Annotated in this window: 57 protein-coding genes, 1 tRNA gene, 1 pseudogene and 1 riboswitch (2 of these 60 cut by a window edge); of the genes and pseudogenes, 27 read left to right on the top strand and 32 right to left on the bottom strand. The window is 64.7% G+C overall.

Annotated elements, in window-relative coordinates; translation table 11 throughout:
* The 3 genes from G391_RS14800 to G391_RS14795 all read left to right on the top strand — a co-directional run.
* Positions 1 to 152: the 3' portion of a DJ-1/PfpI family protein gene (locus tag G391_RS14800; protein WP_051257357.1), read on the top strand. 460 nt of this gene lie to the left of the window's left edge; 152 of the gene's 612 nt are visible here — the last part of the coding sequence; its start codon lies off the left edge, out of view; the stop codon is at positions 150 to 152.
* 212 nt (positions 153 to 364) lie between these two features.
* A complete protein-coding gene (locus tag G391_RS0111815) occupies positions 365 to 781 on the top strand; it encodes a hypothetical protein (RefSeq protein ID WP_029087696.1) in 417 nt (138 codons plus the stop codon).
* Between the two features lie 220 nt (positions 782 to 1,001).
* Complete coding sequence (locus G391_RS14795; protein WP_051257356.1) at positions 1,002 to 1,508, top strand: DUF6789 family protein; 507 nt, start codon at positions 1,002 to 1,004, stop codon at positions 1,506 to 1,508.
* 59 nt (positions 1,509 to 1,567) lie between these two features.
* On the opposite strand, the gene G391_RS0111805 is transcribed toward G391_RS14795, so the two are convergent.
* The 6 genes from G391_RS0111805 to G391_RS0111780 form a co-directional block, all read right to left on the bottom strand.
* A complete protein-coding gene (locus G391_RS0111805) occupies positions 1,568 to 2,080 on the bottom strand; it encodes a F0F1 ATP synthase subunit B family protein (RefSeq protein WP_029087695.1) in 513 nt (170 codons plus the stop codon).
* A complete protein-coding gene (locus G391_RS0111800; protein WP_029087694.1) occupies positions 2,080 to 2,649 on the bottom strand; it encodes a F0F1 ATP synthase subunit B family protein in 570 nt (189 codons plus the stop codon). Before G391_RS0111800 ends, G391_RS0111805 begins: the two co-directional genes overlap by 1 nt.
* Positions 2,650 to 2,710: 61 nt before the next feature.
* Positions 2,711 to 2,935 (bottom strand): F0F1 ATP synthase subunit C, encoded by a 225-nt coding sequence (locus G391_RS0111795; protein ID WP_029087693.1) that lies wholly within the window; start codon positions 2,933 to 2,935, stop codon positions 2,711 to 2,713.
* 52 nt (positions 2,936 to 2,987) lie between these two features.
* Positions 2,988 to 3,761 (bottom strand): F0F1 ATP synthase subunit A, encoded by a 774-nt coding sequence (locus tag G391_RS0111790; protein WP_029087692.1) that lies wholly within the window; start codon positions 3,759 to 3,761, stop codon positions 2,988 to 2,990.
* A gap of 5 nt (positions 3,762 to 3,766) precedes the next feature.
* On the bottom strand, positions 3,767 to 4,126 hold the full coding sequence (locus G391_RS0111785; protein ID WP_245572098.1) for an AtpZ/AtpI family protein: 360 nt from the start codon (positions 4,124 to 4,126) through the stop codon (positions 3,767 to 3,769).
* 166 nt (positions 4,127 to 4,292) lie between these two features.
* Positions 4,293 to 4,367: transfer RNA gene (locus G391_RS0111780), tRNA-Asn, on the bottom strand.
* A gap of 168 nt (positions 4,368 to 4,535) precedes the next feature.
* On the opposite strand from G391_RS0111780, the gene G391_RS0111775 reads away from it, so the two are divergent.
* On the top strand, positions 4,536 to 5,333 hold the full coding sequence (locus G391_RS0111775; RefSeq protein WP_029087690.1) for a TrmH family RNA methyltransferase: 798 nt from the start codon (positions 4,536 to 4,538) through the stop codon (positions 5,331 to 5,333).
* Here the strand turns inward: G391_RS0111775 and ygfZ are convergent.
* Both ygfZ and G391_RS0111765 read right to left on the bottom strand, forming a co-directional pair.
* A complete protein-coding gene (gene ygfZ, locus G391_RS0111770; RefSeq protein WP_029087689.1) occupies positions 5,316 to 6,098 on the bottom strand; it encodes a CAF17-like 4Fe-4S cluster assembly/insertion protein YgfZ in 783 nt (260 codons plus the stop codon). The two genes, G391_RS0111775 and ygfZ, sit on opposite strands and share 18 nt — an antisense overlap.
* A 27-nt stretch (positions 6,099 to 6,125) precedes the next feature.
* Positions 6,126 to 7,937, bottom strand: coding sequence for an ATP-binding response regulator (locus tag G391_RS0111765; protein WP_245572097.1), 1,812 nt, complete (start codon positions 7,935 to 7,937; stop codon positions 6,126 to 6,128).
* A 116-nt stretch (positions 7,938 to 8,053) separates the two neighbouring features.
* Here G391_RS0111765 and spbR point away from each other — a divergent pair, with 116 nt between their 5' ends.
* Positions 8,054 to 9,196 (top strand): SpbR family protein, encoded by a 1,143-nt coding sequence (gene spbR / locus G391_RS0111760; RefSeq protein WP_029087687.1) that lies wholly within the window; start codon positions 8,054 to 8,056, stop codon positions 9,194 to 9,196.
* 3 nt (positions 9,197 to 9,199) lie between these two features.
* On the opposite strand, the gene G391_RS0111755 is transcribed toward spbR, so the two are convergent.
* The 11 genes from G391_RS0111755 to G391_RS0111705 form a co-directional block, all read right to left on the bottom strand.
* Positions 9,200 to 10,279 carry a PA0069 family radical SAM protein gene (locus tag G391_RS0111755; RefSeq protein ID WP_029087686.1) on the bottom strand — a complete coding sequence of 360 codons (1,080 nt, stop codon included), beginning with the start codon at positions 10,277 to 10,279 and terminating at the stop codon, positions 9,200 to 9,202.
* A 72-nt stretch (positions 10,280 to 10,351) separates the two neighbouring features.
* Complete coding sequence (locus G391_RS0111750; protein WP_029087685.1) at positions 10,352 to 10,864, bottom strand: DUF1993 family protein; 513 nt, start codon at positions 10,862 to 10,864, stop codon at positions 10,352 to 10,354.
* Between the two features lie 380 nt (positions 10,865 to 11,244).
* Positions 11,245 to 12,342, bottom strand: coding sequence for a redox-regulated ATPase YchF (gene ychF, locus G391_RS0111745; RefSeq protein WP_029087684.1), 1,098 nt, complete (start codon positions 12,340 to 12,342; stop codon positions 11,245 to 11,247).
* Positions 12,343 to 12,399: 57 nt separating this feature from the next.
* A complete protein-coding gene (locus G391_RS0111740) occupies positions 12,400 to 12,783 on the bottom strand; it encodes a hypothetical protein (RefSeq protein ID WP_029087683.1) in 384 nt (127 codons plus the stop codon).
* 65 nt (positions 12,784 to 12,848) lie between these two features.
* On the bottom strand, positions 12,849 to 14,057 hold the full coding sequence (locus G391_RS14790; protein ID WP_051257355.1) for a homoserine dehydrogenase: 1,209 nt from the start codon (positions 14,055 to 14,057) through the stop codon (positions 12,849 to 12,851).
* A gap of 8 nt (positions 14,058 to 14,065) precedes the next feature.
* Positions 14,066 to 15,244, bottom strand: coding sequence for a cystathionine gamma-synthase (gene metB / locus G391_RS0111730; RefSeq protein ID WP_029087682.1), 1,179 nt, complete (start codon positions 15,242 to 15,244; stop codon positions 14,066 to 14,068).
* Entirely contained in the window at positions 15,241 to 16,248 is a 1,008-nt protein-coding gene (gene metX / locus G391_RS14785; RefSeq protein ID WP_051257354.1) for a homoserine O-succinyltransferase MetX, read from the bottom strand. Before metX ends, metB begins: the two co-directional genes overlap by 4 nt.
* An 87-nt stretch (positions 16,249 to 16,335) precedes the next feature.
* Positions 16,336 to 16,456, bottom strand: a riboswitch (SAM riboswitch).
* A gap of 66 nt (positions 16,457 to 16,522) precedes the next feature.
* The gene (locus G391_RS0111720) at positions 16,523 to 17,020 is read right to left on the bottom strand and encodes a copper chaperone PCu(A)C (RefSeq protein ID WP_029087681.1); all 498 of its coding nucleotides are present in this window, start codon (positions 17,018 to 17,020) and stop codon (positions 16,523 to 16,525) included.
* Positions 17,021 to 17,022: 2 nt separating this feature from the next.
* A complete protein-coding gene (gene gatA, locus G391_RS0111715) occupies positions 17,023 to 18,501 on the bottom strand; it encodes an Asp-tRNA(Asn)/Glu-tRNA(Gln) amidotransferase subunit GatA (protein WP_029087680.1) in 1,479 nt (492 codons plus the stop codon).
* A gap of 4 nt (positions 18,502 to 18,505) precedes the next feature.
* A complete protein-coding gene (gene gatC / locus G391_RS0111710; protein WP_029087679.1) occupies positions 18,506 to 18,793 on the bottom strand; it encodes an Asp-tRNA(Asn)/Glu-tRNA(Gln) amidotransferase subunit GatC in 288 nt (95 codons plus the stop codon).
* Between the two features lie 66 nt (positions 18,794 to 18,859).
* The gene (locus G391_RS0111705; RefSeq protein WP_029087678.1) at positions 18,860 to 19,390 is read right to left on the bottom strand and encodes a hypothetical protein; all 531 of its coding nucleotides are present in this window, start codon (positions 19,388 to 19,390) and stop codon (positions 18,860 to 18,862) included.
* 72 nt (positions 19,391 to 19,462) lie between these two features.
* Here G391_RS0111705 and ruvX point away from each other — a divergent pair, with 72 nt between their 5' ends.
* On the top strand, positions 19,463 to 19,936 hold the full coding sequence (gene ruvX, locus G391_RS0111700; RefSeq protein ID WP_029087677.1) for a Holliday junction resolvase RuvX: 474 nt from the start codon (positions 19,463 to 19,465) through the stop codon (positions 19,934 to 19,936).
* 430 nt (positions 19,937 to 20,366) lie between these two features.
* On the opposite strand, the gene sseA is transcribed toward ruvX, so the two are convergent.
* On the bottom strand, positions 20,367 to 21,206 hold the full coding sequence (gene sseA, locus G391_RS0111695; RefSeq protein WP_029087676.1) for a 3-mercaptopyruvate sulfurtransferase: 840 nt from the start codon (positions 21,204 to 21,206) through the stop codon (positions 20,367 to 20,369).
* A 61-nt stretch (positions 21,207 to 21,267) separates the two neighbouring features.
* Between sseA and lipA the strand changes: the two genes are divergently transcribed.
* Entirely contained in the window at positions 21,268 to 22,230 is a 963-nt protein-coding gene (gene lipA, locus G391_RS0111690; protein ID WP_029087675.1) for a lipoyl synthase, read from the top strand.
* Between the two features lie 71 nt (positions 22,231 to 22,301).
* On the top strand, positions 22,302 to 22,760 hold the full coding sequence (locus G391_RS0111685; RefSeq protein WP_029087674.1) for a type II toxin-antitoxin system RatA family toxin: 459 nt from the start codon (positions 22,302 to 22,304) through the stop codon (positions 22,758 to 22,760).
* A gap of 18 nt (positions 22,761 to 22,778) precedes the next feature.
* Here G391_RS0111685 and G391_RS0111680 read toward each other — a convergent pair whose 3' ends face one another.
* Together G391_RS0111680 and G391_RS0111670 are read right to left on the bottom strand one after the other, a co-directional pair.
* Entirely contained in the window at positions 22,779 to 25,280 is a 2,502-nt protein-coding gene (locus tag G391_RS0111680; RefSeq protein WP_084169237.1) for a membrane-bound PQQ-dependent dehydrogenase, glucose/quinate/shikimate family, read from the bottom strand.
* Positions 25,281 to 25,469: 189 nt separating this feature from the next.
* The gene (locus G391_RS0111670) at positions 25,470 to 25,970 is read right to left on the bottom strand and encodes a CinA family protein (protein ID WP_029087672.1); all 501 of its coding nucleotides are present in this window, start codon (positions 25,968 to 25,970) and stop codon (positions 25,470 to 25,472) included.
* A 73-nt stretch (positions 25,971 to 26,043) separates the two neighbouring features.
* Between G391_RS0111670 and G391_RS0111665 the strand changes: the two genes are divergently transcribed.
* Positions 26,044 to 28,314, top strand: a complete 2,271-nt coding sequence (locus G391_RS0111665) for a spermidine synthase (protein ID WP_029087671.1) — start codon at positions 26,044 to 26,046, stop codon at positions 28,312 to 28,314.
* Here the strand turns inward: G391_RS0111665 and G391_RS0111660 are convergent.
* Positions 28,292 to 29,035: an arginyltransferase gene (locus tag G391_RS0111660; protein ID WP_029087670.1), complete on the bottom strand. Its 744-nt coding sequence runs from the start codon at positions 29,033 to 29,035 to the stop codon at positions 28,292 to 28,294. The genes G391_RS0111665 and G391_RS0111660 overlap by 23 nt on opposite strands.
* 66 nt (positions 29,036 to 29,101) lie before the next feature.
* Complete coding sequence (locus tag G391_RS0111655) at positions 29,102 to 29,998, bottom strand: flagellar motor protein MotB (RefSeq protein ID WP_029087669.1); 897 nt, start codon at positions 29,996 to 29,998, stop codon at positions 29,102 to 29,104.
* 121 nt (positions 29,999 to 30,119) lie between these two features.
* Between G391_RS0111655 and G391_RS0111650 the strand changes: the two genes are divergently transcribed.
* From G391_RS0111650 to G391_RS0111635, 4 genes are read left to right on the top strand one after another with little or no spacing between them, the layout of a single operon-like run.
* On the top strand, positions 30,120 to 30,596 hold the full coding sequence (locus tag G391_RS0111650) for a flavin reductase family protein (protein WP_035304455.1): 477 nt from the start codon (positions 30,120 to 30,122) through the stop codon (positions 30,594 to 30,596).
* Positions 30,593 to 31,459 (top strand): NAD(P)-dependent oxidoreductase, encoded by an 867-nt coding sequence (locus G391_RS0111645; RefSeq protein ID WP_029087667.1) that lies wholly within the window; start codon positions 30,593 to 30,595, stop codon positions 31,457 to 31,459. Before G391_RS0111650 ends, G391_RS0111645 begins: the two co-directional genes overlap by 4 nt.
* A complete protein-coding gene (locus G391_RS14780) occupies positions 31,456 to 32,685 on the top strand; it encodes a serine hydrolase domain-containing protein (RefSeq protein WP_051257353.1) in 1,230 nt (409 codons plus the stop codon). Before G391_RS0111645 ends, G391_RS14780 begins: the two co-directional genes overlap by 4 nt.
* Before the next feature lie 27 nt (positions 32,686 to 32,712).
* Positions 32,713 to 33,783 carry an alpha/beta fold hydrolase gene (locus G391_RS0111635; protein ID WP_029087666.1) on the top strand — a complete coding sequence of 357 codons (1,071 nt, stop codon included), beginning with the start codon at positions 32,713 to 32,715 and terminating at the stop codon, positions 33,781 to 33,783.
* Here G391_RS0111635 and G391_RS14775 read toward each other — a convergent pair.
* The 5 genes from G391_RS14775 to G391_RS15315 all read right to left on the bottom strand — a co-directional run bounded on the left by G391_RS14775 (position 33,780) and on the right by G391_RS15315 (position 37,094).
* On the bottom strand, positions 33,780 to 34,532 hold the full coding sequence (locus tag G391_RS14775) for a carbonic anhydrase (RefSeq protein ID WP_051257352.1): 753 nt from the start codon (positions 34,530 to 34,532) through the stop codon (positions 33,780 to 33,782). The genes G391_RS0111635 and G391_RS14775 overlap by 4 nt on opposite strands.
* A gap of 96 nt (positions 34,533 to 34,628) precedes the next feature.
* Positions 34,629 to 35,057 carry a VOC family protein gene (locus tag G391_RS0111625; protein ID WP_029087665.1) on the bottom strand — a complete coding sequence of 143 codons (429 nt, stop codon included), beginning with the start codon at positions 35,055 to 35,057 and terminating at the stop codon, positions 34,629 to 34,631.
* A 25-nt stretch (positions 35,058 to 35,082) separates the two neighbouring features.
* Complete coding sequence (locus G391_RS0111620) at positions 35,083 to 35,583, bottom strand: SRPBCC family protein (RefSeq protein WP_029087664.1); 501 nt, start codon at positions 35,581 to 35,583, stop codon at positions 35,083 to 35,085.
* A 24-nt stretch (positions 35,584 to 35,607) separates the two neighbouring features.
* Positions 35,608 to 36,606 carry a porphobilinogen synthase gene (hemB, locus tag G391_RS0111615; RefSeq protein ID WP_029087663.1) on the bottom strand — a complete coding sequence of 333 codons (999 nt, stop codon included), beginning with the start codon at positions 36,604 to 36,606 and terminating at the stop codon, positions 35,608 to 35,610.
* Entirely contained in the window at positions 36,603 to 37,094 is a 492-nt protein-coding gene (locus tag G391_RS15315; RefSeq protein WP_051257351.1) for a DUF4870 family protein, read from the bottom strand. Before G391_RS15315 ends, hemB begins: the two co-directional genes overlap by 4 nt.
* Positions 37,095 to 37,191: 97 nt before the next feature.
* On the opposite strand from G391_RS15315, the gene G391_RS0111605 reads away from it, so the two are divergent.
* The 6 genes and pseudogenes from G391_RS0111605 to mmsB all read left to right on the top strand — a co-directional run bounded on the left by G391_RS0111605 (position 37,192) and on the right by mmsB (position 44,532).
* The gene (locus tag G391_RS0111605) at positions 37,192 to 38,331 is read left to right on the top strand and encodes an isobutyryl-CoA dehydrogenase (RefSeq protein ID WP_029087662.1); all 1,140 of its coding nucleotides are present in this window, start codon (positions 37,192 to 37,194) and stop codon (positions 38,329 to 38,331) included.
* Positions 38,332 to 38,424: 93 nt separating this feature from the next.
* A pseudogene (locus tag G391_RS15865) lies at positions 38,425 to 39,129 on the top strand (DUF4386 domain-containing protein).
* Positions 39,130 to 39,174: 45 nt separating this feature from the next.
* A complete protein-coding gene (locus G391_RS0111595; protein ID WP_029087661.1) occupies positions 39,175 to 40,224 on the top strand; it encodes an enoyl-CoA hydratase/isomerase family protein in 1,050 nt (349 codons plus the stop codon).
* A 101-nt stretch (positions 40,225 to 40,325) separates the two neighbouring features.
* Positions 40,326 to 41,798: a phospholipase D-like domain-containing protein gene (locus G391_RS0111590; RefSeq protein WP_029087660.1), complete on the top strand. Its 1,473-nt coding sequence runs from the start codon at positions 40,326 to 40,328 to the stop codon at positions 41,796 to 41,798.
* Between the two features lie 82 nt (positions 41,799 to 41,880).
* Positions 41,881 to 43,383 (top strand): hypothetical protein, encoded by a 1,503-nt coding sequence (locus G391_RS15655; RefSeq protein WP_156893946.1) that lies wholly within the window; start codon positions 41,881 to 41,883, stop codon positions 43,381 to 43,383.
* A 249-nt stretch (positions 43,384 to 43,632) separates the two neighbouring features.
* Complete coding sequence (gene mmsB / locus G391_RS0111580; RefSeq protein ID WP_029087659.1) at positions 43,633 to 44,532, top strand: 3-hydroxyisobutyrate dehydrogenase; 900 nt, start codon at positions 43,633 to 43,635, stop codon at positions 44,530 to 44,532.
* Positions 44,533 to 44,550: 18 nt separating this feature from the next.
* Here the strand turns inward: mmsB and G391_RS0111575 are convergent, their stop codons facing one another.
* The gene (locus G391_RS0111575) at positions 44,551 to 45,294 is read right to left on the bottom strand and encodes a tRNA1(Val) (adenine(37)-N6)-methyltransferase (RefSeq protein WP_029087658.1); all 744 of its coding nucleotides are present in this window, start codon (positions 45,292 to 45,294) and stop codon (positions 44,551 to 44,553) included.
* Between the two features lie 54 nt (positions 45,295 to 45,348).
* Between G391_RS0111575 and G391_RS0111570 the strand changes: the two genes are divergently transcribed.
* Positions 45,349 to 46,374, top strand: a complete 1,026-nt coding sequence (locus G391_RS0111570) for a polyprenyl synthetase family protein (RefSeq protein ID WP_051257348.1) — start codon at positions 45,349 to 45,351, stop codon at positions 46,372 to 46,374.
* Here the strand turns inward: G391_RS0111570 and G391_RS14750 are convergent.
* A complete protein-coding gene (locus tag G391_RS14750) occupies positions 46,367 to 47,386 on the bottom strand; it encodes a glycosyltransferase family 4 protein (protein ID WP_035304453.1) in 1,020 nt (339 codons plus the stop codon). The two genes, G391_RS0111570 and G391_RS14750, sit on opposite strands and share 8 nt — an antisense overlap.
* A gap of 6 nt (positions 47,387 to 47,392) precedes the next feature.
* On the bottom strand, positions 47,393 to 48,610 hold the full coding sequence (locus G391_RS0111560) for a pyridoxal phosphate-dependent aminotransferase (RefSeq protein ID WP_029087656.1): 1,218 nt from the start codon (positions 48,608 to 48,610) through the stop codon (positions 47,393 to 47,395).
* Positions 48,611 to 48,698: 88 nt separating this feature from the next.
* Here G391_RS0111560 and G391_RS0111555 point away from each other — a divergent pair, with 88 nt between their 5' ends.
* The 7 genes from G391_RS0111555 to mrdA all read left to right on the top strand — a co-directional run.
* Entirely contained in the window at positions 48,699 to 49,097 is a 399-nt protein-coding gene (locus tag G391_RS0111555) for a hypothetical protein (RefSeq protein WP_029087655.1), read from the top strand.
* A gap of 59 nt (positions 49,098 to 49,156) precedes the next feature.
* Positions 49,157 to 49,906, top strand: coding sequence for a TVP38/TMEM64 family protein (locus G391_RS0111550; protein WP_029087654.1), 750 nt, complete (start codon positions 49,157 to 49,159; stop codon positions 49,904 to 49,906).
* Positions 49,907 to 49,953: 47 nt separating this feature from the next.
* A complete protein-coding gene (locus G391_RS0111545) occupies positions 49,954 to 50,565 on the top strand; it encodes a glutathione S-transferase family protein (protein ID WP_029087653.1) in 612 nt (203 codons plus the stop codon).
* A gap of 191 nt (positions 50,566 to 50,756) precedes the next feature.
* Positions 50,757 to 51,800: a rod shape-determining protein gene (locus G391_RS0111540; RefSeq protein WP_029087652.1), complete on the top strand. Its 1,044-nt coding sequence runs from the start codon at positions 50,757 to 50,759 to the stop codon at positions 51,798 to 51,800.
* 47 nt (positions 51,801 to 51,847) lie between these two features.
* Positions 51,848 to 52,954, top strand: a complete 1,107-nt coding sequence (mreC, locus tag G391_RS0111535) for a rod shape-determining protein MreC (protein ID WP_029087651.1) — start codon at positions 51,848 to 51,850, stop codon at positions 52,952 to 52,954.
* Entirely contained in the window at positions 52,951 to 53,487 is a 537-nt protein-coding gene (locus tag G391_RS0111530) for a hypothetical protein (protein ID WP_051257347.1), read from the top strand. Before mreC ends, G391_RS0111530 begins: the two co-directional genes overlap by 4 nt.
* Positions 53,484 to 54,753, top strand: partial view of a penicillin-binding protein 2 gene (gene mrdA, locus G391_RS14745; RefSeq protein WP_035304476.1) — the 5' portion only. 647 nt of this gene lie beyond the right edge of the window; 1,270 of the gene's 1,917 nt are visible here — the first part of the coding sequence; its start codon is at positions 53,484 to 53,486; its stop codon lies beyond the right edge, outside the window. The genes G391_RS0111530 and mrdA overlap by 4 nt, the downstream gene beginning before the upstream one ends.

The raw sequence follows: 54,753 nt of genomic DNA, 5'->3' as shown, positions 1-54,753 counted from the left end.
CGGCTCCGGGCTCGGCTCCGGCCAGCTTTGCTGTTGCCTGTGCTGCACTTCTGGACCCGGCGAAACAGGCCGAGGTGGTGGGCTACTGGAATATGGCGCGCGGTGAGTTCGAGGACCTCGGCACCGAGTTGGGGCCGATCTGGAAGGCCTGACGAGGCCCGGCGTTGCCGAGATTTAATCACGTCGCCGTTGATCCGGCGCGGTTCCGCCGCGAATCCGCCGCATGAAACCTTTGTAAAGCGGTGGTCTGCTACTTTACGGAGGCCGCAAGGTTTCCCAAATGGAGTTGGCGGCACCATTACCGACGTGGGGCGTTTTCCCGACAAGACCGCAAGACCCTTGGACACCAGCCATGACGATGGCCATGACGATTGAGACCGCCGCCCTGCCGACCCTGACAAAGGGCCGGGCGCGTGGGGGTTTGTTGCATCGGCTTCTGCGCTGGGTTGCGATGGTCACAGGCGCAGTTCTGGTGGCGCTCGGTATTCTGATCGCCCCGTTGCCGGGGCCCTTCGGTCTGCCGATCTCGGTGGTCGGTCTGATGCTGATCCTGCGCAATTCGTACCGGGCCAAGCGTCGCTTTATCCGAATGCAACAAGCGCGTCCGAACTGGATCATGCCGTTCCGTCGTCTGATGCGTAAGCGGCCCGAGTTTGCGCCGGTCTTCTGGCAGCAGTTTCTGCGAATCGAGCGGCTGTTGCTCGGTCGCGGTCAACGGGTCCTGGCGGGCTGGCGCCGCCGTGTGCGGGATCTGGCGCGTGGTCGTCCCGCCGGTGCCTAGTTTGGGGCGTCCGGCCAAGCTCCCAAGATATTGATCGGCAGAGATTTCCAATCAGGCCGAATTCGGCCTAGTCTCCAGCTCACGTCGACTTGTGGATGCGTGCTTTCTGCCGCCGAGCCTTGGTAACGACGACTAAAAGTGCGTGCCCGCGAGCTTTTGCGTGGCGGGGCGAAAGCTAGGATTGCCCTCTCCGACGGCCACGCGCCTTTGGGAGACGAACATGAGTTCACGCATTCAGAAAGGTATGATCGCCGGCTTTGTCGCGACCGTGGTGGTGTCGGCCGTCGATTTGATCGGGAACCTGGTCCAGAACATGATGCATACGCCGGGCGGCGACCGGCTGTTTCATAGTTTTGCATCCCTGCTGGCGTTCATGTCCGGCAATGTGCTGGGCTCGAATTTCGGCCATATCTGGGTGGGCTGGCTGGTCCACTTCATCGTGGGAACCCTGGTGTTAGGGCCTGTGTTTGCGATTTTGGCCCCCCGGATTCCGACAGATACACCCGCTGCCAAGGGCATCCTGTTCGCGGTGGCGATCTGGCTGGTCATGTGCCTGACGGTCATGCCACTGGCGGGCCTGGGAATCTTCGGGTTGGAGGCCGGGTTTGGCACCATGGGCTGGATGCTGGTGACCAATGTGATCTTCGGGATTGTGCTGGGACGTGTGTTCGACCGGCTCCACGGCGATGTCGGTCATCTCAAGCGCCACCTTCCGATCGCCGAATAGGCAAAAGAAAAGGCCCGCAGCGGTGCTGCGGGCCCTAGTCTCTCTGATCGGCGACGCGCCTAGTTGAGGCGCGGTCCAATCTGGCTGATGGCTTGGTCGAGCAGGGGGTCCGGGGTGCCCGACGCCAGCCGTCCGGCCAGAACACGTTCGGCTGCTGCGGTGGCTTGTTCCGCCGCGGCGGCTTTCACCTCAGCGGTGGCCTGGGCCTCTGCCTGCGCGATACGGCGTTCGGCCAGGGCCTCACGGCGTGCGAGGCTTTCCGTCAGACGGGCCTCCGCCTCGACCTGGAGACGCGTAGCTTCATCCTCAGCGGCCTTGAGCATGGCCTTGGCCTGGGCCTCAGCCTCGACACGTTCGCCACGCAGCTTTTCCAGCATGGCCTGAGCTTCGGCGCGCAGGCGGGCGGCCTCATCTAGATCAGACTGGATTTTGGCGGACTTGGCGTCCAGTGCCGCTGCAACGGCCTTGTGCGCGCCCATCCACCAGGCGACGACGAAGAACAGGATCAGACCAACGGCAACCCAGAGCTCGGGGTTGGCCAGGTCGTAAAGGTGGGGGTTGAAGAATTCCATCAGGCGGCTCCCTTGGCCGCTTTCAGCTCGGCGGCGGTGGCCGTCTTACCGGTCAGCTTCTCGACGATGGCCTTGGTGGTGTCGTCAGCCACGGCCTCGACCTGAGCCATGGCGGCGTCGCGCATCTTGCCGATGCGGCCTTCGGCTTCTGCGACGCGGCCAGCCTGGACGGCTTCAGCCTCAGCGGTGCGACGGGCAATGTCTTCGTTGACGCGTGCCTTGGCCGCATCGGCGCTACGACGAGCCGACGCGCGGGCCTCGGCCAGCTCGGACTGCCCGGCTTCGGCCTGGTTCTGAGCTTCATTCTGGACGCGGCGAGCATCCTCGACGGCCTTGCCGATGGTTTCGGCACGCTCATCGAAGACCCTGCGCATACGCGGCGCAAAGATCTTGTCGATCAGCAAGTAGAGAACGAGGAACAGGAAAACCAGATAGATGATCTGGCCGCCCCAGTGCTGGAACTCGAATTGCGGCAAGCCGCCGGAGCCGTGGTCGGCTTCGGTGGAGGCGTGCGTGTCAGCCGCAGCGCCATGGGCGTCAGCGGCGGCGGGGGCGTGAGGATCAGCCATCGGTCTCTACGTCAGAAAGGCAGGGCGCGGTCGGCGCGTGAGCCGACCGCTTCAGACTGGATTACGAAATCCAGATCAGGATGCCCATGACGAAGGCCAGGATGCCCAGGGCCTCGGCAAGGGCGGCACCGACGAACAGGTTACCGACCTGCGAGGCGGCGGCCGACGGGTTGCGCAGGGCACCCGCGACGAAATTGCCGAAGATGTTTCCGACGCCGATGCCGGCGCCGATCATGCCCGACATCGCGATGCCGGCACCGATGAGCTTGGCGGCTTCTGCTTCCATGGTTCTCTAAGTCCTAGTTGGTTGGTCGTTGGTGGGAAGGGAACTGGGTGCCTTAGTGGCCATGACCCAGGTTGACCACATCATTGAGATAGATGCAGGTCAGAACAGCGAAAACGAAGGCCTGAAGGAAGGCCACGAGGAATTCCAGGGCGGTGAGGCCAACCGTCATGCCGAGCGAGAGCGGGGCGATGAAGAAGCCGGCGGCACCCGCAGTACCAATCACAGCGGTGGCGACGAAACCGGCGAACACCTTCAGAGCGATGTGGCCACCCATCATGTTGCCGAACAGACGAAGCATGAGGGTGATCGGACGAAGCATGAACGAGAAGAACTCGATGAGGCCAACAACCGGGCGCATCACCAGCGGCGCACCGGTCGGCCAGAACAGGGCGAAGAAGCCCAGGCCGTTGCGCGCAAACCCGACCACCAGCACCAGACCAAAGGTCAGCAGCGCAAAGGTCGCGGTAATGGCCAGCTGAGACGTGGCGGTGAAGGACAGGAACATCCCCAGGACGTTCATCGCCAGGATGAACAGGAAGATGGTGAAGACGAACGGGAAGTACTTGCGACCGTCATGGCCGATGATCGAGTCCGTCATGTTGTCGATCATGCCGAACAGGGTTTCCCCGACGGACTGAAGGCGACCCGGCACCACCTTGGCTCCGCCCGTGACGATCGCCAGGAAGGCGACAACCACCACAAAAGCGATCGTCATGGCGACGTGCGAATTGGTGATTGCCAGATCGACCGGCCCGATACCGGGCAGGGTCACATCGGGAAGATCGACGATCTTCTGAATCTGGAACTGGTGAAGCGGATCGGCCATCGGGTCTAAGCGTCTTCTTCTTCGTCGTCGTCAAAGGGCAGGTCCTGCGGAACCACCCCGGCTTGTTCGGCTTCGGCCTGAATGCGTCTGGCGGTCCGCCAAGCCATCCACACCGAAAGAGCGAAGCCCAAAAGGACGCCGCTGATAATTCCAACCGGCGAGGTGTGCGCAAAGTGGTCGACACCAAATCCGATTGCGATCCCCAGAAGCACGCCGCCGAAGAGATCGGCGATGATCTTCCAGGCCTGGCCAGCCGCCTTCTGTCCGGCAAGCTCCTGAGCCAAGCGGTTTTCGGTCCGCCGCTCCAAAGCGTCAGCCTGCTCGTTGAGGCGTTTGATCGCCTCTTCGCGCGATTCAGGTGACATGGACATTAGGTTGCCGCTCAGCGCCCCGACGCGAACGCCGGAGGGGGTCTGAAATCGGCGCGGAACCTATAGGCGCGACCGCGAATGGTCAAGGGCGGCCAGGCGCTATTTAGAGGCTTGTTTTGTTGTGGGTTTTTTCGAGCGCCGTTCACGGCGTCGGGACCGATGGCTCCGCGGGTAGGATTCGAACCTACGACCAGCCGATTAACAGTCGGCTGCTCTACCACTGAGCTACCGCGGAACAGAAGTCATCGGAGGCGGGCCTATAGCAGCCCTCAAACGGCCCGCGCAAGCACCCCCAAAAAAAGAGCCCGGCACGGGCCGGGCTTTATGAAGTCTGGTGATGGGGTGTCTCCAAGAGAGAAGAAGACATTACCTAAATCTCACTGATTTGGTTAAGGCGTGCTTAATGTCCCTGATCGCCGTCAACGACCCGCAAGATGCCCGGATTGAGGCCTACACCCTTGTGCGCGAACGCGATCTGGTGGGGCGGCAGGGACGCTTCGTGGCCGAAGGCGAGGTGGTGTTGCGCCACCTGCTGAAGGCCGGCAGCCGATATGAAGCCGAGTCGGTGTTGATTGCGGAAAACCGTGTGGCTGCGCTGGCGGATCTAGTCGAGACGACACCGGTGCCGGTCTATGTCGCAAGTCCGGCGGTGATGGATTCGGTGGTCGGATTTCCGATTCACCGGGGAATCCTCGGTATCGGTCGAATCGGCGCGCCGGCGACGGCAGATGAGGTGCTGGCGAACCCCGGCCCGGGCGATCGCATTTTGGTCGTCGCCGGGGTGGGTAATCACGACAATATGGGTGGGCTGTTCAGGGCTGCCGCCGGATTCGGAGCCCGGGCCGTCGTGCTCGATTCGACCGCGTGCGATCCGCTCTATCGTAAAGCGATCCGTGTGTCGGTCGGGGCGAGCTTGATCACGCCCTGGGTCCGGCTGGGTCGCGGGCAAGACTTTATCGAGCTCCTGTCACGATTTGGCTATGCGCCGTGGGCCCTGACGCCTTCAGGCGAGGAGGTCTTGTCGCAGGTGCGAGCGGAAGGGCCGGTCGCCGTCATCGTCGGTGCAGAAGGGCCGGGGCTGTCGCCATCGATATTGGCGAAAAGCCGCCGTCTTTCGATTCCGATGTCCCCGGGATTCGATTCGCTGAACGTGGGGACGGCAGCGGCCATCGCCCTGCATCACCTAGCCAGCCAGATCTAGCCAGTCCGGGATGTGAACCTGCACCCGTTGTCCCTCTACGGTAAGCGAGCCGTCCAGACGGTCAAGGCGCAGGAGGGCCATGCCTCGCCCGTCACAGCTACTTCGAATTTCGCCGGCGCGCAGGTCGCCACGGAGAACCTCCTGACCGAAGGACGGGGCGGCCCCATCAAATGAGACGGGAAGAAGCCGAGACTTGACCTTGCCACGCCGCTTCATGCGCGACGTCACTTCCTGGCCGACGAAACAGCCCTTGTGGAAGGCGATCCCGTTCAGGAGGTCGAGGTTGCACTCGATAGGGTAGTCGACATCGAGGCGGAAATCCTCGGACGAAGGCACGCCCAGGTCCAGCTGTCGCTTGCGCCAATCATCTGTCGCCTGGTTCGGGACGACAGCCCCATAGAATCGGCGGCCCAGATTCGGCAGTCGGGGATCGGCAGGCCAACCGGCCATGTCGGTCCCCCAGGCGGCGAACACAGACCGATCATCGGCGGCAAGGCGGACGTTCGCGCGGAGGCGATACAGGCTCAATCGTTGAAGGAGAGCGTCACGCTGTTCCGCTCGGCAATCCAGAAGAATGCCTTCCGGCTCACCAAGAAGAAAGAGATCAGCCAGCAGGCGTCCTTGTGGGCCGAGGAGGGCCCCATACCGGAGTTCGCCTGCCTCCAGGCTATCGACGTCCTGTGTCAGCAGCCCTTGGAGAAAGGACCGCGCGTCTGGTCCCTGCACAGAGATGAGGGCACGATCATCAAGACGAACAGTGGGCATGGCCCCTATCTAGGCGGTCCGGACTGGTCAGGCGACATCCCGGCGTGGATTTCGCGAAGATCGGACCTGATCGGCGTCGGCGAGCGCCCTGGCCAGGGCGCTCACTGTGATGGGCTTGCGCAGGGCGACGTCCGCGCCGGCATCAAGCATGGCCTGAACCTCTTCGGCATCGCCCCCCGTTACGGCGATAACCGGAAGGCTGGCCTGTGTGCCGGGTTGGGCGCGCAGGGTGCGGATCATGTCGGGCCCATCCATTCCGGGCATGCGTCCATCCGCCATGATCAGGTCAAGCTGTCCCATCCGCAAATGATCAAGTCCGCGGCGGCCATCGGTGACCGCCAGGACCTTGTGGCCCATCTGCTCCAGCATGGTCCGCAGCATGGCGGCGTTCAGCGGGTCATCCTCAGCTACGAGGATGCGTAGCGAGGTGGGAGCTGGCGAGACAGCCTCATGCGGCTCCACCTGGAGGGTGGCCGTGGCGTCCCAGATGAGGTCAAGCCAGAAGCGACTGCCCAGGCCCGGGGTGCTTTCCGCGCCGAGCCTGCCCCCCATCAACTCGGCAAGACGACGCGATAGGGTCAGGCCGATCCCGGCTCCTGCGACGCCGCCACCCGTCCGTTCGACGCGTTCGAAAGGCTGGAAGGCGAGGGTCAGCTCCTCGGGCGACAGGCCGGGGCCGGTGTCGGCGACTTCCACGCGAAGATGGTCGTGGTCGGGCCTGAACACGCGGATCTCGATCCGACCGCGCTGGGTATATTTGACGGCATTGCCCACCAGATTGCTGAGAACCTGGCGAACCCGAACCGTGTCACCGACCGGCGCGCCGGACAAGCCCGCCAGGGCCGGATCGATCTCGACAGCAAGCTCGATCCCCTTGGAGGTGGCAGACCCGCGGTGGAGCAGGGCGATGTCCCTGGCCATGGATGTTGCGTCGACGGGGACCTTCTGAACGGTGAGGCGACCGGATTCGGCCACTTCCGAGTCAAGGGTTGCATCCAGGACTCCAACCAGATCGCGGGCGGCTGACAGAGCCGCCTGGAGTTGATCGCGCGAGGGCTGGCTTCGGGTGCTGCCGCCCATGGCTCCCGCCAGCACATGGGCGATGCCGGCCAGACCGTTGCGGATCTCGTGCGACAGTGTGGCCAGGATGTCTGACTTGGATTTTGCCAGCCGACGCGTCGTTTCCAGTGCCCCTTCGCGCTCAATCAGGAGGCCCTCTCTCTCAATGGCCAGGGCGAAGTGGCTGCGTAGATGGGCGTTGAGGATCAGCGCCAGCGCCATGGCCAGCGCCAGGGCGCACAACACGAAAACGCCGGTCGTGGCAGCCATCGGATGGGCCTGGAGCGCGAGGATGGGGCCAACCCCAACGGCGGGTCCGACGATCAGAAGGCTTGGCAGGTTCGGGGACGAAAAGAAGATCACGCCGACCGCACCTCCGGCGCATAGCACCAGCAGGGTTTCGGCGACCGGACCAGCGGCCTGGGCGAAAAGGGAGGTCTGGAGCAGCGCCATCGCCCACAGCAGGCCGGCGGCGACATGAACGCCGGTGTGAAGGCGGCTGTTCTCCAGCGTCGGCGGGTTGGCCTTGCGCCACCGGAGGACCGCATAGAAGATCGCCCAGTTGAAGGCGTAGAGAACCAGTGAGGTAGCAAACCACGCCGCGTTCGTTGCATGGCCCGCGACAATCAGCACAACGGGAAGACATATCCCAAAGAAGCCAAGGGCATAGGGCAGCAACTGTACTTGTGCTTCAAGCCCCATCAGCCCGACGGCACGGTCCCAATCGGGAGAACTGCGCTCGGGGACCACAATCCTGGAATTCGTGTGCGTGTCGGCCATGGCGAGATCATGCTCACAAGCCGTTGCTGTCACGTTACTCGTGCGCGCCTCAAAAGGGTAAAGAATCGTTAGGGTTGATGGGCCGATGATGGGGGCATTCAAGCTGGATTCGTCCCATGATTTCGCCGCGTGCCCGCCTCACCGATGCCGACGTCCGCCGACTGGTCAAGGCGGAGGATGAAGAGGAGCGCGCGGCTGCTGCCCACAAACTCTGTCGAGCCATGGACCGCAATGAGCTCGATCCGATGGAGCGCGAGGCGGCCCAGAAGATCATGCGTGTGCTCGCGGCGGACGCGGCCGAGCTGGTACGGCGGGCGCTGGCGGTTACCCTGAAGTCGTCTGACCTGTTGCCGCGCGATGTCGCTCAGAAGCTGGCGCGAGATGTGGACACGATTGCCTTGCCGATTATCGGCTTCTCGCCGGCCTTCACGGACGAGGATCTGATCGAGGTGCTGCGGGTCGGGGACGCGACCCGTCAGACGGCGGTGGCCGGTCGCCCGTTCGTGTCGCGCGATCTGGGAGAAGTCATTGCGATTGAAGGCGTTGAGGACGCGGTGCGAACGCTGGCGGCCAATGACAATGCCGACCTGTCCGAGCGCGCCATGTCGGTTTCGATTGATCGTTTCCCGCAAGGGGACGTCGTTACGGCCCTGGCCTATCGAAAGGTGTTGCCGGTCGCTGTAACCGAACGCCTGATCGGCCTGGCCTCCGAGGCGGTTCGCGAACACCTGGTTTCCCGTCACGCCCTGTCGGCAGACACCGCCATTCGTCTGGCGACAGGAGCCCGCGAACGGGCCACGGTGGACCTGATCGATCAGGCGTCGGCGACCCAGGATCTGGCTGATTTCGTGGCGCAGTTGAATGCGCGCAAGGTGCTGACCGCCTCGCTGCTGCTACGGGCGCTCGCGCGGGGGGTCATGCCCCTGTTTGAGTACGGTATCTCAGAGCTGTCGGGGGTGGCCCATTCCCGCGCCTGGCTGATGATTCACGATGCCGGCCCGTTGGGCCTCAAGGCCATCTACGATCGAGCCGGCTTGCCGCCGCGGCTGTTCCCGGCCTTCCGCGCCGGGGTCGACACCTGGCGTGACATGGTCACCGAGGATGCCAATCTGGACCGGGATCATTTTCAGCAACGCATGCTGGAACGCTTCCTGACGCAGCGCCCACACGCCGGGCGCGAAGACACGGCCTATCTGCTGGACAAGCTGGACTATGGCCCCGCCGAGGACATCCTGGTTGGAGCTGCCAACGCGGCCTGATTTTCAGGCGGCGTCGAACAGGCCCAGCTGATCTCCGGGGCGCGGTGGCACCTGGAAGGCCGCGGTGTCCAGTTGGCGGCGCGTAACGTTCAGCTTCAGGCGGGCGCAGGTCTTGGCGAAACGCTGGGCCAGCAGGTCTGCGAGGGGGCCGGATCCGCGCATGCGCGAGCCCCATTCGGGGTCGTAGTCGCGCCCGCCGCGCGCTTGACGGATGAGTGAGATGACGCGCTTGGCCCGGTCCGGGCGGGCGTCGGTTAGCCATTCGCGGAACAGCGCCTTGATCTCCAAGGGCAGGCGCAGAGTGACAAACATGGCCCGTTCGGCCCCGGCGTCGGCGGCGGCCTCGAGCACGGCCTCCATCTCATGGTCGTTCAGACCGGGGATGACGGGGGCGAAACCGACCATCACCGGTATCCCGGCGTCGGACAGGCGGCGGATGGCGTCGAGACGGCGCATGGGCGTGGCGGCGCGCGGCTCCATGTCACGCGCGAGGCTGCGGTCCAGGGTGGTGATGGAGATGCAGGCAGCGGTCAGGTTCCGTTCGGCCAGGCGCGCCAGGATGTCGATGTCGCGGGCGATCAGGTTCGACTTGGTGATGATCGACACCGGGTGGCTGAACCGGTCCATGACCTGAAGGATGTCGCGGGTGATCTCGAGCCTGCGCTCGGCCGGCTGATAGGGGTCGGTGTCGCCACCGATGTGGATCAGCTTGGGCCGGTATTTCGGGCGGGATAGCTCGGCCTCAAGCAGGCGGGCGGCATCCGGCTTGAAGAAGATTTTCGTCTCGAAATCCTGGCCGGGGGAGAGGCCGAGATAGGCGTGATTGGGCCGAGCGTAGCAGTAGATGCAGCCATGCTCGCAGCCCTTGTAAGGATTGACCGAGCGGTCAAAGCCGATGTCGGGGCTGTCGTTGGAGGAAATGATCTTGCGCGCCCGCTCGGGCATCAGGGTGGTGTCGAGGCGAGGGGGCGCATCCCCAGCCTCGTCCCAGCCGTCATCGAAGGCCTCGCGCTTGTCGGCGATATAGCGGCTGGTCGCATTCGACCGCGCGCCGCGTCCCTTGATCTCGGTCTTGCCGGGCATAGAGGGAAGATAGCGGGAGACGCGAACAAAGCAAGAACTAACGCCGCTGATCACACCGTTCTGAGGAAGCACCTAGTCGGTCGAAAGCACCCTGTGGCCCGCCATGTGCGGGATGAAGTCCATCTTGCCTATCGGCAGGCCCGCGGTGCGCAGAAGCGCATAGGCCAGGGTGGCGTGGAAATAGAAGTTGGGCAGGATCCAGTCGCGGATGTCCTCTTCGGCGGTCATCAGGAACCGGACGCCGTTGGGCAGGGTCAGGTCGACCGGTGCACCGGCGGGGGTCCAGGCTGCCGGGTCCGAGCGGTCCAGTTCGGCGCGGACCGCAGCGATGCAGTCGCGAACCTCGGCGAGGGAGCGATAGGGGGCTTCTTCGAGCGCGACCGTCTGATGGCCGACCTGATCCAGGGCCAGCAGGACCTGATTGAGGGCGACGCGAAACTGCAGCTCGAGCGGGAACATGTCCTCGGCGAGGCGGGCCTGAAGCACGTCGTCGGTCAGACCTGCGCTCTGGGCCTTGTCGATCAGGTGATCGAGCGTGCCCAGCATGTTGGCGAAGGTGGCCTTGGCGGATTCAGCGTAGGACATGCGGGCCTCGATCGGAAAACAGGGACACCCGGTCAGTAGCCTGAATGTGGACTGACATCACCCGCTTCTGACCCTCGCCAGATCGCGCCGCCACCTGCGAGAATCTGGAGATGCTTCTTTCGTGCCGAAACCCAAGGCGGTGCTTCGCTAAGGGAGGGCGTCACGCCGTAAGGGGTGCAGCCATCGGGCACAGGGGTATGTGTGCCTGCCTTCTTTCCTTCGTCGTCCTCCGTCGCGCGCAGCGAAACCGGGGGATTCAGATGGGCGGCCGACGCCTGAGCACGCCCCGACCGGGTGTCCTAGATCCCTCGATCTGCGCCGCCGGGGCGGCTTGCCGGCGGAGGACGAAAGAAGCGTGGCGTCAAGAGCGCCCGAGGGCCTCAGGTATTAAACAAGAAATGCATCACGTCGCCGTCCTTGACGACGTAGCTCTTGCCTTCGGCGCGGAGTTTGCCGGCTTCGCGGGCTTTGGATTCGCCGCCGAGGGTGACGAAGTCGTCGTAGGCGACGGTTTCGGCGCGGATGAAGCCTTTTTCGAAGTCGGTGTGAATGACGCCGGCGGCCTGGGGGGCGGTGTCGCCGATGTGGATGGTCCAGGCGCGGGCTTCCTTGGGACCGACGGTGAAATAGGTCTGCAGGCCCAGGAGGTCATAGGCCGAGCGGATCAGGCGGTTCAGGCCCGGCTCGGTCAGGTCCAGCGTCTCGAGGAATTCGGCCTGTTCGGCATCGTCCAGGGTGGCGATCTCGGACTCGATCTGGGCGGAGATGATGACGGTCTCGGCGTTGTCGGCGCGGGCGCGCTCGGCGACGCGGGCGGACAGGTCGTTGCCGTCTGCGGCGGAGCCTTCATCGACGTTGGCGACATAGAGGGCGGGCAGGGCGGTCAGGAGCTGGAGCATGTCCCAGCCCTTGCGGTCTTCTTTCGAGACCTCGGCCAGGCGGGCGGGCTTGCCGTCACGCAGCTGCTCCAGGGCGAGGTTCATCAGTTTGAGCTGGGCCTGCGATTCCTTGTCGCCGCCCTTGGCGCGCTTTTCGGTCTGGACGACGCGGCGCTCGAGGCTTTCGAGGTCGGCCAGCATCAGCTCGGTCTCGATGATCTCCAGGTCGCCGATCGGGTCGATGCGGTCCTCGACGTGGGTGATGTCGTCATCGATGAAACAGCGCGCGACGAAGGCGATGGCGTCACAGTCGCGGATGTTGGCCAGAAACTGGTTGCCCAGGCCCTCGCCCTTGGAGGCGCCGCGCACCAGGCCGGCGATGTCGACGAAGGTGATGCGCGAGGGGATGATCTCTTTCGAGCCGGCGATCTCGGCCAGGACGTTCAGGCGCGGCTCTGGCACGGCCACGTCGCCGGTGTTCGGCTCGATGGTGCAGAACGGATAATTGGCCGCCTGGGCCGCCGCCGTGCGCGTCAGGGCGTTGAACAGGGTGGACTTGCCGACATTCGGCAGGCCGACGATTGCGACTTTCAGGGCCATGGCGCTCTAGCGGGAAACGGTAGGGAGGCGCGCCTATAGCCGGTTCGCGCGCGGATGTCAGTCCGTGACGGAGGCGAAGGGGCGAACTTCGCACACGGCGTCGCCGTAGGAGCGGCCCGGATCGCCGACGCGGCGCATGATCTGGGTGAGCGAGCCGGTCTCGGGATCATAGAGACGAAAGACCTCCATCGCCTGGTCGCCGTCCTGGAAGCGGTAGCTGAACTCGAGAAAACGGCCCTGACGCACCACCTCGGCGCAACGCGGGTTGCCGCGCCGGCAGACGCTCATCGCGTCGAGGTCGACGGAGAACTGGTGGTCGATATGGGTCGCGAGCGTTTCGCGGTCCTCGAACTCGCGGCAATCGAGATTGAAGCGCGCCTCCTCATGGGCGAGAGCGGGTGTGGCAAGCAGGGTCAGGGCGGCGACGAGAGCGCGGCGCATGGCGGATCCGCCTGCGTGCAGGAGGCCATCTTCGCCCAGGCGTGGCCATTGTCGAGACCTCACGGTCAGCCGGCGCGCTGATCCAGCAGGTCGAGCAGGTCGGCCCAGACGCTTTCCGCCGTCGGCCAGCGACCGGCGCCGCGCCCGCTGCAGGTGAAGACGGTGCCGTCCTCGCAGATGACGCGCAGGGCGTTCGACTCATCCGGCAGGTCGGCGAACAGGGTGTCATCGGCGGCCGACTGGAAGCTGACATCGCACGACTCTGCGTCGGCGCGGGCGATCTGGCGCACCGGGCCTGAGGGCAGGGCGGTGTCGGCGGCCAGGGTCTGGACCGCCAGGACCGGCGGCGCCTCGCCCCAGGCGATGGTCGACAGGATGGTGATCTTGGTCGCCGCGTCGAGGCCCTCGAGATCGGCAGAGGGGTCTTCTTCCGCGAAGCCCCTGAGGCGGGCGTCGGCGAGGGCGTCGCCGAAGGCGCAGCCCTGGCAGAGTTGGTTCAGCAGGAAGTTGACGGTGCCGTTCAGGACGCCTTCGATGCGGGCGATCGGGCCGTGGTCGCGGGCGCGCAGCAGGGTCTCGATGATCGGCGCACCACCGCCGACAGCTGCGGAATAGGCGAGGCGGGCGCCGTTGGCCTGGGCCAGGGCCGAAAGCTCGGCGAGACGACTGCCGACCGCCTGTTTGTTGGCGCTGATGACCGAAATGCCGGACCCAAGGGCGCGGCGGGTGAGGTCGAGGCCGGCCTGGGCGTCCGACAGGCAGTCGAGGATGACGTCCGGCGCGGCGGCCAGCAGGCGGTCCAGATCGGTTCGGATCAGGGCGGCGTCCGGCTGGGGCGTGCGGGGCCGGGCCGGGTCGCGGACGAGGACGCCGACGATCTCGAAACGAGGATCGGCGTCGAGGCGGGCATAGAGGCCGCCGCCGACGACGCCGCATCCGGCGATGGCGACGCGGAGACGCCTCGCGGGGGCTGGCGCTTCCCGCAAGGGGACGTCGCCGGGCACCAGCACGACCGGTTCATGCACCAGTTCCGGCGCACGGGGGGCGGCGGTGACGGCGCCCAGGCCGATCTGGTCGCAGCGCGCGGCCAGCTCGGCGACCGGTCCTGAGACCACGGCGACGGCGCGACGGCCGAGGCGGGTCTGGCGGTAAAACTCGCTGGCGGCGTCGCGCAGGCTGCGCTCGTCGGTCAGGGCGAAGTGGATGAGGGCCACGGCGTCCGACGGCGGGGTGCGGCGGCCGGCGAGCGGATTCAGGGCGATCTGTGCGGTCATGTCGGGCCTCAGGCGGCTTTGGCGTCAGCGGGAACGGCGGCGAGCGCCTGGGCGAGGTCGGCGATGAGGTCGTCTTCGTGCTCCAGCCCGATGGACAGGCGCACCAGACCGTCGCCGATGCCGGCCGTGCGGCGGGCCTCGGGGTCCATGGCGGCGTGGGTCATCAGGGCGGGGTGAGCGATCAGGCTTTCGACGCCGCCCAGGGACTCGGCCAGGGTGAAGACCTCCAGGCTCTCGGCAAAGGCGCGCACGGCGTCGATGCCGCCGTGCAGCTCGACCGAAAGCATGGCACCGAAGCCCTTCTGCTGACGGGCGGCGAGGTCGTGTTGGGGATGGCTCTTGAGGCCGGGATAGTTGACGCGGGCGACCTGGGGCTGGACCTCCAGCCATTCGGCGAGGCGACCGGCGGAGGCCTGCTGGCGCTCGATGCGGGCGAACAGGGTGCGCACGCCGCGCAGGGTCAGCCAGGAATCAAACGGCGAGCCCGTGGTCCCTAGACAGTTGGCCCACCAGGCCAGTTGCTCCAGCACGGCCGGATCGGCGGCGACAACCGCCCCGCCGACGACGTCGGAGTGGCCGTTGATGTATTTGGTGGTCGAGTGGATGACGATGTCGGCGCCCAGGCTGATGGGGTTTTGCAGCGCCGGCGAGAGGAAGGTGTTGTCCACCGCCACCAGGGCGCCCACAGCCTGGGCGCGGCTACACAAGGCGGTCACATCGACGACGCGCAGGAGCGGGTTGGACGGTGTCTCGATGAGCAGCAGGCGGGGCTTGAGCTTCAACGCAGCGTCGACGGCGGCGTCGTCGCCCTGATCAACGAAGGTGACGGAGAAATGGCCGCGGCGGGCGCGGGCGGTCAACAGGCGATGGGTGCCGCCGTAGCAGTCGTGCGGGGCGACCAGCAGATCGCCGGGCTCTAGCACCGACAGGGCCAGATCGACCGCAGCCATACCGGTCGAGGTGACGACCGCACCGCAGCCGCCTTCCAGCTCGGCCAGGGCGTCGGCCAGCAGATCGCGGGTCGGATTGCCCGAGCGGGTGTAGTCGTAGCGGCGCTTGCCCTCCAGACCGTCGAAGCTGAAGTTCGAGGACAGATAGAGCGGCGGGATGACCGCCCCGTGGGTCGGATCGGCGTTGACGCCGGCGCGGCAGACCTGGGTGGAGGGATTGATGCTGTTGCGGGTCATGCGGCGATCTCTTGCGAACAGGGGGCAGGGAGCGAGCTGAGGGCGGAGCGGAGGACGTTGGACACGACAGTCCGCTCCGTGAGGAAGGCGTCGTGGCCGTAGAGGGACGGGGCCTCGATCAGGCGGTCCAGATTGGGCGCACGGTTCGCGAGCTCGCGAATGTCGGCCAGCGGCACGAGCTGGTCGGAGGTGAAGCCGACGAGGGTGAGGCGGGCCAAGATGCGTTCTGGGCTGACCTGATGGCGATCCAGCGAGTCCGACAGGCTGATCCAACGTCGGGCCGCGGTGTGGCTGCGATAGGCGTCACCGCGCGCGATCAGATAGTCGCAGACGCGATAGGGGCTGCCGGCCTCGGCGGGCGAGGGGCCGTCGCTAAAACGGGCATCGAACTCTTCGGCCGAACGATAGGTCGTCATGGCCAGCTGACGGGCCAGGGCGACGGCGTCGGCCTCGCGACCGGTTTCCAGACCTAGGGCCAGCAGACGGCGCTGGACCCCGCGCCAGGCCGTGGCGGCAGGATGGGCGCGGTGGGCGGCGGAAATGACAACCAGTTGGGCGATGCGTTCGGGGTGGATTTCCGCGAAGGCCAGACCGACGCAACCCCCGTAGGAGGCACCGATGTAGGCCGCGATAGACGTCACGCGCAGGTGGTCGAGGACGAGGGCCAGCAGTCGAGCCTGATCGGCGGTGGTGATGGTGACGATCTCGTCGCGGGTGGTCTCGGGGGCCCAATCCAGGGCGAGCAGGCGCACGCGGCTGGTGTCGATCGGCGCGCCGTCGCCAATGGCCCAGCCCCACCAGCCGGGCGAGCTCGCCGTGTCGGCTGCGGCGTGCCCTGCCGAGATGCCGCCGCCCACCACAACCACCGGGCCGTGATCGGGACCGACGAGCAGGGCGCGGACGTCGCCGGCGAACGGCTGGCCCGAGCTGAGTGTAAAGCCATCGGGAATCGCAACGGTGATGTCGCGGCTACGAGGCGTGCAGGGGGTAATCGTGTTGGTCACGGGCCGCTCGATCTCCGCTCATCGAAGACCCGAGCGGATGAGAAGACCCGTGAAGACCACAGCGCACCGCGAGGGCGCGCGTCCCTTCACTCATCTCTCGCCGACTGAAACAGCCGCCGCAGGAGTTGGCACCATCTCCAGACCTGGGTGGGTCTGGCAGGTTGCCCCGGCGTCAAAGGGCCTATCCCTCAGCCGGTCTTGATGAGTGATCCAACGGTGACGGAAAATGCTGCGCTGCGTCAAGCAGAAAATTTACCGACACGAAATTCGTGACTTAGTGTCTTGCGGGGTTCGCGTCTTCTCCGGGTGGGGAGGCGCGGACAGGCGCTTCCAGGGCGATCTGAGCCCCGGATTCAAACGTCAGGGCCAGGGGCACGAGGTCGCCTTCGGCCAGCGGGACTGTTACGCCCGTCAGCATGATGTGGTCGCCGCCTGGGGCCAGCGAAACGGTCTGACCGGTGGGCAGGGCGAGGCCGTCGGGCATCTCAGACATCGACATGACGCCGCCTTCCGTCGAGACGGCATGGACCGTCGACTGAGCTGCGCGAGGCGAAATGATTGAGCTCAGCCGGTCACCGGTCGAGGAGGTCAGGGTGACGTAGCAGGCCGTCATGGTCATGCCGTTCGGTGTCGGTCGGCACCATGGATCGGTGACCTGAACCTCAGCGACCGTCTGTCCGTCGACCGTGGTTTCGCTGGAGGCCGCGGTGCGGTTCTCGCTCTGACAGGCGGCGAGGAGGAGGGGGAGGGCAAGGAGAGCGAGAGGTCGCATGGCTACCACCATTTGTCCGGGCGAGCGGTGAATCCCGCCGCCTGTTCGAGCACATCCGCCACCTGAAACACCGTAGCTTCGTCGAGCGCCTTGCCGATGACCTGGAGGCCGAGGGGCAGGCCGCCGCTGTCGAGGCCGGCAGGAACGGAGATGCCGGGCAAGCCGGCGAGGTTGGCGGTGACGGTGAAGACGTCGTTCAGATACATCGTCACCGGGTCGATCTGCTTGTCGCCGAGCGCGAAGGCGGCGGACGGCGTGGACGGCGTCAGGATGGCGTCGACCTTGTCCCAGACATTGTCGAAGTCCTGGGCGATGCGGCGGCGCACCTTCAGCGCCTTGACGTAGAAGGCGTCGTAGAAGCCGGCGGACAGAACATACGCGCCGATGGTCAGGCGACGCTGGACTTCCTTGCCGAAGCCCTCGGCCCGGCTTTCCTCATAGAGGTCGTTCAGGCTGGAAAACGCGGCGGCGCGGTGGCCGTAGCGCATGCCGTCATAGCGGGCGAGGTTCGAGGAGGCTTCGGCCGGCGCGACGATGTAGTAGGTTGGCAGGGCGTATTTGGTGTGTGGCAGGCTGATCTCGACGATCTCGGCCCCGGCGGCCTTCAGCCAGGCGACGCCCTGGTCCCACAGGGCCTGGATCTCGTCGGGCATGCCGTCGACGACGTACTCCTTGGGCACCCCGATGCGCAGACCCTTGACGCCCAGGCCCAGCGATTGGGTCCAGTCGGGGGTTTCGATGTCCAGGCTGGTCGAATCCTTCGGATCGAACGAGCACATCGAGCGCAGCAGGATGGCGGCGTCCTCGACGGTCTTGGTGATCGGCCCGGCCTGATCCAGCGACGAGGCGAAGGCCACCATGCCGAAGCGGCTGGCGCGGCCGTAGGTGGGCTTGATGCCGACCGTGCCGGTAAAGGCCGCCGGCTGGCGTATGGAGCCGCCGGTGTCCGACGCCGTCGCGGCCAGGCAGAGATCACCCGCGACCGCCGAGGCGGAGCCGCCCGAGCTGCCGCCCGGAGTCAGGTCTGCGTTAGAAGATGCAGATTTCCAGGGATTTTTGACCGGGCCAAAGGCCGACGTCTCGTTCGACGAGCCCATGGCGAACTCGTCCATATTCAGCTTGCCGAGCATGACGGCACCGTCGGCCCAGAGGTTGGCTGTGACGGTCGATTCATAGGGCGGGACGAAGCCGCGCAGCATGTTGGAGCCGGCGGTGGTCTGGACCCCGTCGGTGCAGAACAAGTCCTTGATGCCGAGCGGGGCGCCTTCCAGCGCGCCACCTTCACCCTTGGCCAGGCGGGCGTCAGAGGCGCGCGCCATATCCAGCGCCTTGTCCGAGGTCTGGACCACATAGGCGTTCAGGGACGGGTTGGCCGCGTCGATGTTGGCGATGAAGGCGCGGGTGATCTCTTCGGAGGAGAAGTCGCGCGCCTTCATGCCGTCCAGAGCGCCCTTGAGCGTCAGTTTTGTCAGGTCGGTCATGGGCTTACTCGACAACCTTGGGAACGACGAAGAAGCCGTCGGCGGACCTGGGCGCGTTCGACAGCACGTCGGCGACCTTGTCGCCGTCGGTGACGACGTCGTCGCGCAGGCGCAGGGGCTGGGAGACGTTGGAGGTCATGGGCTCGACGCCCTCGATGTCGACCTCGTCGAGCTGTTCGATCCATTTCAGGATGCCGTTCAGCTCCTGGGCCAGCGGCTCCAGGCGATCCTCGGGGGTCTTGATGCGGGCGAGATGCGCGACCTTGCGCACCGTCGCGGCGTCGATGGCCATGCGGCCCTCCAGCGTCGAAAGGTGAAGCGGCGGGATTAGCGGCGCTGTGATGGATTCACAAGGCGCTCAGCGTGCCGGAGTGACCGAAATGGCCTCTGGAGCCCCATCCGGGCCGGCGGGCGTCCAGGTCACGATCAGGCGGCGCGTGCGGCTGGTGATTTCGTCATTGGCGGGATTGAGGACGCTTTCCTGGACTTCCAGATCAAGGCGACCGGGGGCGTCGGCGATGATGCGGTATTCAAGGACATCGCCGATACGGAAGACGCGCCAGCCGTCCGCCACGCCGGCGAAGAAGGCGATGTAGGTATAGAGGCCGTTCATGGCCGGGTCGCCGCCAGCCGTGCCGTACAGCTTGATGGTCGGCTGCAGACCCTGGTTTTCCAGATAGTCGACGCGGACCACGCCGGCGGACCACTGCTCTTGTGGATCAGTCTCCGGCTCGACGGGGGCAGGCTCGCCGGCCGCGACGAGAGACGGCGCGTGGCGGGCCGCTTCGGCCTCTTGATCGGCATGCTGGACGGCCTGGGTCCGCTGGGCGGCCGCAGGATCGCAGGCGGTCAGGAGAAGCAGGGCGGTAGCGAACAGAACGGGCTTCATGGGGGCCTCCAGTCGATCAGCTTAACCACAATGCGCTTTGACATCGGCGCTGGCGAGTCCTACCGCGCGGGGATGGCGGTTTTGACCCTGGTAGAGTTGTCGCAGCAGACCCCGGCGGGGACGCCTTGGTTCGGCTTGGACCTGGGCGAAAAGACCATCGGTGTCGCGGCCTCGGACGCGACGCGGATGATCGCCAGCCCGCTCGAGGTGATCCGCAAGACCAAGTTCACCGATGACGCCAACCGGCTGTTCAAGCTGATGGATCAACGCGGAGCGACAGGGCTGGTGATCGGCCTGCCGCTGAACATGGACGGGACCGAGGGGCCGAGGGCTCAGTCTTGCCGGGCCTTTGCGCGCAACCTGGAGCGGATCCGGCCGGTGATGGTGGCATTTCAGGACGAGCGGCTGTCGACGGCGGCGGTGGAGCGGTTCCTGGTCGAGGACCTGGACTTGTCGCGGAAACGCCGGGCGGCGGTGGTGGACCGCAATGCGGCGGCGTTTATCCTGCAGGGCGCGCTGGATCGCCTGGGCTGGAGTGGCACCTAGGCCCCGCTTGGTACGGGTTTCCACGGTGGACGAAAAACCGCTGCGTCCACGTCCTGGGCTGCGAGCACTCAGACCAGGTCGGAGGATATTTTGCGGACCGCTGAGGTGCGGACCCAGAGAGATCGGGATGTCAAAGACCGCAAGCCCTGGGCGAGAGGTGACCGGGCCTGTCAGATATCCTAACCCGGCGGACGTGGGTGGGGATGAAGGACGGGTCTGACCGCGCCGACCGAGTATCAGAAGGGCGAGATTACACGGTGAAAGTGGTCGAGGATTGGTGGACGGTGGAAACGCGTCTCGTCTCCTGTTTTCGTCATCCTCGGGTGAAGTGAAGCGAGGCCGATCGATTGCGTTGTCTTTGCGGATTGCTCTGGGTCCCCCGATCTGCGCCGCTTCGCGGCTTGTCGGAGGATGACGAAGGTTGTGACCCTCAGGCTGGGCCGGTTTCGATGGGGAGGGTTTTGGAGGCCCCCCACTCCGCCCAGGAGCCGTCATAGACGGCGACGTCCCAGACGCCGGCGCGCGCGGCCGCGAGTGCCAGGATGGCGGCGGTCATGCCGGAGCCGCAGGAGGTGGTCAGCGGGCCGTCGAGGGCCAGGCCCGCGTCGCGAAACGCTGTGCGAATGGCGTCGGCGGACCTCAGGGTGCCGTCCTCGGCCAGGACGCTTGGGAAGGGCAGATTGTGCGAACCGGGGATGTGGCCGCCGCGCAGGCCGGGACGGGGTTCCGCGGCCTCGCCGCGAAAGCGGACCGCCGGGCGGGCGTCGGCCAGTTGGCGGCCGGCGGCGATGTCGGGGAGGATCTGGGACCCCGCGCGCACGAGATCGGGCCGAAACGTCGGGATGAAGGACCCGACCGCCTCGATGTCGGGCTCACCAGATTCCGTGAGCCGGTCCTCCCGGACCCATTTCGGTAGGCCGCCGTCGAGGACCCGGACCCGGTCGTGGCCGAAGACGCGAAAGGTCCACCACAGACGCGGTGCCGAACGGATGCCAATCTGGTCGTAGATGACGACCTCGTCGTCAGAGCCGATCCCGAGCGCCTCGACCGCCGCGGCGAAGGCACCGGGCGACGGCAGCATGTGGGGCAGGTCGGTGTCCGGGTCGGAGACGGCGTCGATGTCGAAGAAGACAGCCCCTGGGATATGGGCAGCATTGAAGGGGGCGACGGCGGCGGCGCCGTCGAGGTTCCAGGTGGCGTCGATGATCTTCAGGTCCGGCGCGCCCAGGCGTCGGGCCAGTTCGTCGGTTGAGATAACTGGATCGATCATGGGTCTATTCCTGAGATGTCACGCCTTGCCTTCCAGCGCGCGAAAGACGACATAGCGCCCGATGGTCACCCTGATCGACAATCTGTCGCCGCGCCAGCCGCTGCGCCACCCGGAAAAACAGAACCGGCCCGAAGCGCCGATTCTGCGCAAGCCGGACTGGCTGAGGGTCAAGGCCCCCGGCTCGGGGCAGTACAACGCCACCCGGGCGATCGTGAAGGAGAAGGGGTTGCACACCGTCTGTGAAGAGGCGGCGTGCCCCAACATCGGCGAGTGCTGGAGCCAGAAGCACGCGACCCTGATGATCATGGGAGACACCTGCACGCGGGCTTGCGCCTTCTGCAACGTCAAGACCGGCCTGCCCCAGCCGCTAGACCCCGAAGAGCCGGCCAAGGTCGGGCTGGCGGTGCAGCAGATGGGGCTGAACCACGTCGTCATCACTTCGGTGGACCGAGATGATGTCGATGACGGCGGCGCGGCCCATTTCGCCGAGGTGGTGCGCCAGATCCGCCTTCAGGCACCGAATACGACCATCGAAATTCTGACGCCCGATTTTCTCAGGAAGGACGGCGCGGCCGAGGTGATGATTGACGCCAAACCGGACGTCTTCAATCACAACCTGGAAACCGTGCCGCGGCTCTATCTGAAGATCCGGCCCGGCGCGCGCTACTTCCATAGCCTTCGGCTGCTTCAGCAGGTGAAGGAACGCGACCCCAACCAGTTCACCAAGTCCGGCCTGATGGTCGGGCTGGGCGAAACCAAGGAAGAGGTCATGCAGGTGATGGATGACATGCGCGCGGCCAATGTCGACTTCATCACCATCGGCCAGTACCTGGCCCCGACTCGCAAGCACGCGCCGATCGACCGCTTTGTCGAGCCGGACGAGTTCAAGGCCTATGAGGCCATCGCGCGGGCCAAGGGCTTCCTGATGGTGTCAGCCAGCCCGCTGACCCGGTCGTCGCACCATGCGGGCGATGATTTTGCGCGGCTCAAAGCAGCGAGAGAGGGATTAGGTGCCAGGGACTAGGTTCGAGGGAAGAGCCCTGAGTCCCTGCCGACACCCCCTAGACCCTGGAACCTGATCCCTAGACCCTTGCATTGGCCATCCATCGCGTCACCCGCATTCTGCCCTACAGGCCCGAGGAGCTGTTCGCCCTCGTCGGTGGGGTGCGGGCCTATCCCGAGTTCGTGCCGTGGATCTCGTCGATCCGGGTCTGGAACGAGCGCGAGACGGCTCCGGGTGTGACCGAGCTGGATGCCGAGGCCCAGGTTGGCTTCGCCATGATCAAGGAGCGGTTTGCGACCTCGGTGAAGCGCGATCGCAACCGGCGAACCATCGAAGTCAAGCTGATCCGAGGGCCGTTCAGGCATCTCAGAAACGAATGGACCTTCGTTCCCGATGACGGGGGAACCCGGGTCGACTTCTTCATCGATTTCGAATTTCGTTCGAAGATCCTCGACAAGGTGCTTCAGGCGAATTTTGATCGCGCCGCGAACCGGCTGATCGGCTGTTTCGAACAGCGTGCCGCCCAGCTGTATGGCCCGTCGCCGGGCTGAGCGGCACTGGGTTCGATCCTACCCCTCATTCTGCCGGGGCAGGGCGAAGGCGACGATGTAGTCTCCCCAGTCGTTCGGGTTGTAGCGGGCCCCACCCGCGGTGATGACGATGTACTGCCGCCCGTCCGGGCCGATATAGGTCATCGGCGTCGACTGGGCACCTGTCGGCAGACGTCCGCGCCATAGCAGCCGTCCGGTTTCGGTATCGTAGGCGCGCAGGAAATAGTCCTGGGTGCCGCCGTGGAAGGTGAGGCCGCCTCCGGTGGTCATAGGCCCGCCCAGGGCAGGCATCCCGACATAGAAGGCAAGGGGCGACTGCAAGCCGAGGCTCGGGAAAGTCACGTCCAGCGATGTCCCGGCGGGTTGCTGCCAGACCATCTGGCCGCTGTTCAGATCGACGGCCGTGACGCTGCCCCAGGGCGGCTGGAGGCAAGGGATGCCGATGGGCGACATGAAGTTGGTGACGCTGTTCGCGAACGGCAGGCCGAACTGGGGCGAGAGTTCACCGTGGGGATCGCCCTGGAAGTTCGGGTGGTCCCGGCTGAATTCGGCCCGCGGGATCAGTCGGGAAACAACCGGCATCCGCATATCAGCGGTGACGACGATATTGCGCCCCTGGTCCACCGAGGCGCTGCCCCAGTTCGTACCGCCGTTGTTGCCGGGATAGATCAGGGTCGTGTGTACGGATTGCGCTGTGAACTCGCCTTCGTAGCGGTACTGGCGGAAGAGGATCCGGCACAGCATTTGGTCCAGCGGCGTCGCCCCCCACATCTGTGTTTCGCTGAGAGGGTCCGCGCTGACAGTCGCCATGCCGGTCGAATACGGCTGGGTTGCTGAATAGCGTTCGCCTGTCGCCGTGCCGTCGCCGGCGGGTACCGGGCGTTCGACGACGGTTCGGACCGGTTCACCGGTCCGACGATCCAGCACGAAAATCTGCCCGCGCTTGGTGGTCTGGATCACAGCCGGAATGGTGCCACCGGCACCGTCCGGGATTTCAGCCAGAGCCGGCTGAGACGGCACATCATAGTCCCAGATGTCGTGGTGGACGGTGTTGAAGTGCCAAACCTCGCGACCTGTATCCAGGTTCAGGGCGACGATCGATGAGTTGTATTCATCGTCGAAGTCGCGCCGCATCCCGCCGTAGTAGTCCGGCGTGGCGTTGCCCAGCGGCAGGTAGATCATGTTCAGGTCAAGATCGAAGGCCATGGCCGACCAGACGTTGGGCGTGCCTTGCGTATAGCTCTGACCTTCGGGCGGAAGGTTGGTGATGGCGGGGTTGCCCAGGTCCCAGGCCCAGACCTGTTGTCCGGTCAGGGCGTCGAAGGCGCGCACGACGCCGGACGGCTCGCCCAGGCTGACATTGTCCGCCACCCAGCCGCCGAGAACAATGCGGTTGCCGGCCACAAAGGGCCCGGTTGTCTGTACGACAAACCCCGGGAGTGCCGGTACGGTTTGGTTCCTATTCAACGGGTCGCCGGGGACCCATTGGTCCATGCCGACGCTGAGATTCACCGTGCCATTCGTGCCGAAGCTCTCGCAGACGCGACCGTCCGCTGCCCGTAGAGAGATAAGTCGGCTGTCCACTGTGGTCAGAACGATGCGCGGGCCGCAGGCATCCTCTGGGCCGGGATCGTAGTATCCCAGCGTCCGGCACCGCTTCCAGAACGGTGAATTCTGGATGGCCTCCGGATCGAACTGCCAGCGGATCTGGCCTGTCGTGCCATCCAGCGCCGTAACCTGGCTGCCTGATGCACACTGATACAGGGTGCCATCCACATACAGGGGGGTGTTCTGGTCCTGCAGGTGCTGGGATTGGTCAGCGATGAAGCCTGTGCGTGCCGTCCAGGCGACTTCAAGGTTCGCGACATTGTCGCGATTGATCTGATCGAAGGGCGCATAGCGCGCACCTTCACCGGTCCGACCATAGGAGTACCAGTTTTCGGCGGCGGCAACCGTTGTCGGGCTGGTCTGACCCGCCGCGATCTGGACGGGATTGCTGATGACACCGTGCGGGCTGAACATCATGGCCATGTAGGCGACAAAGCCGGCCAACAGGGCGGCTCCGGCCACTGTGAACGGAAGGGTCCTGTCGGCGCGGCGGGCGGACGGCTGAATCAGGGGGACCAGCAACAGGGCCACCCCACCCAGGAACAGTGGGGCAACCAGACGAGGCACCAGGGCCCAGAACGCCAGACCAACCTCGGCAAAGGCCCACAGCAGGGTTGCAAAGAGGACCACAAGGTAGATCCACACCCCGGTCATCAGCCCGCGGAACAGGTAGATCCCTGACAGACACAGGCCGAAACCTGCGAACACATAGTACCAGGAGCCGCCGAGGATCATCAGATAGACGCCACCGATCAGGAGCGGCAGTCCAATCAGGACGAGCAGTCCGCCGAAGATCTTCAGCCAGATGCTCGTGGTCCGCGTCTCGGAAAGGGCTCGACCTTCGGCCGCCAACCGGTCACCGACCTTGGAAAAGAGCCGCTTCGTCGTGCCAAGGAAGTCCTGTTCAGCCATGGCTGATCCCCCCAATCGTCCTGTGAATGCACAGTCTCACGTCATGTCGGTCAATGCCAGATATCGCCGTAATCGGAATATCAACGTGCGCCAACTCTACTTGTTCCGGCGGCAAGCCGATTGGATGTTGTCGGTCCTGGCCCAGGGGGCAGTCTTGAGGGGGGAGGTCCGCCTCGCGGGCTGGAAGGCTCAGGCCGTCTGATCGAGGCCCAGCTCAATCAGGTTTAGCGCCATTCTCAGGGCGCTCATGCGCACGGCCTGGCGACCGAGATTGCCGAACTGAGCCTGGCGATGGGCGACATCGCCATCGGCCGTTGCCAGCCCGAAATGGACCAGCCCGACAGGCTTGTCGTCCGACCCGCCGCCCGGTCCCGCAATCCCGGTCACAGCGACGGCAATCTGTGCGCCGGCGGCGCGCAGGGCCCCTTGCGCCATGGCGCGGGCGGCCGCCTCTGAAACGGCCCCATGCGTTGCGAGCAGATCGCCCGGGACGCCGAGCAAATCCGTCTTGGCGGCGTTGGAATAGGTAATGAAGCCACGGTCATAGACGGCCGAAGAGCCCGCAATGGCCGTCAGCGCGGCCCCGACCAGCCCGCCGGTGCAGCTTTCGGCGGTCGTGATCCACAATTGCCGTGCCGAGGCCGTCTGAATAATCCGCCGCGCCGCATCTTCGATATCATTTGGAAACATGTCAGCCTCAAATGGATGCAGGCGTGAGTCGCTTAGCGACGGCGCGCCGGGGACGGGATCAGAGCGAGATCAAATGACTGACGCAACGGCTCTACCGCAAGGGCAAAGATCGTCTCCGACAGCCTTGCTGTTCGCCCTGGCCATCTTCACCTCAGCGGTTCTGGTGTTCTCGGTTCAACCCCTGATGGGGCGACTGTTGCTGCCCTTGCTGGGGGGGTCACCCTCGGTCTGGAATACCTCGATGGTGTTCTTCCAGACGGCGCTTCTGGTCGGATACGCCTATGCCCACCTGTTGCAACGCGTCGGGCCGCTGAAATGGCAGGTTGCGATTCACCTGGCGCTGCTGGTTCTGGCCTTGATCAGCTTCTGGCCGCTCGGTGTCAGCGACATGGTTGGTGTGCCGGATACGCGGCATCCCATCCCCTGGTTGCTGGGTAGTCTGGCCTTGTCGGTCGGCGCTCCGTTTGCCGTGCTGTCCGCAACCGCACCACTGTTGCAGGCATGGTTCGCGCGCGTGCGCCGGGGCACGGCGGAGGGAGAAAATCCTTACGTCCTGTACGCCGCATCCAATATCGGCAGCTTCGTGGCCCTGATCGCCTATCCGGCCCTGGTGGAGCCGCTGGCGGGATTGAGCCAGCAGACCCTCGGCTGGTCGATCGGATACGGGCTCTTCATCTTGGTGATCCTGGGTCTGGGGGCAGTTGTCTGGCGCGGCGACAAGGGCGTGCTGGACGCGCCGGCGCTGGAGCCCTCGACACCCGTTTCATGGGCGCGCCGACTGACCTGGATCGGCATGGCCGCCTTGCCGTCCAGTCTGATGCTGGGCGTCACCACGCACCTGTCTGTGGACGTGGCGTCGGCCCCGTTCCTGTGGGTGATCCCGCTGGCGCTCTATCTTCTGACGTTTGTGATTGCCTTCTCGCGCAGCCCCGCGATTTCGCTGACCACCACCCTGATCATACAGGCGGCGGCGGCGGCGGTCTGTGCCGCTCTGATGCCGATGACCAATGGCAATTGGTTTGTCCTGCTCACCCTGCATCTGACGACCTTCTTCTTCACGGCCCTGATGTGTCACCAGCGGCTGGCTTCGCTGCGCCCCCCGCCTGACCGCCTGACCGAGTTCTTCCTCTGGCTGGCCGTCGGTGGCGTGCTGGGCGGGGCCTTCAATGCGATGGTCGCGCCGGTCATCTTCAATACGGTGGTGGAATATCCCCTGGCCCTGTGTCTGGCGGCCCTGGCTCGTCCCTGGACACGTACGCGGCTGTCGCGTGATGAGTTGATGTGGGGGGCAGCGGTTGCCGTGCTTTGCCTCATCCCGCCGATCCTGTTCTGGTGGCTCAGTGTCGATGGACGCCCCCATCAAATGGGACTGGACTGGGAAACGGCGCGTATGGTGGTGCTGCTTCCTCTGGGAGCCGCAGCGATCTGTGCCTTCATGGTTCGCCAGCGGGCTCGCCTGTTTTTCGTCGCCCTTTGCCTGATCTCGCTCGCGGCGTCACAGGTCGCGGTCCGCTATGACTGGACCGAGAGCGACCGCAGCTTCTTCGGCGTGCTTCGCCGCGCCGATGTCGATTTCCGCGAGGTCGGGGATGTTCGCATCCTGATGCATGGAACGACCCTGCATGGTGCCCAAATCCAGGCGGCCGAGTGGCGTTGTCGTCCATCGCTTTACTACGCGCCCACCACCCCGATCGGGGAATCGGTGATCGTCACCCAGAACCGGACAGACCATGCCGTGATCGGTGTCGTCGGGCAGGGGGCCGGATCCATGGCAGCCTACAAGCGTGCCGGCGATCAGCTCAGCTTCTTTGAGATCGACCCGATGGTTGATCGTTGGGCGCGTGATCCCGCCCGGTTCAGCTATATCTCGGAGTGCGCCGATGGGCCGGTTCGCACGGTGATCGGAGATGCCCGCCTGACGCTCCGCAATGAGCCGGCCGGAACCTATGACCTGTTGTTGGTCGACGCCTTCTCGTCGGATGCGGTGCCGACCCACATGCTGACGGTGGAGGCGATCCGGGAATATCTGCGCCTGTTGAAGCCCGATGGACTGTTGGTGCTTCACCTGTCGAACCGAAATCTTGAGATCACGACCCCGACCCTGGCGGCGGCTCAGGAAATTGGCGTTCCCTATCTGCACAAGCTCTACGGCGAAAATCCGGATGCGCCCCAGATGAGTGAGGCCTCGACGGAGGCGGTGGTCATGTCACCGACGGCGGAGGGGCTGGCCCCGTTTGCGGTCGATCCGCGCTGGCAGTTGAACGTGCCGACGAACACGCCCGCCTGGACGGACGATTATGTCAATCTTTTCGGGGCTATGGTCAGGGAAGCTCGGTCGGATTGATGGCCGTCTTGGCCACCCAATTGTCGCCTTCGAGGGTCTGGAGAGGGCGGAAGTCGGCCTTATAGCTCATCTTGGCCGAGCCCTCGATCCAGTAGCCGAGATAGACATGGTCCAGCCCGACGGCTGTGGCCTGCCGGATATGGTCCAGCACGACGTACTGGCCCAGGCTGCGTCGGGACTCTTCGGGGTCGAAGAAGCTGTAGACCAGGGACAGCCCGTCCGAGAGCAGGTCCGTCAGGGCCCCCGCGACGATGCGGCCATCCGGCAGCCGATACTCGATCAGATGGGTCCGGACGGCGGTGTCCTCGATCATCGCCACAAAGTCGAGCCAGCCCATGTCCGTCATGCCGCCGCCGGGATGGCGAGCGTTCAGATAGCGTTGGAGCAGGTTGTACTGTTCGGGGGTGGCTTCCGGTTCTACCAGGGTCCGAACCAGATCGGAGTTCCGTCTGAGAATACGCCTGTGGCCACGTCCCGGCTCGAAGGTTGCGGTGGGTATACGCACCGACACACAGGCGCTGCATGCCTCGCAGGCCGGGCGATAGGCGATGTTCTGGCTGCGTCGAAAGCCGACCTGGGTGAGCGAGTCATTGACCGCTGCGCCGTCCGACATAGGCAGATGGGTGAAGACCTTCCGTTCCTCACGCCCGGGCAGATAGGGGCAGGGCGAGGGGCCCGTCAGAAAGAACCGAAGCTGTCGGGTCGGTACATACTGGGTCAAATCGCGTCGCAGGCTCCCCGTTGACGACGATTGTGAAGGCAAATCCCGGCGGGACGCAACCCTCGATCAGAGACTGGTATCGGCGGGAAGGACAGGTGCCTCCCGAAGCAGCACAATCGCGATGCGCCGATTGCCGGCCAGCGTCGGATCATCGGGATAGAGAGGATCTGAGCCCGCCTTGCCCGACACCTGATAGATGCGGTCGGCATCGACGCCAGCGGCTTCGAGAATCTGGCGAGAGGCGTCGGCCCGGCTAGACGACAGAGCCCAGTCACCGGGCTGTGAGGCGCGCGTCCCGGTCGCCGAGGTGTGCCCGGAAATCGTGATGCGGTTGGGGAGCTGATTGATGACCCGGCTGACGGCACGCAGCAGGATCCGGGCGCGCTCGTTCGGGCGCGCCGAGTTCTGCTCGAACATCGACCGTCCTTCCTGGTCGACCAGCTGAATGCGCAGTCCCTCGGGCGTCTGGTCGATGATCAGGTGTCGCGATAGTTCGGCCAGTTCGGGCATGTCCTGCATGGCCTGGCGTAGCGAAGCTGCGGCCGAGGCGAAATCGGCGGCCTCACGCCGGGCGATCTCTTCACGTAGCTCGTCCTCGCTGGCAGCGGACAGGTCAGAACTGCGTCCTTCCTGCTGGTCGGCCTGCTGGGCGGCCTCGGGAGAGAGCTGATTGACCACGGCGCTGGAGCCGTCGCTCTTGACCCCGTCCTCGCCCAGCGACGTGCCGCCGAGAATGCCGCCCGAACCCGAGGTGGTCGGCGCAACGCTGGCGGGCGCGAAATACTCGGCGATGCCGCGCTTTTGCTCCGGGTCGGTCGTGTTGATCAGCCACATGAGCAGGAAGAAGGCCATCATCGCCGTGACGAAGTCGGCGTAGGCGACCTTCCACGCGCCGCCGTGGTGGCCGTGGTCGCCGCCTTTCTTGATCTTCTTGATGAGGATGGGCCGTTCGCTCATCGACATGGTGGCTGTGCCTCAGCAGTTCTCCGTCTCTTGATGGCGGGTCAAGGTTAAGAGGCCGTTGCAGTTGCTAAGGGGAGCGACGCGCTCTAGGTCGAGAGGCGTGGATAGCAAGAACCCGCCGATGATCGACACACGCCCGCTGCGCCATGCGCTCGGAGGCTTCGCGACCGGTGTGTGTGTGGTCACGGCCATGGGCGCGCGCGGGGCGATGGGGATCACGGTGAATTCCTTCACATCGGTGTCTCTGGAGCCGCCCACGGTCCTGTGGAGCCTGGGCAAGAAATCCGATCGCTGGCCCACCTTTTCGCAGGCCGACCATTTCGCTGTTCATGTTCTGAATTCGGACGGGGCAGAGCTGTGCCAGCGTTTTGCGTTCGGCAACCCGCTCCTTGAGCCGGACGAGTTCGAGCCGGGAATCGGGGGGGTGCCGCTTATTGACGGCTGGATCTCTCGATTCGAATGCCATGTCTGCCGTCGCGAGGACGCGGGTGACCACCTGCTGATCTTTGGGCGAGTTGAGCGATTCGAGGCGCGCGACGGAACGGGATTGGCATTTTTCAGAGGCAGCTACGGACCGATCTCGCGGGGTGAACGATGAGGATCGGGTTCGCCGGTTTGGGGGTTATGGGCGGCCCCATGGCCCGGCATCTGATCGAGGCCGGACATCAGGTCGTCGGGTACAACCGGACGCTGGCCAAGGCTGTGGCCTGGGCCGAGGCGACCGGCGGGGCGGTGGCCGAAACGCCGCAAGGGGCAGGTGAGGCAGCGGAGCTTTTCATCCTGTGCGTCGGCAATGATGAGGATGTTCGCCAGGTCGTGCGCGCCGCCCTTGAGACGGTGCCGACCGGCTGTGTCTTTGTCGATCACACCACGACCTCGGCGCGGTTGGCCCGCGACATGGGTGAATGGGCCGGGGCGCGAGGCTGTGCGTTTGTCGATGCGCCGGTTTCGGGCGGACAGGCCGGTGCAGAAAATGGCCAGCTCAGCGTCATGGCGGGCGGAGATGCAGCGGCTCTGGATCGGGCCCGGCCTGTTCTGGAAGCCTATTCCAAGGCGATCCAGCACATGGGACCGGTCGGCTCCGGCCAACTGACCAAGATGGTCAACCAGATCTGCATCGCCGGGGTCGTTCAGGGCCTGGCCGAGGCGGTCCATTTCGCCCAGCAGGCTGGGCTGGATACCGAGGCGGTCTATGGCGCGATCTCGAAAGGGGCGGCGCAATCCTGGCAGATGGACAATCGCTGGGCGACCATGGCGCGTGGAGAGTTCAACTTCGGCTTTGCCGTGGACTGGATGCGTAAGGACCTGGGCCTGGTCCTGGATGAAGCCCGTGCCAATCACAGCCACCTCGCCCTGACGGCCCTGGTCGATCAGTTCTATTCCGAGGTTCAGGCCATGGGTGGAGCGCGTTGGGATACCTCCAGCCTGGCGGCGCGCCTGCAAGATCGGTCGGGGCGATGAGCCGTACCAGTATTGCCGGTGTCTTCGCAGGTCTGGGCCTTGGTGCGCTGACCAGTCTGGCAGCCGTTGGGTGCGCGCCGACGCTGGCGCAACCGTCAGCCGTCGCCGTGGTGGAACCGGCCCCGATCATTGCACCTGAACCCGCCCCCATTGTTCAGGCGAACAGCTTGCCGCAGTTGCGGGCGCGACTGGAGGTCCTGGCCGCCCAAGGGCAGTTCAACGGGGCAGTTCTGGTCGCACAGGGCGACCACCTGTTGTTGCGCCAGGCCTATGGCGTGGCGGACGTTGAGACAGGGCAGCGGCTCGATCCCAATGCCCGCTTTCGGCTGGCCTCTGTCAGCAAGCAGTTCACGGCAGCGGCCATTCTCCGACTACAGGATGAGGGCCGATTGTCGATCGACGATCCGGTCTGCCGCTGGATTTCGCCCTGTCCTGACGGGTGGCAGGGTCTTCGTCTGACGCATCTGCTGAGCCACACCTCCGGCCTGCCGGATTTGATGGAACGTCCCGGATGGGGCGACCGCCGTGTGACGCCCGCGACCCTGGCGGAGTTGACGCGGGACACCGAACAGTTTCGACCGCGGTTCGAGCCGGGCACGCGTGCCGACTATAACAATGCCGGCTACAATCTGCTGGCCGCGATTGTCGAGCGGGCGTCGGGCCTGGCCTACGAAGACTATCTCCAGACGACCTTTTTCACGCCGCTGGGGATGGCCAATACGGGGTCTGATGCTGACGCCGGAGGGCATGGCATCGTTCGTGGACACAACTCGGGAGGGGCCGGTCAGGTCCCCGGACCGGTCGCCAATGTGTCGATCATCGCCGGGGCGGGAGCCCTCTATTCGACCCTGGACGATATGTTGACCTGGGAGCGTGCCCTGCACGGCGGCCACGTCCTGTCACCGGAGAGCTACGCGCAGATGATTGCCGATCATGCGCCCGCCGATCAGGGGCTTCCTGAAGGCGCACGTCCGCGGGGGTGGGGTTTTGGCCTGTTCACCAGTGATCTGGGATCGGGGGCCGTACCCGCTTTCCACGCGCCGCAGATCTATCACACGGGAAGCTGGGCGGGTTTCCGTAACCTGATCAGCTATTTGCCCGATGGAGATGTCACGGTGGTTGTTCTGACCAACAACTATCATCAGCGGGACACGGTCTTTCTCATCGTCCAGCAGGCCATGGCCGAGGCGACGGGTCAGACCTTCCCAACGGGGCTCCAGCAATAGGCTGCAGCCGGAACAGGAGCGCGGCGAATGATGCGGTGGCTACTTGGCCTGACGATGGCCCTCCTGATGGTCGGTCCCGCCATGGCCCAACCGTGGGACGTCACGGAAGGGGATCATGTCATCGACGATTTCCGTTTCGAGGACGGCCAGACGCTGCCCGAGTTTCGGCTTCACTACCGGACCTTGGGGCAGCCCCAGCGCGATGCCCAAGGGCGCGTGACCAATGCGGTGATGGTTCTGCATGGAACCGGTGGCACCGGTGCCCAGTTCCTGCGGCCTCAGTTCGCTGACGAATTGTTCGGCCCGGGCCAGCCGCTCGATATCAGCCGCTACTACGTCATCCTGCCCGACAACATCGGCCACGGCGGCTCGTCCAAGCCCTCGGATGGACTGCGCGCCCGGTTTCCAGAGTACACCTATGACGACATGGTCGAGGCCCAGCGGCGCCTGTTGGTCGAGGGCCTGGGTGTCGATCACCTTCGTCTGCTGATGGGCACTTCGATGGGGTGTATGCACGCCTTCGTCTGGGGAGAACGTCACCCCGATTTCGCCCAGGCCTTGATGCCGTTGGCCTGCCAGCCGACCGAGATCGCGGGTCGGAATCGCTTGTGGCGGGCCATGCTGATGGACGCGATCCGGTCAGATCCGGCCTGGTTGAATGGAGACTATGAGGCCCAGCCCACACAGGGTCTGAGAACTGCGGCGGACTTGCTGATGCTGGTTGGGGCAGCACCCATGGCCATGCAGGTTGATTTGCCGGACCGGGACACGACGGACGCCTGGCTGGCCGAGCAACTGCCGCAGCGCGTCGCTGGGCTGGATGCCAACGACCTCTGGTATCAGGTCAATGCGTCGCGCGACTATGATCCTTCGGCGGACCTGGAAGCGATCGCCGTGCCCGTCACCTGGATCAATTCGGCCGATGACTTCATCAATCCACCCGAGTTGGGACTGGCCGAGCACTATGCGCCGCGAATCGCGCAAGGCCGCTATGTCCTGATCCCGGCCAGCCCGGAGACACGCGGGCACGGGACCCACACCTGGGCACGGTTCTGGCGTGACGAACTGGTCGCCTTGCTCGAACGATCTGAGCCCTAGGCGGGTACGGCGGCTCTCTGATTGGCCGGGGTCGGACTGCCGTTGCCGATGATCTCGAGGAAGCGGACCCGGCCAGAGCTCATGTCCTTGACGGCGCCGACGATCATCAGGGTGCCGGCGGCGAGCGCCTCAGCCAGGGCGGTATCAGCTGTGGCCAGCTTGGCGGCGACGACGCGGGCGTTCTCTTCGACGGCGGCTTCAGCCGGATTGGTCGGGCGTGAACGCCGCGCCGCCAGCACCGCCGGAATGATGGGCTCGATCATGGCTTCAAGCGACGGATCCATCTCAGCGCGACCGTCGACAATCGCTTCCGCCGCCGCGACCGCACCGCATCCCGTATGGCCCATGACCACCACCAGCGGGCAATGGAGATGCTTTACGGCGTAGACGATTGAGGCGAGGCCGCGACGGTCGACGGTATTGCCGGCCACGCGAATGCTGAACAGGCGACCGAAGCCCTGATTGAACAGGATCGTCGGTGGGGTGCGGCTGTCTGCACAGCCGACGATGGTGGCGATTGGATACTGACCGCCCTGGAGTTCATCCAGATCGTCTGCTCTGACGTGCCCCAGATTGTTCTCGCCGCGCAGGAAGGCGTCATTGCCCGCTCGCAGTGCATCCAGTGCCTGTTGCGGGGTCGGCTGTGATCGCAGAGCCGCTGCGGGCCTAGCCGCAGGTGCAGGCTCTGAAACCAGCTGCGAATAGGTCGCGCGTTCGCGCTTGCGACGATTGCCGAATAGCCAGCCCATATTCCCCTCCCAGGCGAATGTTCGGGCTTGTCGAACGCGGTTCAATTCCTGTCAATCAACCGCAGGATGCCGCCTGTGGATAGTTCTGCGGGGCAATCAGGCTTGCGGTTGGCCGTTGGTGTTGACCATCCAGGGGATGCCGAATTTGTCGATGAAAGAGCCATAGCCAGGCGACCAGAAGGTGGCCTGGAAGGGCATGATGACCCTGCCGCCTTCGGACAGACCCTCGAACCAGGCACGAGCCTCATCGGCATCGTCAGTGTGAACTGCAACGTCGAAGCCGTTCTTGGGCTTGTCGATATTGGGAGCCCAGTCCTTATCCATGTCGGCACCCATGATCGCTTGGTCGCCGATCTGGAGCCAGGCGTGCATCAGCCAGTCCTTGTACTGGGGACCGACCGGCATGTCTGGCGGACCCTCGCCATACGGGAAGGCCGAGATGATCTCGCCGCCGAGAACGCGGGCGTAGAATTCAAATGCCTCGCGACATTGGCCGTTGAAGCTGAGGCTGGGGATGATTTTCATGGCGGGCTCCTGGGGCCAGGGATGGCTACAGAGTTTTCACAAGCGCATTGAGTTGGTCGGCGACCTGGCCCCAACCTTCGTGGAAGCCCATGGCGATGTGTTGTTCCATCGTCTCGCGGTTCCAGTGGCGGGCGATGGCCCGCAGGTGTGTCTTGCCGTCGTCGGTCGGCTCCAACTCGACATGGGCGACCATGAACGGCTGGCCGGCGGGTTTCCAGTCGGGCGTGAAGGCGTCTGTGCTGACCAGGCGCCGGTCGGGGACGACCTCGAGATAGACGCCGGAGTTAGGAAACCGCTCGCCGTTGGGACCGTGCATGACGAAGCTCATGCGTCCGCCCGGGCGCGGCTCGATGATCGCGTCGGTGATGCGCCAGGGGTGGGGGGCGAACCACTGACTGAGCAGGGCGGGGTCCGTATAGGCGCGAAAGACGACATCGGGTGTCGCGTCGATGGTGCGCTCGAGAACCAGATCAAAGGCGTGTGCAACGCCGTCGGTGTCGCAGGGATTGTCGTCGGCATTTGACATGGCGGGTCCCTTTCGTGTGCGTCGTCAGGCGTTCAATAGCCGGGCCGCCTGTGGGGCGAAATAGGTCAGGACGCCGCTGCATCCGGCGCGCTTGAAGGCCGTCAGGCTTTCGAGGATGGCGCGGTCTTCCTCGAGCCAGCCGTTGGCAATGGCGGCGCGCATCATCGCGTACTCGCCCGACACCTGATAGGCAAAGGTCGGAACTTTGAAAGCCTCGGCAACGCGCTGAATAATATCGAGATAGAGCATCCCTGGCTTTACCATGACCATGTCGGCGCCTTCCGCGAGATCCAGGGCGACCTCCTTGAGGGCTTCGTCGGTGTTGGCGGGGTCCATCTGATAGGTTTTCTTGTCGCCGGTCAGGGCCTTGGCGCTGCCGACGGCATCGCGATAGGGGCCGTAGAAGGCCGAGGCATATTTGGCGGCGTAGCTGAGGATCAGGGTGTCGGAGAAGCTATTGGCCTCCAGCGCCTCACGAATGGCCTGAACGCGACCATCCATCATGTCGGACGGCGCGACGATATCGGCACCGGCGTGGGCATGGATGAAGGCCTGTTCGGCCAGGCGTTCGAGGCTGGCGTCATTGAGGATACGACCGTCCTCCAGCACACCGTCGTGGCCGTGATCGGTGTAGCAATCGAGGGCCACATCCGTAATCACGCCGATCTCAGGGACCGCATCCTTGATGGCGCGGACCGTCTCGGGGACCAGGCCGTCCGGGTCTGTGGCACCGCTGCCGACGGCGTCCTTTGCCGTCGCGCTGATGTTCGGAAACAGGGCGACGGCGGGGATCCCCAGATCGAGCGCCTCACGGGCCGCCTTGACGGCTTCGGCGGGCGAGAGGCGATCGATGCCCGGCATGGACGGCACCGCCACCCGTGCGTCGCCCCCGTCATGGATGATCAACGGCCAGACCAGATCGGCCGGCGTCACCAGCGTTTCCGCCACCAGCCGTCGAATCCAGGGGGCGGCGCGCAGACGCCGAGGTCGAGCCAGGGGAAAGTGAGCAGGCGCGACGGTCATGTCGGTCCTCCGCTACGACCAACAGGGCGGCCAGCTGACAGCCTCAGGGCACCGGCGACCGAGGCAATGATCATCCAGAAGGCGGTGGCCACCCAGGCACAGGCCGCCACGATCAGCGAAACAAACGCTGCCACTGGCAGATTGACGTCCAGGTCACGCGAAACTGCGTCAACAGCATCGGCCGGCATGTTGGACAGGAAGGCGTTGCCAAGCTCCCAGAGGATCAATCCCAGACCGATCATCACCGCGAAGGCGGCGACGACCGACAGGGCGAACCCCACCCAGAAAACCCGGATCTGGAAACGATAGTGCGAGCACAGCAGAGGCTCTGCCTCCGGCTTGCGGACATAGGCGATGGCCACGCCGATCAGGGCCGTCAATCCGAACACGAAAGGCGACAGGAAGTGCATGGCATAGACCACGAAGGCCAGGGCGCGATCATCGCTTTGCGTGCGAGCGGCCGCTCCACTAGAACCCGTGTCCGACATCAAGGCGACTCCGCAACCGGCCGGCTAAGGCCTGGATGGCGCGGGCTTAGCCGAAAGCGCCGCCCAGGCAAACTACCCGCGAGGGAAACGAGGACCTATGGATTTCGCCCTGACCGAAGACCAACGTGCCATCCAGGATGCCGCGCGCCAGTTTGCCGAAGCGGAGCTGGCCCCGCATTCTGCCGAGTGGGACGAGACGAAACGCTTTCCGGTCGACGTCATGCGCATGGCCGCCGAGATGGGCTTTTGCGGCATTTACACCGGTGAAGAGCATGGCGGCATGGCCCTGGGGCGGGTCGAGGCCGCGCTGATCTTCGAGGAACTGAGCCGGGGCGACGTGTCGACGGCCGCCTTCATCTCGATCCACAACATGGCGACCTGGATGATCGACAGCTTCGGGTCGGACGAGCTGCGGGCGCGGCTGGTGCCGTCGCTGGTGACCATGGAGAAGATCGCGAGCTACTGCCTGACTGAGCCGGGATCGGGGTCGGATGCGGCGGCGCTGAGGACGACGGCGCGGCTGGACGGTGACCACTATGTGCTGAACGGCTCCAAGGCCTTCATCTCGGGCGCGGGCGTGTCGGATGTCTATGTGGTGATGGTCCGCACCGGCGAGGATGGACCCAAGGGCATCTCGTGTCTGGTGGTCGAGAAGGGAACGCCCGGCCTGAGCTTCGGGGCCAACGAGAAGAAGATGGGCTGGTCCAGCCAGCCGACCGCCGTGGTCAGCTTCGACGATTGCCGCGTGCCGGTGGCCAACCGCGTCGGCGGCGAGGGCGAGGGCTTCCGCTATGCGATGGCTGGACTGGACGGAGGGCGTCTGAATATCGCGGCCTGCTCGCTGGGCGGCGCCCGGCTGGCGCTGGAAACGGCGCAGGAGTACGTCAAGGGACGCAAGCAGTTCGGCAAGGCCATCGGCGAGTTCCAGAACACCCAGTTCAAGCTGGCCGACATGGCGACCCAGCTGGAGGCGTGCCGGCTGATGGTGCTGCGCGGCGCCTGGGCCATCGACAACAACCATCCCGAAAAGACCAAATGGTGCGCCATGGCCAAGCGGATGACGACCGACGCCTGCCATCAGATCGCGGACGACGCCCTGCAACTGCATGGTGGCTATGGCTATCTAAAGGACTATCCGCTGGAGCGGATCGTGCGCGACCTGCGGGTGCACCGCATCCTGGAAGGGACGAACGAGATCATGCGGGTGATCACGGCGCGCGAGATGGGGCGGCAGTAGGGACGAAGACCTGGTCATTGGTGAATTCGAGTTCACTTGACCGCAACGGACGACGGTGGGCAGGCCTACAGCCACAAAACTTGGGAGTACGCCATGACCGGGTCTGATTTTGAGCCTCCTCCTCACGCAAAGGCGCGGTGGGCGGGTGCCATCTATCTAGTCGTCGTCGCGGGAATGTTCAGCCTGGGCTATGCACCCAGCCTGGTTTTCGCCGGCAACAACGACGCCGAGATTGTTCAAAGCATCGCCTCGCACGAGCGGCTATTGCAGCTTTCGATCGTGGCCGAGGCCATATGCTATTTGGCGTTCCTGATACTGCCGTTAGCTTTGCATCGGTTCTTGGCCCCAGCCGGGCGGTTCACGGCGATGATCATGGTGGCCTTGGCGACCATGAGCGTCCCATTGGGGTTCGCGGGCCTTGTTCATCTGCTGGACATTGTCCGCATGCTGGCTGGCGATGCGGCACAGCTCTCCGAGGTGGCGGTGATGACGGCGTTGAACAGCTACTAGAACGGCATGCGGCTTCTCGCGATCCCCTGGGGCCTTTGGCTCATCCCTTTCGGATGGTTGGTGATCAGGTCTCGCTTTGCACCGTCTGTACTGGGCCTTCTTCTGATCCTGGCGGGTGTAGGTTATGTGGCCAACTTCCTGGGTGGTTTGCTGATCGACAACTATGCCGACCTAGGTGTGGCTCAGCTCCTCAAGGCCCCGCGTTTGGCCGAGGTGCTGATCTGCGCGTGGATGCTGGTGATGGGAGCACGAGGTCTGTCGGGGCGACGGCTGGCGTCGGGCGACTAAATCGGCGCTGGACGGAGCCGAGCCGACTCCCCTAGACGACCGCCGATGACCGAACCTGAAGTGCTCACCTCCATCCAGAATGGCGTAGGCCGTATCACCCTGAATCGACCGCGTGCCCTGAATGCATTGAACCGGGGGATGTGCGAGATCATGACCGAGGCCCTGCTGGCCTGGCGTGACGACAACGATGTCCGTTCAGTATTGATCGATCACGCCGGCGAGCGCGGCTTTTGCGCGGGCGGCGACATTCGCATGATCGCCGAGAGCGGGGCGGGTGACGCGGTTGAGGCGAAGGCCTTTTTTCTGGTCGAATACCGCCTGAACGACCTGATGGTCCGCTATCCCAAGCCCATCGTGGCGGTGATGGACGGGATCGTCATGGGCGGCGGGGTCGGGATTTCCGATCCGGCACCGGTCCGGGTCGTGACCGAACGGACGCTCTACGCCATGCCTGAGACGGGCATCGGCCTGTTCCCCGATGTCGGCGGCGGCTGGTTCCTGCCGCGGATGCCGGGGCAGACCGGGATCTGGCTGGCGCTGACGGGCGCGCGGATCAAGGCGGCGGATTGCCTGCCGCTGGAGGTCGGGACCCATTTCATCCCAGCGGATCAGATCGAGGCCTTCAAGCTGGCCCTGATCGAGACGGACGAGGCGCCACAGGCGGTGGCCGACCGCTTCGCCCGTGATCCGGGCGCATCGCCGCTGGACCCGCATCGCGAGGCCGTCGACCGCTGCTTCGTCTCCGATACGGTCGAAGAGATTTTCAGCGCGCTGGAAGGCGAGGGGAGCTCGTGGGCGGAGGCGCAACTGGCCATGCTGAAAACCAAGTCGCCGCAGTCGTTGAAGGTGTCGCTGCGCCAGATGCGAGCCGGCGCGGAGATGGCCACCTTCGGAGAGGTCATGGCTATGGAATATGCGCTGGGAGGGCGGGTCGTGCAGACCCATGACTTCCAGGAGGGCGTGCGTTCGGTCATCGTCGACAAGGACAACGCACCGCACTGGGGGCCGTCGACGCTGGCAGGTGTGACCGACGCGATGCTCGACGCCTTCTTCGCCCCGTTGCCTGCGGCGGAGGCCTGGACACCGTTGGATTAGGCCGAGTTTTCAAGACGTCATCCATTGACCTTGTGCGTGTGGGCCCGCACTGATCTGGCGAGTAGTCACCGTGCTCGGGCTGATTGCTGCCGCGAGGGACAATGCTGGAAGTCGGTCGAAACTGCTCGCACATCGCCCACGCCGACCGGGTCGCCATACTGGTCGAGAATGACACCTATTTCTCTGTAGTTGAGGAGGTGCTTGAGCGGGCTGAGAAGTCGGTCCTGCTGATCGGGTGGCAGTTCGACCCACGCACGCAACTGGACCCGATCAATCCGCCACACGGAGCCGCCGGCCAGGTCGGCCATCAGATGCGGCGGCTGGCGCGAACGAAACCCGACCTGAAAATCCGGCTTCTGGTGTGGAACTCGCCGCTGCCGATTGCCGCCTCGCAAGGCATGTTTCCACAACGAGCCATCCGCTGGTTCAATTCCAATCCCGTCGACCTACGGCTGGTCAAGCCGCTGTCATTGGGGGCCGCGCATCACCAGAAAATTCTAGTGATCGACAACAAGCTGGCCTTTGTTTCAGGCGGCGACATATCGGTGGACCGTTGGGACACCAGCCAGCATCTGGACCTCGACATTCATCGTGTTCTGCCCTCGGGAGAGGCTCGCAAACCGCGACATGAAGTGGTGATGATGGTCGATGGCGAGGCGGCTGACGGCCTGGGGCAGTTGGCCCGCGATGCCTGGCAATGGGTGACCGGCGACACTGTCACGCCCGCCCAGGTCGACTACGATCCGTGGCCCGCCTCGATCAAGCCGACCCTAACGGATGCGACGGTGGGCATCAGCCTGACGGTGTCCGGGGCGTCTCATACGATCAAGACGCGGGACGTCGAATCTCTATTCCTCGACATGATCGCCCAGGCCAGGGATCTGATTTTCCTTGAGAACCAGTATTTCACCTCACCGGTCATCGCCACGGCGATTGCCCGTCGCCTAGGCGAGCCGGAAGGCCCCGAAGTGGTGCTCGTTTCAACGGGCGAAAGCCCGAGTTGGTTCGACCACGCGACCATGGACGGGGCTCGCGCCGAGGTGCTGCATACCCTGCTGGAAGCGGATGTTCATGGTCGCATGACCGCCTGGCATCCGAAGACCGTGGGGGGCGACAATATCATCGTCCATTCCAAGGTGACCATCATCGACGACCGGATGCTTCGCGTTGGGTCCAGCAATCTGAACAACCGCTCCTGCGGCTATGACACCGAGTGCGACGCCACCGTCGAGCGCCGTGAGCCGGATCCGGCCATCCGGGGTGTCCGACACCATCTGCTGGCGCATTTCCTGGGCGTGCCCGACGAGAAATATGCCGAGGCCGAAAAGACGGCGGGATCGGTCGCGGGTGCCATCGCCGCGCTCAACACCAAAGGGCGCATGGCTCCCATCAGCAGCCAGAGGCCGGGGTGGTTGGGGCGACTGACCGCGCGCTATCAGATCGGCGATCCGTCTGACCCTGCCAATGCCTGGCGTCCGTGGAAGCGGCGTAAGCTGTCCCACCGGCTTCGGGAAGAGGTCAAACAGGTCACCCGCCGTGCGCCGGATGACTATCACGACCCGGACGACGCCTGACGCGGCACCGGTCGAGGTCAGGAACGATTGCATCCCGCCGGCGTTCGGGGCCAAGGTGCCGGCACGATTTGGGGGGTAAGACATGACGCGCTGGATTCTTGTGACGGCCCTGTCGCTTTGCGGCTGTGCAGCGGCGGTTCCTCAGCCAGACCCCCAGAGCGTTGGAGCTGCAGCAGAGGCGGCGTCCCAGGCCATTGCCGCCCTGGCCAGTGACGGGTCGTCATTGGCACCAACCTATCATGCGGCGATATCCGATCCGCGCCGTCCCGAGGCCGAGGTGGCGCGCGACCCCCAGCGTCATCCGTTCGAAATGCTGACCTTCATCGGACTGGAACCTGGTCAGCGGATCGCAGACATCCGCCCGGAGGAAGGCTATTTCACCCGCCTGTTTGCACCCGTGGTTGGGCCGGAGGGCCAGGTCTATGCCTTCGTGCCGACCCTGACCGCGTCGCGTGAGCAGGGCTTCGCCGAAGGACTTCAGGCAGAGTACGGCAACGTCACGCCCGTGATCGGCTTGCTGGACCAGATGAGCTTCGACGCACCGCTCGATGTCGTCTTCATGGGGCAGGAGTACCACGACTTCCACATTGATCGGTTCAATGTCGACGTGGCCGAAATGAACCGACGCGTGTTCGCCGTGCTGCGCCCGGGCGGGCGTTATGTGATTCTGGATCACTCGGGTCTGCCTGGTACGGGGCATTCCGAAGTTGCGACCCTGCATCGGATCGAAGGGGCGTCCCTGCGGCGCGAGGTGGAACAGGCAGGCTTCATCTTTGAGGTTGAAACTCGCGTTCTGGCTAACCCAGATGACCCCCTGGACATCAGTGTCTTTGACGACAGCATCCGGGGCCGGACCGATCAGTTCGTTTATCTGTTCAGGAAACCCGACGCTGCGATCATTGACGCCCTGGCAGACGAGCGCCGACCGGAGGAAGACCGGGCCCGCGATGTGGCCCGCCGCGCCGCGGAAACCCTGGAACTGGCCGACGTGAATCCCGGCGATCAGGTCGCGGATCTGATCGTTGGGGGTGGCTATTTCACCCGCCTGTTCGCCGATCTGGTCGGGCCGTCGGGTCATGTCTACGCTTGGCAGCCGGGTGAGTTCGTCGCCTTCAACGCGGACTACGGCACGCAGCTCGAAACCGTCGATGCCGCCTATGACAATGTCTCGGGTCAGGTCAGCCGGTTCGCCGAGTTGGACCTACCCGAAGGGGCGCTGGACCTGGTTTTCACCGCCCAGAATTATCATGACTTCCATCTGAATCCCTTCCCGCCGACAACAGCGGCATCGGTGAACGCCGAAGTCTTCCGGGCCTTGCGGCCCTGTGGCCGCTATTTTGTCATCGACCACCACGCAGGCCTTGGGACGGGATTTGAGATGTCCCATTCACTGCATCGTGCCGACGAGGCGGCTGTCATCACTGAAGTGCAAACAGCGGGCTTCAACCTGATCCAGGCAAGCAGTCTGCTCGAGAACCCGGATGACCCTTTGACTGCCAATGTTTTCGACGCTTCGGTCCGGGGTCATACCAGCCAGTTCATCCTGGTCTTCCAGAAGCCGGGCGAGGACTGTCCCGTCAGCTAGGCCGGTTGATATCGGCCTGGCCTTGCAGACATCGTCATCCTCGGGCAAGGCGAAGCCGCGACCCGAGGATCGGACGTGGGGTTGAGAGGCTTGTCCGGCCTGCGCTGAGCGACGGAAGGTCTGATCTTCGGGTCAAGCCTGAGGGTGACGAGGCGAGGTGCGGTGCTCGCTCTCCGTCTTCGGCGGCCACCTTCTCCCTCGAGATGAGAAGGGGTAGGACGGGCCTCGTCGTATTCGGGAGTGAGTCACATGAGCAAGATCGCCTTCATCGGCCTGGGCAACATGGGCGCCGGCATGGCCGCCAATCAGGCCAAGGCGGGCCATGATGTTCGGGCCTTTGATCTGAGTGCGGCGGCGCTCGAGCGCGCCAGAGACAACGGCTGTACGCCGGTCGCATCGGTGGCCGAGGCGGTCGAGGGGGCGGAGGTGGTGATCACCATGCTGCCCGCCGGACCGCATGTGCTGAAAGTCTATGCCGAAGAGGTGTTCGGCAAGGCGCCGACGACGGCCCTGCTGCTGGACTGTTCGACCATCGACGTCGATACGGCGCGCAAGGTCGCGGGGCTGGCGAGGGACGCCGGCTATGTCTTCGCCGATGCGCCGGTGTCGGGTGGGACGATGGCGGCAGACGCCGGGACCCTGGCCTTCATGGTCGGGTGCGACGAGCCCGAGTTCGGGCGCATCGAGGCGGCGCTGGAGCCGATGAGCCGCGCCACGTTCCGCGCCGGCGATCATGGGGCGGGGCAGGCCGCCAAGATTTGCAATAACATGGTGCTGGGGATCACCATGCTGGCGACCTGTGAGGGCATCGCCCTGGCTGAGAAGCTGGACCTCGATCCGGCCCGGCTGTTCGACATCATGGCCAAGTCGTCGGGCCAGAGCTGGTCGGTGACGACCTACTATCCGTGGCCAGGTCCTGTGCCGACCGCACCGTCGAACCGGAACTATGACGGCGGCTTCGCGGCGGCGATGATGCTGAAAGACCTCAAGCTGGCCCAGGATGCGGCCGCCAAGTCGGGGGCGTCCACGCCGCTGGGTGCCCAGACCGAGGCGCTGTTCCAGATGTTCAATGGACTCGGCTACGGTGGACGGGACTTCTCGGCCATCCTGCAGATGCTGCGCGGCAAGCTGGATGAATTGCCAAAGTAACGGCTTGGTTCAGCCGGCCTAGCGCCAGCTAATTTCGGCCTGCCCGCGAAGGAGGGCTTCGGCCTGAGGTGTGTGCTTGGCACCTGAATGGTCATGCACCACCAGACCGGGCAGGACTTGGAGCGGGGCCTTGCCCGACTTGGTGGCGCGGACGATCACACGCTTTGCGGGTTGATCGGCGAAGGGGTGAATGGGCAGGATCTGGAACGAGCCCGACTTGGGAGACAGTTGGTCGAGGATCTCTGCAAGAGCGTCAGCGCGGTGGATCATCACAATGGTCCCGCCCTCACGCACGGCCTTACTGAGAAAGGTTGTCCAGGCCGCCAGGCCGTCGTCCGCAATCCAGGCATCCCGGCGTTCCGGGGCGGGTGCCCGTAGACGATTGGCGTCGTCAAAGAAGGGGGGATTGCTGATCGCCCAGTCAAAGACCGGCAGATCGAGTGGACGAAACCCCTCGGCGATGTCGCCGCAGCGAACCTCGATTCGCTCGGACACCTGGTTTGCCAGGATGTTTCTCTGCGCGAGGTCTACCGCGGCCTGGGTACGTTCGATGCCGACGAAAGACGCGCCGGGACGACGGGCCGCGATCTGGAGCAACACCGCGCCAACCCCGCTGCCGGCCTCGATCAGGCGATCAGACGGGCCAACCGGGCAGGCCGCCGCAAGGAGGGCGGCGTCCATGCCGGCGCGATAGCCGCGCGTGGGCTGTTGGACACGCACGCGACCATCCAGAAGCCGATCCTCTTTAACCTCTTGGTCCATTCGGCTAGACCCTGCTGCAAGCGCCGGGATGGGATTCACTCCAATCAACGGCATATGTGGAGCTTACGTTTGGACCCTGTCACGGCCCGCGCCGCAAGACCCTCGGGGAGCGCCGATGCGCTGGTCGCATTGGGCGCGACCGATATGGCGGTCATCGATGGGCTAATTCGCGCGCGGATGCAGAGCGATGTTGAGGTCATTCCAGCCCTGGCAGAGCACCTAATCGCGGCCGGGGGCAAGCGGCTGCGCCCGCTGGTGGCCGTGGCGGCGGCCCGGCTGGTTGGGGCTGACGGCGACGCTCACCAGAAGTTGGCGGCGGCTGTCGAGTTCATTCATACGGCCACGCTTCTGCATGATGATATTGTCGATGGGTCAAGGACGCGCAGGGGCAAGGCTGCGGCGCATCTTATCTGGGGTTCGGCTCAAAGTGTCCTGGTCGGCGACTTCCTGTTCACGCGTGCCTTTGACCTAATGGTCGATGCCGGGTCGATGCCGGCCTTGAGACTGCTCGCCAATGCCTCTGCCGTGATTGCCGAAGGGGAGGTCCTGCAGCTGACGCGAGCGCATGATCTCAATCTGCCGCAAGAGGTATACATCCAGATCATTGCGGCCAAAACGGCGGCCTTGTTTTCGGCTGCCGCTGAATCCGGGGCCCTGGCCTCCGGTGGAACCCCAGAGCAGGTCGAGGCGATGCGGGTTTACGGAGAGAACCTGGGCCTGGCCTTCCAGCTTTCGGACGATGCCCTCGACTATGGTGGCACCAGCGATGCTCTGGGGAAGGATGCGGGTGACGACTTCCGTGAAGGCAAGGCGACCTTGCCGCTTTTGCTCGCAGTTCAGCGGACACGCGGGCGCGAGGAAGCGTTCTGGGCACGGACGGTCGGCAAACGCGAACAGACGGACGATGACTTCCGGCGGGCCCGGGAACTGGTCATCGGGACCGGAGCGTTGGGTTCAACGCTGGACCTGGCAGGAGCCTACGCCGACACGGCCAAGGTTGCACTGAACCGTTTCGAAGACGGCCCGTGGAAGACGGCTCTGCTGGAGTTAGCGGACTTCGCCGTCAGCCGGTCTAGCTGACGTCAGGATTGTCCAGCCGGGCCCCCAAACGGTACCAGCCCAGGCTCAGCAGCAGGATCAAGCCGGTCAGGGCCGCGAGGCTCCAGTCTGGAGCTACACTGTTCACCGCATAGCCGAGGCCGGCGCACGCCGCTGTCAACACCCAGACCCGCCAGGCTAGGGCACCAGGAGAGCGATCATTTGCAATCAACCAGCGTTGATAGAGGTGTTCGGTATGGGCCTTGAACAGGGGACGCCTTGCCAGAGCCCGGCGCAACAAGGTCAGGAGCACGTCGACCAGCAGGGGAGCGGCGACGAAGGCCCCGAGATACATGGTCGCGCGCGGATTCGGGCCGGTGGCCAGTAACACCGAAGCCCCGGCAATCAGAAAGCTGGAGAAGAGGGCCCCGCAATCCCCCTGAAAGATACGCTTTCCAGGATGATTGTACGGGAGGAAGGCCAGGTTCGATATGGAGGCCGCCAAGAGGGCGAAAGCCAGGATCGGGCGGTCCGGGTTGACCAGCGCCAGCGTAAACAGACCGATGGATTGAACGCCGACGGCCAGGCCGTCTGACCCATCCATGAAGTTGTAGGCGTTCATCACCACCACGACCCAGAGGGTCGTGCCGATCACGCCCAGAATTGGGCCCAAATCGACGTCCAGGCCCGGTCCAAGCGGCAACACCTCCACGCGCGCGACCAGGATGGAAAAGGCAAGAGCGACGACGATCTGAACGATCAGCTTGGGCAAGGCCGGTACATCAAGGACGTCGTCAATCGCCCCCAGGAACCCGACGATGCAGGCCCCGAGCAGGAGCCAGACCGTCAGGCCCGGTCCGGGAGGCGGCAGGTCGACGGCCACATACAACATCACGCCGGCCATCACCGCCCCGATGACTGCCAGCCCTCCCGCCGTGGCGGTTGACCAGATGCTTAGGCCGCGATCGCGTGGATGATCCACCGGCCCAACCTTTGACAGGATGACGGTGGTGATGCCGGTCAGAAGGACGGTAGCCAGAACTGCCCAGATCATTGGGGATCAATCCAGGCTGGCGCAGAAGCGTTGGATGCGCCCACAAGCGTCTTCGAGCAGGTCGTCCGAGGTCGCATAGCTGATGCGAAAATAGGGAGACAGGCCAAACGCCTCGCCCTGCACCACGGCGACGCCTTCGGCATCGAGCAACTCGGCGGCGAAGGCGCCATCGGAGGTGATCTCGCGGCCGGCTGGCGTGCGCTTGCCGATCAAGCCCTCGATCGACGGATAGACATAGAAGGCACCATCCGGGCGAGCGCAGCGCAAGCCCTTGGCCTGGTTGAGCATGGATACGACGAGGTCACGTCGGCGTTCAAACGCCGCCGCGCGTTCGGGCAGGAAATCCTGGGGCCCGTTGAGCGCTTCAACCGCGGCCCACTGGCTGATAGAGGCCGGATTGGTCGTGGTCTGGCCCGCGACCTTGCGCATGAGGTCGATCAGAGGCTTGGGGCCGCCGGCATAGCCGATGCGCCATCCGGTCATGGCGTAGGCCTTGGAGACTCCGTTCACCGTCAGAATTCGGTCCATGAGGTCCGCTGCAATCTGGCCGATGGTGACGAAACGATAGTCGCCGTAGGTCAGGTGCTCATAGATGTCGTCGGTTAGCACCCAGACGTCAGGATACCGCCGTAGAACCTCAGCCAGGGCTTCGAGCTCGGCAGCTGAATAGGCGGCTCCAGTCGGATTGGACGGCGAGTTGATCAGTAGCCACCGCGTGCGCGGCGTAATGGCAGCTTCCAGGGCCGCCGCCGTCAGGCGAAATCCATCGGCTTCGGGGCAGGCGACCACGACCGGTTCGCCACCGGCGAGCAGAACCATGTCGGGATAGCTGACCCAGTAGGGGGCTGGAATGATAACCTGATCGCCTGCGGACAAAGTGGCTAGGAAGGCATTGTAGATGACGGACTTTCCGCCCGGGGCCACATGGATCTGGTTGCTTGCGTAGTCGAGATCGTTCTCACGTTTGAATTTGCTGACAATGGCCTGTTTAAGTTCAGGTATCCCATCGACATCGGTGTATTTGGTTTCGCCTCGCCGGATAGCCGCGATGGCGGCCTCCTTGACGTTCTCAGGCGTGTCGAAGTCAGGCTCACCGGCACCCAGGCCGATGATGTCACGCCCTTCGCGCTTGAGTTCGCGTGCACGCGCCGTCACGGCCAGCGTTGGAGACGGCTTGACCCTTGCGAGTGTCGCGGATTCCAGGCCCGAAGCCGTTTGGGACATGAATTCTTCCTCATAAAAGGCCGGCGCTGTTTACGCGGCGCAGCTGTCACGCGCAATGTGAGCCGTTCAAACAGTCGGACGATTCCAAATGCTTGCTCTTGCCCTCTCGGCAGCCTTGTTGGGCCAGATCGAGGATCCGGTTGCGCCGACGCGCGTGGCCGATGTCATCGTGGTCGGCTCCTATTTTGACTATCGGCTGCGGGTCAACTTGGCAGGTGCGGACTCGCCCTCTGATTTGGTCGTCAGCGCCGACCCGGCCATGAACTGCGGCGATCAACGCTTTGACACGACACCCGGCCCTTATCGGCAGTGCTGGCTACGCGGTCGCCGCAATACGCCGATCGTTTTGACCGCACAGCAGGCGGGCGTGTTTGGACGCGACTGGACGGTCGACTGGATTGGCTGCCAACCCCTGGATGATGGGCGCAGCTGTGCTGTTGCCATCAGCGGCGAGATGGAGGTCGGGGCGACTTTCAGAGCGTTGTGACGCAAGAGATTGCGCGCGTTTCTCTAGGCGAGGCCTCATGGGCGCGCTAAGTCCTGACCATGCTTTCGCGCATCCTCGCTTTCCTGACCGAAATGGACTCCCGTCGCTGGCGCACAGCGGCGGTGACTGCGGTGCTGCTGGCGGCCGTCGTCATGATGTTCCTGGTCGGCAAGTCCAGCCTGGGGGTCGAAGCCGAGGCCCGGATGGAACACTGGCTGCAAGGGTATTCGGGTAGCCCCTGGGCCTTTGCGGTGACGGTGCTGCTGTTTGTCGTTTCGGCCTTTCTTGGGGCCCCCCAGTTCATCCTGATTGCCGCCTGTGTTGTCGCTTTCGGGCCATCGCTGGGGTTCTGGTACAGCTGGGCGGCGACGGTGATTTCAGCAGGCGTCACCTACTGGCTGGGGCGGGGCCCCACGGCGCGCCTGCTGGACCGGCTGGGAAGCCGCACGGTCGAGCGCCTGAAGCGGTTTGTCGGGCGCAATGCCTTCTACGCCAGCTTCGTCATCCGCAATGTCCCGTCGGCACCGTTCATCGTGGTCAATATGGCGTTCGGGGCGACGCGGGCGAATTTCTGGGCCTTTCTGGCGGGGTGCGCGCTCGGCGTTTTGCCCAAGACCGCGCTGGTCGCCTTCTTCGGTGGCGCGGTTTTCTCCGCAGTACAAGGGGACGGCATCTGGCATTCGGTGCTTCTGGCGGGCGCGGCGGCGCTGTGGCTGGTCCTGATGCTGGCGGTGCGGGAGTGGATCCGTCGCCGCCGCGCCGGACGTGAAGTCGAAACTGGCCTTGAAATCGATGATGCGAGTGCTTGACCGCTCACCGGCGGCTCCTACCTAGAAGGCGCATCCAGGAGTCTCCAATGAACAAGCTGTACTATTCGACCGGCGCGTGCTCGCTGGCCGGCCACATCGTCCTTGAGGAAATCGGCGCTCCGTATGAGCTGGAGGCGGTCAATCTGAACGCGGGCGAACAGAAACGGCCCGAATTCCTGGCCATGAGCCCAAAGGGGTCGACCCCGGTGCTCCTGACCGAGCATGGTCCTCTGACTGAAAACGTCGCGATCCTGGCCTATCTGGCTGCGACCCATCCCGAGGCGGGCCTTGCGCCGACCGATGATGCCTGGGCTTCCGCTCAGCTGACCTCGTTCAATGGGTTCCTCGGTTCGTCTGTTCATCCCAACATCGGCAAGCTGTTGTTCTATCCGCTGGGTGAGGCCGAGAAGGCAGCTCAGCGCGATGTGACCTTGGCCAAGCTGCGCCTGGTCGAGGACCACCTGCTGGTCGGGCCCTGGGCGTTGGGGGAGGCCTATTCGACGGCCGATCCTTACCTGATGGTGTTTGAACGCTGGGCCCGTCAGGGTGGTCTTCTGGATCCTGCGGGATTCCCGCGTATGAACGCCCACCTCGACGCGGTTCAGGCCCGTCCGGCGGTCCAGCGTGTGTTCGATCAGGAGGGGATCGCGAAGGTGTGACCTCGCGTCACCAGATCCTTCTGCGAGAGGGGCTTGTATTCCGTTCATCATACGGGCAAACGGACCCCTAGTCCGCTAAAGCGAAGACGTCAGGCGGCTGTGCGTGTGGGGACGCGCACGGTCAGGGCATCGCCTAGGCTGGCCGACACCAGACGCCCCTTTTCGACCCGAACGAACGGTATCCTCACTCCATGTTCAACCAGCTCTTCGGCGCCATCTCGAACGACATCGCCATCGACCTCGGCACAGCCAACACCCTGATTTACATGAAGGGCAAAGGCATTGTTCTGAACGAGCCGTCCGTTGTGGCCCTTCGCAACGTCGGCGGACGCAAGATCGTCCATGCCGTCGGCATTGAAGCCAAACAGATGCTTGGCCGCACCCCCGGCCACATGGAGGCAATCCGCCCCATGCGCGATGGCGTCATCGCCGACTTCGAAGTCGCCGAGGAGATGATCAAGCACTTCATTCGCAAGGTTCACAACCGCAAGGGTTTCGTGAACCCGAAGGTGATCGTGTGTGTGCCGTCAGGGGCCACCGCGGTCGAACGGCGTGCAATCAATGATTCCTGCCTGAATGCGTCGGCTCGCCGGGTCGGCCTCATCGATGAGCCCATGGCGGCGGCGATCGGGGCAGGTCTGCCCATCCATGAGCCGACCGGCTCGATGGTCGTCGATATCGGCGGTGGCACGACCGAGGTGGCCGTACTGTCGCTGTCGGGCATCGTCTATTCGCGCTCGGTGCGCGTCGGCGGCGACAAGATGGATGAGGCCATCATCAGCTACATGCGCCGCAACCATAATCTGCTGATTGGCGAAACGACGGCCGAGCGCATCAAAAAGGACATCGGCACGGCCCGCGTACCTTCCGACGGCGAAGGCCTGTCGATCGAGGTCAAGGGCCGCGATCTGATGCAGGGCGTGCCCCGCGAGGTTCGAATCTCTGAGCGGCAAGCGGCCGAGGCGCTGTCCGAGCCGGTTGCCCAGATCATCGAGGCCGTGAAGGTCGCGCTGGAGGCAACTCCGCCCGAGCTGGCCGCCGACATTGCCGACAAGGGCATCATGTTGACGGGCGGCGGTGCGCTGCTGCGTGGCCTGGACAATGAGATCCGCGACCAGACCGGTCTGCCGGTTTCGGTGGCGGATGATCCGCTTTCGTGCGTCGCCATCGGATGTGGACGGGTGCTGGAGCATCCCCGCTGGATGAAGGGCGTTCTGGACGCGTCTCTTCCTTAAGGGACTCATGGTAGGCGGGGTTGTTCACCCCGTTTGGGAGCTGTCCGGTGTCGCTGCGCGAGTCGCCGTTTGAGAATTTGAGGGTGCCGCTGGGCTGGTCCGCAGGCGGTGCGCTGGTGATTGCCATTGCCCTGGCAATTTTCCTCCTGCTCAGCGATCGCAGCGAAGCCGATGAACCCGGTCACGCCTCTGTGCGTAGCGGCTTTGAGGCCGGCGCTGCTCCGGTCGGCGGGGTCTTTGCCGCCCCCGTCCGCTGGCTCGGGCAGATCTCGGACTACGTCGATGACTATTTCTTTGCCGTAAGCGAGAACCGGCGGCTGCGCGAGGAACTGGCGTCGCTGCGCGCCGAGCGAGATGCGGTCGTCGCCTTGCGAAACTTGAACAGTCAGTATGAGGCGCTATTGGGCATTCGGGTTGAACCGGACGTCCCGCTGGTCAGCGCCCGGTCTGTGTCGGAGGCGAGGGGACCGTTCCGCCGCGCTCGTCTGATTGACGTTGGACGTGATCGAGGCATCGAGGTCGGCAATCCGGTTATCAATGAACATGGGCTGGTTGGCCGTGTCACGGGTGTCTCGGACTCTGTCAGCCGCGTGCTGCTCGTCACGGATGTCACGAGCCAGATTCCCATCCTGGTCGACCGGACGGATGCGCGGGCCATCATGCGGGGCGACGGATCGGGGAACCCGCGGCTGGAGTTCGTGCGGGGCAATGATTCCGTCGAGGTCGGCGACCGTATCCTTTCGTCGGGCGACGGCGGCCTGCTGCCGCGCGGCTTGCCGATCGGCGTGGTCGCCCGGGGCATTGACGGCTCGTGGCGGGTGAAGCTGTTTTCTGACCGCGGCGCGATCGACTTCGTGCGTGTGATGCGGTTCGATAATTTCTCACAGTTGGCCGACGGTTCGACGCTCGATTCCCCTCCGCTTGCAGGACTTGATACCGCACCGCCGCCCAGCCCGGAGGTTGTCGCCCGCATTGACGATGCCCAGGGTCGCCGGCGCGCTGAGGCTGAACGCCGCGCCGAAGTCGAGCGTCAGGCGCGTGAGCGTGAAGCGGCCGACACCCGTGCGCGTCAGGCCGCCGCCCAGGCAGCTGCGGCGCGCGAAGCCCCGGCTCAGACGGCCCAACCGCCCGCAGCTGACGGGGCGACCGAATGAGGCGGGTTGCGCCCGCCCGCCGGGCCGCAGCGGTCAAGGTCGTCGGCCCTCAGCAGTGGATTCTTTTGCCGGCCTTGGCGGTTCTGGCGGCGACGCTGATCCTGGCCACGCCCATCAAGGTGTTCGGTCTGACCCTGCCGGAACCGGTCATGCCAATGGTCCTGGCCTTCGCCTGGCCGTTGATCCGTCCGTCCGTCCTGGCCCCGGTGGCCCTCCTGATTGTTGGACTGATCGTGGACCTGTTCTGGGGCAATCGTCTCGGGCTTTGGCCGATGGGATTGCTGACGGCCTACGCAGTGGTGTTGGTGTCGCGTCCGTTTATCGCGGGGCAGGATACGCGGCTTCTGTTTGCCTGGTATTCCGGGGTGACGGCGCTAGCCTTCTTCATCGTGTATTTGGTGACGACGATGGCGGCGCATCAGCCGCCGAGCTTGATTGCCCTGTTCTTCCAGTTTTTGCCGACCATTCTGGTATTTCCAGCCGCGAATTGGCTGGTTGATCGGTTCGACGATGGGGACCTGAGGTTCCGATGAGCGACCGGTCGCCGATCCAATTCAATGAGGTGAATGAGCGTCAGGGCTCGTTCCTGCGGCGCACCTTCCTGTTGGGCGGCGTGGCGCTGACGGGTCTTGGGGTGCTGGGCGCGCGCCTGGCGCACCTCCAGATCATCGACCAGAGGCGATATGCGTCTGCCGCCGTGGCGAACCGGTTCAATGACCGGCTTCAGGTCGCGCCGCGTGGCCTGATCACCGATCGCAACGGTGTCATGATTGCCGGCAACCGGCCGAGCTTTTCCGTCTCGGTGGTGCGGGATGTGACTCAGGATCTGGATGCAACGCTGGATCTGATCGCACGGCTATTGCCGGAGACTGCCGAGCGCCGCCGCCGCATCATCCGTGAGGTCAATGCCGCGCCGCGTTTCGTACCGGTTCCGGTCAAGACCGACCTGACCTGGGAGGAGTTCGCGCGCGTCAGTCTGTTCGTGAACGAGTTGCCCGGTGTTCTGGCGACCATGGACGAGGTCCGTTTCTATCCGTTCGGTGGCAGCTTTGCCCACACGGTCGGCTATGTGGCCAAGGTGTCGGACCGCGACGTCGAGGCCGTGCGAGAGGAAGGCGAGGAGCCGCCGGCCATCTTCTATCACCCCGGCTTCCGTATTGGGCGGCAGGGCGTCGAGCGGTCGCTGGACAAGGAGCTACGTGGGCGTCCGGGTTATCAGCGCGTTGAGGTTGATGCCGAGGGTCGCGTTCGGGGCGAAGACGCGGATGGTTCGCGTGCCGCCACGCCGGGCGCAGAAGTCGTTCTGACGCTGGATGCAGATGCCCAGAACCGGGCACTGGAAGTCTTCGAGGAAGAGTCGGGCGCAGTCGTGGCCATGGATTGCCGCACCGGAGACATCCTGTGTATGGCCTCGGCCCCGTCGTTCGACCCCAACCTGTTCGTGTCCGGTGTGCCGAGCGTGATCTACCGCGCCTGGGCCGACTATGAGCGCAACCCGCTTCTGGACAAGGCGGTCGGAGGTACCTACGCGCCAGGCTCAACGTTTAAGCCCGTCGTCGGAATGGCCAATATGCTGCGGGGAGGGGATCCGAACCGCATCATCGTCTGCAATGGGGGCTATTATCTCGGTCGTCGTTTTGCCTGTACCGGAAGGCATGGACCGCAGGACATGCGCAACGCCATCAAGAACTCCTGCAACGTCTATTTCATGACGCTGGCGGTTGAGATGGGACCGGACCCGATTGCCGAGGTGGCTCGCAACATGGGCTTCGGCCAGATCTTCGAGATCGGCCTGGGGG

It is taken from the genome of Brevundimonas aveniformis DSM 17977, assembly GCF_000428765.1.
GTDB classification, from domain to species: Bacteria; Pseudomonadota; Alphaproteobacteria; order Caulobacterales; family Caulobacteraceae; genus Brevundimonas; species Brevundimonas aveniformis.
Note: the sequence above shows the minus strand (reverse complement) of the source record. Positions and strands in the feature narration are given on the sequence as shown.

Bases quoted from the DNA above. Each gene is read 5' to 3' on its own strand.
- spbR (WP_029087687.1), top strand. From the start codon at position 8,054: ATGATTTCGCCGCGTGCCCGCCTCACCGATGCCGACGTCCGCCGACTG.
- G391_RS0111570 (WP_051257348.1), top strand. From the start codon at position 45,349: ATGTGGAGCTTACGTTTGGACCCTGTCACGGCCCGCGCCGCAAGACCC.
- G391_RS0111645 (WP_029087667.1), top strand. From the start codon at position 30,593: ATGAGGATCGGGTTCGCCGGTTTGGGGGTTATGGGCGGCCCCATGGCC.
- G391_RS14795 (WP_051257356.1), top strand. From the start codon at position 1,002: ATGAGTTCACGCATTCAGAAAGGTATGATCGCCGGCTTTGTCGCGACC.
- ruvX (WP_029087677.1), top strand. From the start codon at position 19,463: ATGGCGGTTTTGACCCTGGTAGAGTTGTCGCAGCAGACCCCGGCGGGG.
- ychF (WP_029087684.1), bottom strand. From the start codon at position 12,342: ATGGCCCTGAAAGTCGCAATCGTCGGCCTGCCGAATGTCGGCAAGTCC.
- G391_RS0111795 (WP_029087693.1), bottom strand. From the start codon at position 2,935: ATGGAAGCAGAAGCCGCCAAGCTCATCGGTGCCGGCATCGCGATGTCG.
- G391_RS0111605 (WP_029087662.1), top strand. From the start codon at position 37,192: ATGGATTTCGCCCTGACCGAAGACCAACGTGCCATCCAGGATGCCGCG.
- mmsB (WP_029087659.1), top strand. From the start codon at position 43,633: ATGAGCAAGATCGCCTTCATCGGCCTGGGCAACATGGGCGCCGGCATG.
- G391_RS0111545 (WP_029087653.1), top strand. From the start codon at position 49,954: ATGAACAAGCTGTACTATTCGACCGGCGCGTGCTCGCTGGCCGGCCAC.
- G391_RS0111530 (WP_051257347.1), top strand. From the start codon at position 52,951: ATGAGGCGGGTTGCGCCCGCCCGCCGGGCCGCAGCGGTCAAGGTCGTC.
- G391_RS0111635 (WP_029087666.1), top strand. From the start codon at position 32,713: ATGATGCGGTGGCTACTTGGCCTGACGATGGCCCTCCTGATGGTCGGT.
- G391_RS0111680 (WP_084169237.1), bottom strand. From the start codon at position 25,280: ATGGCTGAACAGGACTTCCTTGGCACGACGAAGCGGCTCTTTTCCAAG.
- G391_RS0111805 (WP_029087695.1), bottom strand. From the start codon at position 2,080: ATGGAATTCTTCAACCCCCACCTTTACGACCTGGCCAACCCCGAGCTC.
- G391_RS0111775 (WP_029087690.1), top strand. From the start codon at position 4,536: ATGTCCCTGATCGCCGTCAACGACCCGCAAGATGCCCGGATTGAGGCC.
- G391_RS0111765 (WP_245572097.1), bottom strand. From the start codon at position 7,937: ATGGCCGACACGCACACGAATTCCAGGATTGTGGTCCCCGAGCGCAGT.
- G391_RS0111665 (WP_029087671.1), top strand. From the start codon at position 26,044: ATGACTGACGCAACGGCTCTACCGCAAGGGCAAAGATCGTCTCCGACA.
- G391_RS15655 (WP_156893946.1), top strand. From the start codon at position 41,881: ATGACGCGCTGGATTCTTGTGACGGCCCTGTCGCTTTGCGGCTGTGCA.
- G391_RS14790 (WP_051257355.1), bottom strand. From the start codon at position 14,057: ATGACCGCACAGATCGCCCTGAATCCGCTCGCCGGCCGCCGCACCCCG.
- G391_RS0111540 (WP_029087652.1), top strand. From the start codon at position 50,757: ATGTTCAACCAGCTCTTCGGCGCCATCTCGAACGACATCGCCATCGAC.
- ygfZ (WP_029087689.1), bottom strand. From the start codon at position 6,098: ATGCCCACTGTTCGTCTTGATGATCGTGCCCTCATCTCTGTGCAGGGA.
- G391_RS0111595 (WP_029087661.1), top strand. From the start codon at position 39,175: ATGACCGAACCTGAAGTGCTCACCTCCATCCAGAATGGCGTAGGCCGT.
- G391_RS0111815 (WP_029087696.1), top strand. From the start codon at position 365: ATGACGATTGAGACCGCCGCCCTGCCGACCCTGACAAAGGGCCGGGCG.
- G391_RS0111785 (WP_245572098.1), bottom strand. From the start codon at position 4,126: ATGTCACCTGAATCGCGCGAAGAGGCGATCAAACGCCTCAACGAGCAG.
- G391_RS0111655 (WP_029087669.1), bottom strand. From the start codon at position 29,998: ATGTCGATGAGCGAACGGCCCATCCTCATCAAGAAGATCAAGAAAGGC.
- gatC (WP_029087679.1), bottom strand. From the start codon at position 18,793: ATGGCCATCGACGCCGCGACGGTGCGCAAGGTCGCGCATCTCGCCCGC.
- sseA (WP_029087676.1), bottom strand. From the start codon at position 21,206: ATGATCGATCCAGTTATCTCAACCGACGAACTGGCCCGACGCCTGGGC.
- G391_RS0111800 (WP_029087694.1), bottom strand. From the start codon at position 2,649: ATGGCTGATCCTCACGCCCCCGCCGCCGCTGACGCCCATGGCGCTGCG.
- G391_RS0111750 (WP_029087685.1), bottom strand. From the start codon at position 10,864: ATGTCCTACGCTGAATCCGCCAAGGCCACCTTCGCCAACATGCTGGGC.
- G391_RS0111620 (WP_029087664.1), bottom strand. From the start codon at position 35,583: ATGTCAAATGCCGACGACAATCCCTGCGACACCGACGGCGTTGCACAC.
- G391_RS14775 (WP_051257352.1), bottom strand. From the start codon at position 34,532: ATGGGCTGGCTATTCGGCAATCGTCGCAAGCGCGAACGCGCGACCTAT.
- G391_RS0111625 (WP_029087665.1), bottom strand. From the start codon at position 35,057: ATGAAAATCATCCCCAGCCTCAGCTTCAACGGCCAATGTCGCGAGGCA.
- G391_RS0111740 (WP_029087683.1), bottom strand. From the start codon at position 12,783: ATGCGCCGCGCTCTCGTCGCCGCCCTGACCCTGCTTGCCACACCCGCT.
- metB (WP_029087682.1), bottom strand. From the start codon at position 15,244: ATGACCCGCAACAGCATCAATCCCTCCACCCAGGTCTGCCGCGCCGGC.
- hemB (WP_029087663.1), bottom strand. From the start codon at position 36,606: ATGACCGTCGCGCCTGCTCACTTTCCCCTGGCTCGACCTCGGCGTCTG.
- G391_RS15315 (WP_051257351.1), bottom strand. From the start codon at position 37,094: ATGTCGGACACGGGTTCTAGTGGAGCGGCCGCTCGCACGCAAAGCGAT.
- lipA (WP_029087675.1), top strand. From the start codon at position 21,268: ATGGTCACCCTGATCGACAATCTGTCGCCGCGCCAGCCGCTGCGCCAC.
- G391_RS0111590 (WP_029087660.1), top strand. From the start codon at position 40,326: ATGCTGGAAGTCGGTCGAAACTGCTCGCACATCGCCCACGCCGACCGG.
- G391_RS0111705 (WP_029087678.1), bottom strand. From the start codon at position 19,390: ATGAAGCCCGTTCTGTTCGCTACCGCCCTGCTTCTCCTGACCGCCTGC.
- G391_RS0111650 (WP_035304455.1), top strand. From the start codon at position 30,120: ATGATCGACACACGCCCGCTGCGCCATGCGCTCGGAGGCTTCGCGACC.
- G391_RS0111575 (WP_029087658.1), bottom strand. From the start codon at position 45,294: ATGGACCAAGAGGTTAAAGAGGATCGGCTTCTGGATGGTCGCGTGCGT.
- G391_RS14780 (WP_051257353.1), top strand. From the start codon at position 31,456: ATGAGCCGTACCAGTATTGCCGGTGTCTTCGCAGGTCTGGGCCTTGGT.
- G391_RS0111550 (WP_029087654.1), top strand. From the start codon at position 49,157: ATGCTTTCGCGCATCCTCGCTTTCCTGACCGAAATGGACTCCCGTCGC.
- gatA (WP_029087680.1), bottom strand. From the start codon at position 18,501: ATGACCGACCTGACAAAACTGACGCTCAAGGGCGCTCTGGACGGCATG.
- G391_RS0111720 (WP_029087681.1), bottom strand. From the start codon at position 17,020: ATGCGACCTCTCGCTCTCCTTGCCCTCCCCCTCCTCCTCGCCGCCTGT.
- G391_RS0111670 (WP_029087672.1), bottom strand. From the start codon at position 25,970: ATGTTTCCAAATGATATCGAAGATGCGGCGCGGCGGATTATTCAGACG.
- G391_RS0111560 (WP_029087656.1), bottom strand. From the start codon at position 48,610: ATGTCCCAAACGGCTTCGGGCCTGGAATCCGCGACACTCGCAAGGGTC.
- G391_RS0111755 (WP_029087686.1), bottom strand. From the start codon at position 10,279: ATGCCCGGCAAGACCGAGATCAAGGGACGCGGCGCGCGGTCGAATGCG.
- G391_RS0111555 (WP_029087655.1), top strand. From the start codon at position 48,699: ATGCTTGCTCTTGCCCTCTCGGCAGCCTTGTTGGGCCAGATCGAGGAT.
- G391_RS0111790 (WP_029087692.1), bottom strand. From the start codon at position 3,761: ATGGCCGATCCGCTTCACCAGTTCCAGATTCAGAAGATCGTCGATCTT.
- G391_RS14750 (WP_035304453.1), bottom strand. From the start codon at position 47,386: ATGATCTGGGCAGTTCTGGCTACCGTCCTTCTGACCGGCATCACCACC.